The organism is Mycobacterium sp. SA01 (genome assembly GCF_041287105.1).
Classification (GTDB): domain Bacteria; phylum Actinomycetota; class Actinomycetes; order Mycobacteriales; family Mycobacteriaceae; genus Mycobacterium.
Map to the genome: position 1 here is coordinate 230,685 of NZ_JBGGNO010000015.1, position 57,671 is coordinate 288,355.

The following is a 57,671-nucleotide window of genomic DNA, read 5'->3' on the forward strand; positions in this document are numbered from 1 at the left end:
CCAGCTGCGAAGCTGGTTCCAGTACCGCGTCGACGGACCCAGCCCGGTGAACAACATCCCGTTCGCGGCGCGCCTGACCGGTCCCTGTGATGCCGACGCACTGGCCGCCGCCGTCCACGACGTGATCGCCCGGCACGAGATCCTGCGCACCGTCTACCGCGAGATCGACGGAGTAGCCCATCAGGTCGTCACCGCCGGCGACAATGCTCAGGTCCGGCGGCTCGACGGTCCCGACAACCAGTGGCTGACAACCCAACTCGATGCCGAGCGGGCCCACCGGTTCGAACTCGAAACCGAACTGCCGATCCGCGTCGCCGTGCTACGCACACCCGGCGAATGCGTCCTGTCGATGGTCGTGCACCACATCGCCGCCGACCACTGGTCGGCCGGCGTGCTGTTCACCGACGTGCTCACCGCCTACCGGGCGCGACGGCAGGGCACCGAGCCGTCCTGGCAGCCGCTGCCGATCCAGTACCGCGACTACGCCGCATGGCAGATCCACTTGCTGTCCGACACCGAGTTGATGGATGCGCAACGGCAGTTCTGGGTGCGAGAACTCGACGGACTCCCCGAGGACACCGGCCTGCGCCCGGACCTGCCCCGGCCGCCGATGGCCGGCGGGGCCGGTGCGGCCATCCCGCTGCATTTCGGCACCGCCGTGCGAGAACGGCTGACCGCGCTGAGTCGTGAGCTCGGGATCACCGAGTTCATGCTGCTGCAAACCGTCATGGCGGTGGTCCTGAGTAAAGCCGGCGGTGGTCGCGACATCCCGCTGGGCACACCCGTTGCGGGCCGTACCGACACCGAATTGGACCGGCTGGTCGGTTTTTTCGTCAACATCCTGGTGTTGCGCAACGACCTGTCGGGCAATCCCACGCTGCGTGAGATCCTGCTGCGCTCGCGGGAGATGGCGCTGGCGGCCTACGCCAACCAAGATCTCCCGTTCGATCGGGTGGTCGACGCGGTCAACCCGGTGCGGTCGCTGTCCCGCAACCCGCTCTTCCAGGTGGTCGTCCACGTTCGCGAGGAGCTTCCCGAGAACCAGCTGATCGAAGCGGGCCCGGACGGTGACACCCGATTCACCGCCCTGGAACCGACTTTCGACGTGGCCCACGCCGATCTGAGCGTGAACTTCTTCGTCGGTGACGACGGCTATCGCGGGCACGTGATCTACCGCACCGAGCTCTACCACCCGTCGACGATGGAGCGCTTCGCCGGTTGGCTGGGTCAGGTCATCGACGCGTTCGCCGCCGATCCTGATGTCCGGCTGCGTGATGTCGACCTGCTCGGCGATTCCGAACGGCAGCAGGTGCTCGGGCAGAGCCGAGGCATCGAGTCGCCGGTCGAGCGGCCCCGCACCGTCCCGGGACTGCTCGAGGCCAGCCGGGCGTTGGGTCAGGACCGGGTCGCGCTGCGGTGCGCCGGTGATGAGCTCGATTACGCCGCGCTGCATCACCGTTCGGATCGCCTCGCCCAGTTGCTGGTGCGCCACGGCGTCGGCCCGGGCTCCCTGGTCGGCATGTCGATGCGCCGCGGGATCGATCTGGTGGTCGCGCTCGTCGGCATCATGAAAGCCGGTGCCGGTTTCTTCCCGCTGGACCCCACCTATCCCGTCGCGCGCAAGCAGTTCATGCTCGACGACGTCCAACCCGCCGTCGTCGTGGTCACCGAAGAGGCCGGCGCGTCGATGCCGCCCGCCGACGGCGTCACGGTGATCTCGATGGACGATCCGGCGGTTCGCGCCGAGCTGGCGTCCACCGATCCCGTCGCCGCCTTGACCCAGCCGCACCCCGACGACCCGATGTACCTGATGTTCACGTCGGGCTCCACCGGGACACCGAAGGGTGTCGTGGGCACCCACCGTGCGATGAGCACCAGGCTGACCTGGCAGCTCAAGCACTATCCGGTTCCGGGACAGGACATCCGGCTCGCGCAGGCACCGATGACTTTCCTGGAGGGGTGCATCGAGACGTTGGCCGGGCTCGCGGCCGGCGCGACCCTGATCGTCGCCGACGACGCCGAGCACCGCGACGCCGAGGCGATAGCGGGGCTGATCGAGCGGCATTCCGTCGCCCAGGTCACCGGTGTCGCCAGCCTGGTGTCCGCACTCGTCGACAGCGCACCGAACGCCGTGCGCGCGCTGCGCCGGCTGGTGACCTGTGGCGAGCCGGTGAACGTCTCGCTGCTGCAGCGTCTGGTCTCCTGCGTGGGTGAGGGTCCGGCGCGAAACATGCAGCTGCTGAACGCCATCGGAGCCACCGAAACCTCTGGTGCGTTGATTCGCGGCCCACTGGACCTGCCCATCCCCAAGATCGGTACACCGATGGAGGGGTCGCAGGTTTACCTGCTCGACGAGGCGCTGCAGCCGGTGCCGGTCGGTGTCGTCGGCGAGCTCTACTACGCCGGTGAGCAGATCGCACGCGGGTACTGGAAGCAGCCCGCGCTGACCGCGTCGAGGTTCGTCGCGAATCCCTATGCGGCCGAGCCGGGGTCGCGTTTCTACCGCAGCGGCGATCGCGGACGGTGGACTGAGGATGGCCATCTCGAATTCGTCGGCCGCACCGACCATCAGGTGAAGGTGCGGGGCTTCCGGGTGGAACTCGCCGAAGTCGAAGCCGCTCTGAAAGCCGCCGAGGGTGTCGCCGTCGCGGCCGCGCGAACCTGGGACGGATCCAGCGGCGCCTCCCTGGCCGGCTACGTCGTCCCCCGTGAGCCGGTGGACGATCCCGCGGCCTTCGCCGCCTCGGTGCGTGCGTCGGTGGCTGCGGCACTGCCCGGCTACATGACACCGGCCACGATCTCGGTGCTCGGCGCGATGCCCGCGACCGAATCCGGGAAGCTGAACCGCCCCGCGCTGCCACGCCCCGAGGCGCACACCACCGGCGCGAGCGAGCCGGCCAGAACCGACACCGAGCGGTCCGTCGCCGCAGCGATGGAGCAGCTGCTCGAGGTTGTCGAGATCGGCAGGGACGACGACTTTTTCGCACTCGGCGGGGACAGCATCCTGTCGGTTCAGCTCGCGGCACGGATCCGTGCGGCCGGCCTGACGGTCGAACCCCGGACGATCTTCGCCCATCCCACCGTGGCATCGCTGGCCGCCGCGATCGACGACGGGCACGTCGACCCGGCTACCGACCGCGCCGACACCCGCCACGAGGCGATGAGTGTGTCCGGACTGTCGGCAGGCGACCTGGCCGCCCTGAAGTCGTCGTGGTCGAAGGCCCGCCCGTCGTGACCAACGCCGTGGACATGGATGACATCGAGGACGTCCTGGCCCTCTCGCCCCTGCAACTCGGGCTGTACTCGCACGCCACGCTGATCGGACCCGACGGCGACGACCCGTACGTCATCGCGATGACGGCCGACGTGACGGGTCCGCTGGACGTCGAACTGCTCCGCGACTGCGCGGCGGCGATGTTGGTGCGCCACCCCAACCTGCGGGCCAGCTTCTGGCACCAGGATCTGCCGCAACCGGTCCAGATCGTCCCCGCCACAGTCGAACTGCCGTGGCAACATCTGCCGGCTGAGGACGACTTGCGGGCCGCCGAGATCGAACAGCGGGAACGCGGCAAGCAATTCGCGTTGCACGACGGTCCGCTGATCCGATTCCTGCTCATCGAGCTGCCGAATTGGCGCTGGCGGCTGGTGGTCACCGCACACCACATCGTGCTCGACGGCTGGTCACTGCCGGTGTTCATCGGGGAGATGCTCACGCTGTACCGAGTCGGCGGCACCCCCGAAGCGCTGCCGACGCCACGGTTGTACCGCGACTACATCGGCTGGCTCACCGAGCGCGATATGCAGGCAGGCGAATGCCTCTGGCGCAGGCACCTCGCCGACCTGCCAGGCCCGACACTGTTGTCGTCGGCCCTCGGTGGTGACGGGACGGGGCTGCCGAAGCGCACCGAGCTGTCGCTGCCGGCCGACGACACCGAACAACTGGCCGCCGCGGCCCGGACTCGGGGCGTCACCCTCAATTCGGTGATGCAGATGGCCTGGGCGCTGATCCTGTCCCGGCTGACAGACCGCGACGACATCGTCTTCGGGGTCACCGTATCCGGTCGCCCGCCCGAACTCACGGGTGTGGAAACCATGGTCGGCCTGTTCATCAACACCGTTCCGCTGCGGGTACGTCTCGACCCGAACAGGACTGTGGGACAGCACTGTTCGGCTCTGCAGCGGGAAGCGGCCGAACTACGCGACCACAGCTACCTGAGCCACTCGCAGCTGCGGGCGCTGGCCGGCGTCGGCGAGATGTTCGACACCCTGCTGGTCTACGAGAGCTTCCCGCCCGGCGGTGTGGTCGGCGGTCAGCAGTTCTCCGCAGGCGACGTCACCTTCCGGCCCGCAGCTATGGAAAGCCTCACCCACTTCCCGGTGACGGTCGCCGCCTACCGCAACACCGCCGAGCTGACGCTGCTGGTCGAGGTGACCGACAACGCGCTGGGCATGATGTCGCCGGAGACGCTGGGCCGCCGGGTGCTGCAGACGATGCGCCGCCTCATCGACGAGTGGGACCGGCCGCTGGGCGGGATCGGAATCCTGCTCGAGGGTGAGGCACCACCGATCGAGGCGCCCGCGGGCGTCGCCGGGCCCGGGGTGGCCGAGCGGTTCGCCGCAACCGCTGCGGTGCATCGCGATTCCGTCGCGCTTCGGTGGAACGGTGGCCGGCTGACCTACGACGAGCTCAACGAGCAATCGGACAGGATCGCGGGGTTCCTGGCCGATCGCGGCGTGGGCGCGGAGACGCCGGTCGCGATCCAGCTCCCGCGAGGTGCCGACTACGTGGTGGCGATGCTCGCCGTACTCAAGGCCGGCGGCATGTGTGTGCCACTCGACCCGGCGATGCCGGTAGGCCGGGTGCAGTCCATTCTCGCCCAGACCGGGGCTGCCGTCGTCATCGACGAGACCACGATGCCCGCCGCCCGCAGCGCACCGCGCCTCTGCGTGCCGGCCCATCCCGGCCACGCCGCCTACACGGTGTTCACCTCCGGCACCACGGGAGAACCCAAGGGTGTCATCGGAACTCATCGGGCATTGCTCGCCTACATCGACGACCACGCCGAGCGGATGCTCACGCCTGCGAGCGAGCGCCTCGGCAGGCCGCTGCGTATCGGCCACGCCTGGTCGTTCGCGTTCGACGCCGCCTGGCAACCGCTGGCAGGACTGCTGTTCGGTCACGCCGTGCACATCATCTCCGAGAGCGACCGCAGGGATGCCGACCTGCTCGTCGACATCATCGAACGGGAGGGGATCGACATGCTCGACGTCACCCCCTCGCTGTTCACCAGTCTGCGTCAGGCCGGGCTGCTGGACTCCGGGCGACTTTCGGTGCTCGCACTCGGCGGTGAAGCGGTCGGCGCGGGGGACTGGACTGATATCCGGAAAGCCTGCACCGGAACGCTATTGGCGGCGCACAACTGTTACGGCCCGACCGAGACGACCGTCGAGGCCGTCGTCGCCGCGATTGCCGAGCACGACGCGCCGGTGATCGGCTATCCGACACGATCGACGCGCGCCGCGGTTCTCGATTCGTGGCTGCAGCCCGTCCCCGACGGTGTGGTGGGCGAACTGTATCTGGCCGGCGATCAGGTGACGAGGGGTTACCTCGGTCGCCGCGCCGAGACCGCGACGCGGTTCGTCGCCGCCCCGGGCGGTGCCCGGATGTACCGCACCGGCGATCTGGTGCGGCGGGATCACGACGGCGCGCTGGTCTTCGTCGGCCGGGCCGACGCCCAGATCCAGGTCCGCGGGCATCGCGTCGAGCTGGGCGAGATCGAGGCGGTACTCGAAGAGATGCCCGGGGTGCGGCACGTACACGTCACGGTGCAGGGGCAGACCGCGGGTCCCCGACTGGTCGCGTACGTCGACGGTGACGTGACGGTGTCCGAACTGCGCCCGCTGCTGCGGAACAGGTTGCCGCGGTACATGCTTCCGCACCGGCTGATCGTGGTCGACACGATTCCGCTGACCGCCAACGGCAAGGTCGACGAGGCGGCGCTGGCGGCCACCGTGTCACCCGACGAGGCTCCGGAGCCGCCGAGCACGCCGACCGAGATCGCCCTTGGCCATGCCGTCGCGGAACTGCTGGGCCTTGCCGCCGTCGACCTCGACGCCGACTTGCTGGAACTGGGGCTCGACAGCATCGCCGCGCTGTCGTTGGTTCAGCTCGCGCGCAGCAGTGGACTGTCACTGCGCGCCCGGCTGGTCCTCGAGTGCGGCACGCTTCGCGAACTCGCGGCGGCAGTCGATCGCGACACCGCCGACGACCTCGCTGCCGGGCCGGAGCCGCAGGGCCCGGTTCCGGCGCTGCCTGCCGTGCACTGGCTCTATGAGCACGGCGATCCGCGACGCCTGTCGCAGGTGGAGGCGATCCGATTGCCGGCCGATGCGACCGCCGAGCGGCTGCGCCTGCTGCTGGACGGGATCGCCGCCGGGCACGAGATGTTCCGCAGCCGCCTCGACCGCGCGACGATGACGTTCGTCCCGGCCGGTCGAGACACCATCCCGCTGGCCGAGGTGGTGGTCGCCGGCGAACTCGGCGACGCCGTCGCCGAATACGCAGCCGCCGCGATCGAACGGCTGGATCCCGAGGTCGGCCATCTGACCGAAGCGCTGTGGCTGCATGGCCCGGGCGAGCCGGGTGTTCTCGTACTGGTCGTCCACGTGCTGGCGATGGATCCGGCGTCCTGGCGCATCGTGCTCGGTGAGTTGATGGCCAACTGGTCGGCCGCCGGCTCTGCCGAATTCGGCCCCGTCAGCGGTGAACAGGTCAGTTATCGCCGGTGGGCTCACCGCCTCACCGATCGTGCTCGCGCTCTCGACACCGTCGATTTCTGGCTCACGCAGATCGACGGTGAAGACCCGGCATTGGGGGACCGGCGCGTGCGCCCCGAGGCGGATCGGTTCGCCGACCTCGCGATCACCGTGACGGTCACCGAGGCCGACATCACCGGCGCTCTGCTACGCGGACAGACACCGATCCAAGACCTGCTGGCCGATGCATGTGCCCGTCTGATCACCCGCTGGCGCGAGCAGCGCGGCGCTGTCAGCCCGGTTCCGCTGCTGGCGCTGGAAACCCACGGCCGCACCGGCGCGGACGACACGGTCGGCCTGCTCAGCGCCATCTATCCGTTACGGATCCGTCCGGGACACCCGATACCCGAGATACCCGGCGAATCAACTGATTACGCCGCGCTGCGTTACCTGAGGCCGGACACCGCCGAGCTGCTGCGGGGTTTCCACGGCCCGCAGGTGCTCCTGAATTACCTCGGCAGGCTCGACCTCGATGCCGGGGCACTGCTGGACCGCGGTCTGCTCGCCCACCTGTCGATCATGACCGAACCGAACGTCGCGGTGCGGCACGAACTGACCCTGGTCGCCGCCGTCGCCGGTCGAAAGTTGGTCACCCAGTGGCGAACGCTGCCCGACATCTTCAGCGCGACGGATGTGGCTGCGCTGCAGCAGATGTGGGCAGAAATCTTGCAGGAGTTGGCGGAGGTGACGTCGTGATGCGGCGGTTGGCTGTTCTGGGCGCCGGAGCCAAGGCGGTGGCGGTGGCCGCGAAAGCGGCGATGCTGCGCGACATGGGCGTCGTCACACCGGAGATCGTGGCTGTCGAGCGCACGGCGGTCGCGGCGAACTGGCGCGCGGGCGGTGGTTGGACCGACGGCCAGCACCGGCTGGGAACCAGCCCGGAGAAGGACGTCGGCTTCCCGTACCGGTCGATGATCCTGCCCGGCCGCAACGGCGAACTCGACCAGCGGATGATGCGGCTGAGCTGGCAGTCCTACCTGGTGAGCACCGGGCGCTTCGCGGAGTGGGTCGACCGCGGCAAGCCAGCACCGACCCACGAGACGTGGGCGAACTACCTGCGCTGGGTGGCCGACGCTGTGGCACTGAATGTCGTTGACGGCGAGGTGATCCGGATGTCTCTCGACGGACAGTCGTGGGTGTTGCACACCGGCGGCGGCACGGTCGAGGCCGATGCGGTGATGATCACCGGCCCCGGCCAGCCCGGCCGATCGGTGCTGCCCGGCCATCCGCAGGTCCTCTCGATCGCCCAGTTCTGGGAGTTGTCGGCGTCGAAAGAACGGATCGACGCCGAGCGGGTCGCGGTGATCGGCGGTGGTGAGACCGCGGCGTCGATGCTCAACGAGCTCTTCGGGCACCGGGTGTCCACCATCACGGTGATCTCGCCGCAGGCGACGTTGTTCACCCGCGGTGAGAGCTTCTTCGAGAACCGGATGTTCAGTGACCCGACGGATTGGGTCGGACTGACTCCGGCCGAGCGGCGCGACGTGATGGCCCGCACCGATCGCGGGGTCTTCTCTGCGCGGGTTCAGGATTCGCTGCTCGCCGACGATCGGATCAGGCATCTGCGCGGCCGGGTGGCGCACGGTGTCGCCGCCGACGGCCGGATCCGTATCACGCTGCACACCGACCGGCACGGCGAGCGGCTCGAGACGGTGCACGGATTCGACCTCGTCATCGACGGTTCGGGCGCCGACTCGCTGTGGTTTCTGCCGCTGTTGGCTCAGGATGCCCTGGACCTGCTCGAGGTCAGGCTGAACGGGCCGCTGACCAGCGACCGGCTGCAGCGGGCGATCGGCGATGACCTCGCGTTGAGCGGGGTGGCGCCGAAGCTGTTCCTGCCCAATCTTTCCGGGCTCAACCAGGGTCCCGGATTTCCCAACCTGAGCTGCCTGGGGCTGCTGTCCGATCGCATTCTCGGCGGCCGGCCCGGTGCCCAGTTGACCCACACGAACGGGAGGAACGTTGAGTACCAATCCATTTGACGACGAGGACGGCCGCTTCTATGTCCTGGTCAACGACGAGGAACAGCACAGCCTGTGGCCGGCGTTCGCCGAGATCCCCAGCGGCTGGCTGGTCGCGTTCGGGGTGGCGAGCCGGGCGGACTGTGCGGAGTTCGTCGAGCAGAACTGGTCGGATATCCGGCCGAAGAGCCTGCGCGCAGCGACTCGACAGTGAAGTTATGCAATGCTAACTTCTCCCTAGATTGGTTAGGCAAACCTAAGGAGGCGGGGGCGGGTTCGACCGTCACCCCGAGACGATGCGCATGAACAACGGTGTAGTGACGCACGCGCGTGCAGCGCGCGTGGATGCGGATGTGGTGAGCCGATTCGCCACCTGCTGCAAAGCGCTCGGCCTGCCGGTTTACGACCGCCGCCGTCCCGCCGACATGCCGGCCGCGCACCGGGCGTTCACCGAACTCACCCGGGTCGCACACGATCAGTGCGACGCATGGACGGGACTGGCGGCCGCCGGTGGGGCGGACTCGCTCGAGGTGCTGGCCGCCGTCGTCCGCACCGCCGACACCGCCGGCGTGCTGCAGCGGCGCATCGAGCTACCCGCCGGTGCACTGGGGTTCGACTACGACGCCGGGCTCTACCTCCGATTCCGCGCCACCACCACCGACGACTTCCGGCTCGCCTATGCTGCCGCGCTGGCGACCGACGGGGCGTTCCATGCCGCCGACGAGATCATCGGCGAGATCCGCTCCCGCCGCCCGCAGTGGCATGAGGCGCGTTGGGTCGACGTGGCGCTGCGGTCCCGCGCGCACCGCTGGTCGGATGTGGTGAAGCTGCTGACCCCGGTGGTCAACGACAGCGGGCTCGACCCCTACTTCGCGCACGCCGCCAAGGTGGCGCTGGGTGTTGCACTCGCCCGGCTCGGGATGTTCGCCCCGGCGTTGTCCTATCTCGAGGAACCCGACGGCCCGGTCGCCGTCGCCGCGGTGGATGGCGCCCTCGTCAAGGCACTGGCTCTGCGCGCCTACGGCGACGAGGACGCCGCCGCCGACGTCTTGCAGGACCTGTACGCCGCCAATCCGGACAACGAGCAGGTCGAGCACGCGCTGTCCGACCCGACGTTCGGCGTTGTCACCACCACCGCGGCGCGGATCGAGGCCCGCACCGATCCGTGGGACATCGAAACCGAGCCCACCGCAGACGATTTCATCGACCCGGAGGCCCGCGAGCGCAAGGCCGCACTGCTCGACGAGGCCGAACGCGAGCTCGGCGAATTCATCGGCCTCGACGAAGTGAAGAATCAGGTGGCGCGGCTGAAGAGCTCGGTGGCGATGGCGTTGCGGCGCGAGCAGCGCGGGTTGGCCGTGGCTCAACGCACCCACCACCTGGTGTTCGCCGGCCCGCCCGGTACCGGCAAAACGACCATCGCGCGCGTCGTCGCCAAGATCTACTGCGGCCTCGGACTGCTCAAGCGGGAGAATGTCCGCGAGGTGCACCGCGCGGACATGATCGGTCAGCACATCGGTGAGACCGAGGCAAAGACCAACGCCCTCATCGACAGTGCGCTGGACGGCGTGCTCTTTCTCGATGAGGCTTACGCCCTGGTTGCCACCGGCGCGAAGAACGACTTCGGGCTGGTCGCCATCGACACCCTGCTGGCCCGGATGGAGAACGACCGCGATCGCCTCGTGGTCATCATCGCGGGCTATCGCGCCGACCTCGATCGGTTCCTGGACACCAACGAAGGTCTGCGGTCCCGGTTCACCCGCAGCATCGTCTTCCCGTCCTACTCGGCAGCCGAACTCGTGGAGATCGCCGTCGCGATGGCGGCCAACCGGGACAGCGTCTTCGAACCCGCCGCCCTGCAGCATCTCGAGGAGTTGTTCGGCCGGCTGGCCGATTCGTCGACCCCCGACTCGACCGGCGTGGCGCGCCGCAGCCTCGACATCGCCGGCAACGGTCGCTTCGTCCGCAATGTGGTCGAACGGTCCGAGGAGGAACGCGAATTCAGGTTGGACCACACGGACCTGGCCGGCGCTGACTTCACCGACGAGCAGCTGATGACGATCACCGCCGCCGATGTGCGCGCATCCGTCGTGCCGCTGCTGGGTGGCCTGGGCCTGACGGTGCCCCAATGAGCGATGATCGACGGTCCTTCTCGTCGCGTACACCGGCCAACGACAACGACGAGAAAGTCACGTACCGGCGCGGCTTCATCACCCGCCACCAGGTGACGGGCTGGCGCTTCGTCATGCGCCGCATCGCATCCGGACTTGCGCTGCACGACACCCGGATGTTGGTCGACCCGTTGCGTAGCCAGTCGCGCGCGGTGCTGATGGGCGTCCTGCTGGTCGTGACCGCTGTGCTCGGCTGCTTCGTGTTCTCGGTGCTGCGCCCCGGCGGTGTGCCGGGCAGCGACCCGGTGCTGGCCGACCGCTCCACCGCCGCGCTCTACGTGCGCCTCGGTGACCGACTGCATCCGGTGCTCAACCTGACGTCCGCGCGGCTCGCTGTGGGACGTGCGGTGGATCCCACCACGGTCAGCGGTGAGCAGCTGGACACGTTCGCCCGAGGCAGCCTGATCGGTATCCCCGGGGCTCCGGAACGCATGGTGCAGAACACCTCTCGCGACGCGCACTGGGCGGTGTGTGACGGCACCGCCGGATCGGACCAGGCCGGCGTGACCGTGATCGCCGGACAGCTGGAACGCGGCGGTGCCCGCGCGGACCAACTGGGCGACGGTCGTGGCGTATTGGTCGGCGGCATCGACGGGACCTGGCTGCTCTGGGACGGCCGGCGCAGCGCGATCGACCTCGCCGACCGCGCCGTCACCGACGCGCTCGGACTGCCCGCCACAACCCCCACCCCCCGGTCCATTGCGGCAGGTCTGTTCAACGCGATCCCGGAGGCCCCGGCACTACGGATCCCGCAGATCCCCGAGGCAGGTTCGCCCGCCGGCTATCCGCTTCCCGTGACGGCCCCGATCGGCGCGGTGGTGATCGCTTACCGCAACGACGGCACTCCGGTGAACTACGCGGTGCTGCCCGACGGGCTTCAGCCGATCAGCCCGGTCTTGGCGGCGGCGTTGCGCAACGCCAACTCCTACGGGCTGGCTCAGCCGCCGCACCTCGGAGCCGACGACATCGCCCGCCTGCCGGTCTCGACGATGCTCGATGTGTCGGCATTCCCGTCCGTGCCGATCAAGCTGGTCGACGCGGCGACCGCGCCGGTGACCTGCGCGCAGTGGAGCAAGATCGACGGTGCCGCAACGAGCGCGCTGACGTTGTTGTCCGGCTCGGTACTGCCGGTCGCCGGCGGGACGCAATCGGTCGACCTCGTCGGCGGCACCAAGCCCGGCACCGCGACCCGAGTCGCACTGCCGCCCGGGCGCGGCTACTTCGTCCACACCGTCGGACAACAGCCGGCGTCGCCCCCGGCGGGATCACTGTTCTGGGTGTCCGACACCGGCGTCCGGTACGGAATCGGCGGCGACCCCAAGACAGGTGAAAAGACCATCGCCGCATTGGGTTTGTCCGAACCGCCGCTGCCGATCCCGTGGTCGGTGCTGACACTGTTCGCCCCCGGCCCGGCCTTGTCCCAAGCCGACGCCCTCGTCGCGTACGACGCCGTCCGGCCCGTAGTCCAGCAGGAGAACCGATGAGCCGCCTGATCTTCGAGGCCGGCCGGCGGTTGCCGGCTCCCCCCACCAACAAGGGGGCGATCGTCATCGAGCCGCCCCCCGAGCTGCCGCGGGTGGTGCCCGCGTCGATGCTGCGCCGTGCGCTGCCGTTCCTGATCGTGATCCTGATCGTCGGCATGATCGTCGCGATGGTGGCCACCGGGATGAAACTCATCTCGCCGCAGACGCTGTTCTTCCCATTCGTGTTGCTGCTGGCCGCCACCGCGCTGTACCGCGGAAGCGACAACAAGATGCGTACCGAGGAGGTCGACGCCGAACGCGCCGACTACCTGCGCTACCTGTCGGTCACCCGGGACAACGTGCGCGCCGAGGCCGCCGCGCAACGCGATGCGCTGCTGTGGTCGCACCCCGACCCCTCGGCACTGACCGTCATCCCCGGCTCGCGCCGGCAGTGGGAGCGTGACCCGCACGACTCCGACTTTCTGGTGCTGCGTGTCGGGCTGCACGACGTGGCGCTGGCCACCACGCTGCGGGTCAAGGACACCGCCGACGAGGTCGACCTGGAGCCGGTGTCACACAGCGCGTTACGCGCCCTGCTCGACACGCAGCGCACCGTCCGCGACGCCCCCCGCGGAATCGACGTGACGACGGTGTCTCGGATCACCGTCCACGGCGACACCGATGAGGTCAGGGCCGTGCTACGCGCCTGGCTGGCTCAGGCCGTCACCTGGCACGACGCGGCGACCCTGGGCGTCGCGCTGGCCAGCCCCGACCTGGAATCACCCGACTGGAACTGGCTGAAATGGCTGCCGCACAGCGATATTCCCGGTCAGCTCGACGGCTGCGGTCCGGCTCGATACCTGGCGGCCAACACCGACGACCTGATCGCGGCGATCGGGCCCGCACTTGCCGACCGCCCGCTGTTCGGTGTCGACGCCGACGATCCGCTGCGTCATCTGCTGGTGGTCGTCGACGATCCGGGCCACGCGCCGGAGGACTCGGTGCTCGCCACCGGCTTGGCCGGAGTCACGGTGATCTACACCGCCGCAGCCCAATCCGGACCACGACCCGGCCAGTACGCCGATCCGGAACGGCCGATACTGCGGGTTGCCGGAGGCACGATCGAGCGTTGGGAGAGCGACGGCTGGCAGACCTACGTCGCCCACGCGGACCGGCTGGCACACGCCGACGCTGTGCATCTGGCACGCGGCCTGGCGCGATGGGACTCCAACCCCACCCACGCCGGACTTCGCTCACCGGCCACCAGGGGCGCGAGCTTCACCACCTTGATGGGCATCCCGGACGCATCCGCACTCGACATCGCGGACGTGTGGGCACCACGGCTTCGCGATGAGGAGCTACGGGTACCGATCGGCGTCACCGCGACCGGCGTGCCGCTGTACTTCGATCTCAAAGACGAGGCCGAAGGCGGGATGGGCCCGCACGGTCTGATGATCGGCATGACGGGCTCCGGCAAGTCGCAGATGCTGATGTCGATCCTGTTGTCGTTGTTGACAACTCACTCAGCCGACCGGCTGATTGTGATCTACGTGGACTTCAAGGGTGAGGCCGGCGCCGACATCTTCCGCAACTTTCCGCAGGTGGTTGCCGTCATCTCCAATATGGCGGAGAAGAAGTCCCTGGCCGACCGGTTCGCCGACACGCTGCGCGGTGAGGTCGCCCGTCGGGAGGCTCTGCTGCGTGACGCCGGGCGTCGGGTGCAGGGCAGCGCATTCGGCTCGGTCGCCGAGTACGAGGCCGCACGGCCTGCCGCCGAGGCATCGGGCATCGAACTACCCTCACTGCCTACGCTGTTCGTCGTCGCTGACGAGTTCACGCTGATGCTGGCCGAACACCCAGAATACGCCGAGCTGTTCGACTACGTCGCCCGCAAGGGGCGCTCGTTCCGGATCCATATCCTGTTCGCCTCGCAGACCCTCGACATCGGACGCATCCGCGACATCGACAAGAACACCTCATACCGGATCGGTCTCAAGGTGGCCAGCCCCGCCGTCTCGCGGCAAGTCATCGGTGTCGAGGACGCTTATCACATCGAATCCGGCAGGGAACACAAGGGAGTCGGCTTCCTGGTGCCCTCGCCGGGAGCCGCACCGATCAAGTTCCGCAGCACCTATGTCGACGGCATCTACGACCCGCCGCGCCCGGTGACGTCGTACGCGGTGCCGTCCGCGCCTGATCCGGTGCCGTTCACCGCCGGACCGGCTGCGCTCGACGAGGACATCGTGGTGCTGTCCGACCGCGAGATCGAACCGGCCGCCGTGCCCCGCAAGCTGATCACCACCATCGGTGAGCAACTGGCGCTGTACGGTCCGAAAGCACCGGCACTGTGGCTGCCCCCGCTGGACGAGAACATCGCGCTCGACGAGGTACTCGCGGGTGCTGCTGTGCCGGAGCGGCAGTGGCGCTGGCCGCTGGGAGAAATCGACCTGCCGTTCGAAATGCGGCGCGAGCCGCTGGTTTTCGATGCGACCTCGTCGGCGGGCAATGTGGTGATCCACGGTGGCGCCAAGTCCGGGAAGTCGACGGCGCTGCAGACCTTTGTGTTGTCGGCGGCTCAGCTGCACTCGCCGCGCGACGTCACGTTCTACGTCCTGGACTACGGCGGCGGACGATTGCGCGGCCTGGAAGATCTGGCCCACGTGGGCAGCGTGGCCTCACCGCTGGAACCGGAGCGGATCCGGCGCACGTTCGGCGAGCTGGAGCAGCTGCTGCGGTCGCGGCAACGCACTGCCGGACACCAGGGCGGCTACTCCGACTCTTACGGTGAAGTGTTCCTGCTGATCGACAACCTGTACGCCTTCGGCCGCGACAACACCGACCAGTTCAACACCCGCAATCCGCTGCTGGCTGACGTCACCGAACTGGCGAATACCGGTTTGGCGCACGGTATTCACGTCGTCATCACCACGCCGAACTGGCTCGAGGTGCCGCTGGCGATGCGCGACGGACTCGGGTTGCGTCTGGAACTGCGCCTGCCGGACCCGCGAGACAGCAACGTCCGGGTCACCGACAGCCTGCGCAGGCCCGCCGAATCGGTGCCGCACGACCAGCCCGGCCGTGGACTGACGATGGCGGGGGAGCACTTCTTGTTCGCTGAACCGGATCTGACCCGGATAGCGGCGATCAACGCCGCGTACCCAGGACTGCACGCTCCGTTGGTGCGTCTGCTGCCCGCCGACCTGGAGCCCCGGGTGGTGGCCCCTCTGCATCGCGGCGGTGAGCGAGTGGTGCTGGGACAGCGTGAGTTCGACCTCGACGCGGTGGTCCACGATTTCGCCGAACATCCGCTGCTGATGGTGCTCGGCGACAGCAAGTCGGGTAAGACCACTCTGCTGCGGCACCTCATCCGCACCATCCGCGACAATTCCCGCGCCGAGGACGTCGCCTTCACTGTGTTCGACCGGCGCCTGCACCTCGTCGATGAACCGCTGTTCGCCGACAACGAGTACAGCGCGAACATCGACCGGGTGACTCCGGCCGTGATGGGTCTGTCGGCATTGATCGAACAGCGCCGGCCGCCGGCGGGCCTGACCGCCGGCGAACTCTCGTCCTGGGACTACCGCACCAGCACGGCCTCGGCACACACCCACTTCCTGATCATCGACGACGTCGACCAGATCCCGGACGGCCCGGCGATGAGCGGGCCCTACGCCGGGCACCGGCCATGGACACCACTGATCGGGCTGCTCTCCGCCGCAAGTGATCTCGGTCTACGGGTGATCGTCACCGGCCGGGCAAGCGGTTCGGCGCACGCACTGATGACCAACCCGCTGCTGCGCCGCATGAGCGATCTCCAGGCAGCCGTGCTGATGTTGTCGGGCAATCCCGCCGACGGCGCGAAGATCCGCGGACATCGGTTCACCAGGCTCCCCGCTGGACGGGCGATGCTGCTCGGTGACAGCGATGGTGTCGAGCATGTCCAACTGGTCAACCCGTTTGCCCTCGCGCACAGCGCATCTCATGCGCGCTACCCAGAGGAGAACCCGTCATGACCCTGCGCGTTGTCCCAGAGGGGCTGGCCGCGGCCAGCGCCCAGGTAACGGCTCTCACAGCACGATTGGCCGCGGCGAACGCCGCTGCCGCACCGTTGATCACGGCGGTGCTGCCGCCCGGCTCCGATCCTGTCTCGCTGCAGACGGCCGCAGGCTTCAGCGCCCAGGGACTCGAGCACACCGCGACGGCCACCCAGGGTGCGACCGAACTCGGCCGATCGGGCGCCGCGGTGGGGGAGTCCGGCGCCGGTTACGCAGCCACCGATGCCGCCGCGGCAGGGACCTACGTGATCGCACGGGGAGGCTGATGACCGCGCCAATCTGGTTCGCGTCGCCGCCGGAGGTGCATTCGGCGCTGTTGAGTGCCGGCCCCGGTGCCGGTCAGATGCTCGCCGCAGCCGCGGCGTGGGCGGCGCTGAGCGTCGAATACGCCGACGCCGCAGCTGAACTCACCCAAATCCTCGCGGCCGTTCAGGCCGGCTCATGGCAGGGGCCGAGCGCAGAACAGTACGTCGCGAGCCACGCGCCCTATCTGGCCTGGCTCGAGCAGGCCAGCGCGCACAGCGCCGGGGCAGCCGCCCAGCAGCAGACGGCCGCCGCCGCCTACACCGCGGCGCTGGCCGCCATGCCGACGCTGCCTGAACTGGCCGCCAACCACACCGTCCACGGGGTGCTGATGGCCACCAACTTCTTCGGCATCAACACCATCCCCATCGCCCTGAACGAGGCCGACTACGTCAGGATGTGGATCCAGGCGGCCACCACGATGAGTGTCTACCAAACCGTCGCCGGCACCGCGCTGGCCGCGGCGCCGCGCAGCGTGCCCGCTCCGACGATCGTGCTGCCCGGCGGAGAAGCCGCATCGTCGACGATGGCGCTCGCGACCGCAGCGCAACCGCAAGCCGGCGAATCCGGTTCCGCGCTGACCAATTCCAACAGCATCCTGGATCTGCTGGAGGCCTACATCAAGTCACTCCCGGACGGCGACCTGATCTGGGACTTCCTCACCCATCCGGTCCAGAGCCTTCAGCAGATCATCGTCGACTTCCTGACCAACCCGGTCCAGGCCTGGCAGACCTGGGGGCCGCTGCTGTCCGCACTGCTCTACCAGGCGATCTTCCAGCCGGTCGGATGGACCACGTGGGGGCTGGTGTTGAGCTCACCGCTGTGGGCCCCGATGCTCCTCGTCGCCGGCCTGCCCCTGCTGGGGTTGTTGACGCTGGTGCCGAATCCGGCCGCCCCTGACGTCGCACCCGAGCCGGCCCCGGCGCCGATCCAAGCGCGGCAACCCAACGTCTGGCCGGTGTCGTCAGCGGCACCGACCGTGCCCGCCACCGCGCCCGCGGCACCGACCGCCGCCGGTGCACCGGCCCCCGCCCCGGCACCGGCGACACCCGCCCCGGCAGCGCAGGCAATGTTCTACGCGGTCGGCGGGGCGGACCCCGACGACGGCCCGGGCCCCTCACTGACCGAAGGCAGCGGCGCCAAGGCCCCGGTGTCCGAGGCGGCACCCGCCGCGGCAGCGCTGTCCTCCGTGCAAGCCAAGGAACGCGCGCAGCGGCGACGTGCCCAGCGACTCAAGGACCGCGGGCACCGGGACGAGTACATGGACCTCAACAGTGACATCGGCCTACCCACCGAACCGGCTGCACCGCCCAGCACGTCGTCCTCCGACCGGGGTGCGGGAACGCTCGGATTCACCGGCACCGCGACCAAAGCTCGCGATGTCACCGCCGCGGGGCTGACCGAGTTCGCCGGCGACACAACCGAACGCCCCATCACGCCGATGCTTCCGGCCACCTGGGACAGCGATCCGTCCGACAGAGATCACCACCGAGAATGATGGGAGAAATACCGTGAGCATGCTGGATGCGCACATACCGCAACTCGTGGCCGCCGAGGCTGCCTTCGGTGCCAAGACGGCGCTGATGCGCAGCACCATCGCACAGGCCGAACAAGCCGCGATGTCGTCGCAGGCATTCCATATGGGCGAGTCCTCGGCCGCCTTCCAAGCCGCGCATGCGCGGTTCGTCGAGGTCGCCGCGAAGGTCAACTCGCTGCTCGACATTGCGCAGGTGAACCTCGGCGAGGCGGGCGCGACCTATGTGGCCCAGGATGCCGCAGCGGCAACGACATACGGAGGCTTCTGATGTCCCAGATCATGTACAACTACCCGGCCATGCTCGGGCATGCCGGTGATATGGCCGGCTATGCAGGCACGCTGCAGGCCGTCGGCGCCGATATCGCCACTGAACAGTCCGCCCTGCAGGGCGCCTGGCAAGGCGAGAGCGGGATGACCTACCAGGCATGGCAGGCACAGTGGAACCTCGCTATGGAGGAACTGGTGCGCGCGTACCGGGCGATGGCGGGCACCCACGAGACCAACACGTTGTCGATGCATGCGCGTGATCAAGCCGAAGGCGCCAAGTGGGGCTGAGACGTGGCCGCACCTAACGCGGTCGAGCTGACCGCTGACGCTGCGTGGTGTGTCGCCGAAAGCATTGGTGCAGGCTCGTTTCCGTGGGTGCTGGCGATCACGCCCGCGGTGGCCGACCAGCGGGATGCCCAGGCGATCCTGGCCCGGTTACGAGCCGAGCTGACTCGCGCACGCGTGATGTCCGAGGACGGGACGGTGGCACCTGCGGTAGCCCGCTGGACACGCACGGTCTGCGCGCCGGACCGGTGGCTCGAGCTTCGCTACGTTCGGGATACCGGCGCGGAGATGTTGCGCGGCCTGGTGGCCCGTCGAGGAGACCACACGGTGGTGGCGCTGCGCAGTGGTGAGCTCGTCACTCTCACCGAGCTCGACATCAGTGATCCGTTTGCGCTTGCCCTGGCCGTTGCTGCCGGGCTGGCCGGTCGCTCACCGGCGCGATTCGCGGAGTTCACCCTGCCGACCAGGGCCGGGCTTCGGGCCGACGAAAAGCTGCGTGCCGGAGCCGATCTCGGCCGGGTCCTCGAACACCTGGGCATTCCCGGCTCGGCGGTCCCGGTGGTGCGATCGGTGTTCACCGGACCGCGCAGTTACGTCGAGATCCGCGCCGGCTCCGCCCACGACGGTGTGCACCGTCTCAGCGAGGTCGGCGTGGGCATCGTCGACAGCGACGCCGGCCGCGTGCTGGTGAACCCGGAACGCGCAGCCGACGGGGAATGGCTGTCGACCTTCTCGCCGGGCACCCCGTTCGCGATCGCGCTGGCGCTCGACCGGCTCACCGACACGCTGGCGGATGGCCGCTGGTTCCCGTCCGCCACGCTGGCCCGCGACTTCACGAAGAATTGACAAGAGAGAGAACAACAATGACCGAAACCCCGGTGCTGCCGATCGTGCGGGTCGCCGTTTTGGCGTATGGCCGGATCACCGACGTGGCGCTGCCCGCGGAGTTGCCGCTGCGCGAGATCCTGCCCGCTGTGAAGCGGTTGGTGCCACCGGACTCCGACGACGAGACCGCGAGCCCCACCCCGATGACCCTCGCCCCGATCGGCGGTCCGCCATTCAGCGTCGACGCGAGCCTGGACACCGTCGGTGTGGTCGACGGTGATCTGCTTGCACTGCAACCAGTTCCGGCCGGACCGCCCGCGACCGGCGTGGTGGAGGACGTCGCCGATGCCGCCGTCATCTTCTCGGCCGCCCGCACCCGTCCGTGGGGACCGCACCGTCTGCAGGTGGGTGCGCGACTGGCCGCCGCGGTGTTTGTGGTGGCGCTGTGCGCGGTCGGGATCACCCACCGCGCCGCGACCGCCTCGGTGATCGGTCTGTACGCGGTCGCCGCGCTGGCGGTGCTCACCGCGGTCACCGGACTGGTGTTGCGGGCCCGGTCCGCTCGGCTCGCCACCCAGGTGTCGGCGGCGGCTTTGCTGCCCATCGCGTCGGCCTTCTGGCTGGCCGTACCGGGACTGTGGGGATCCCCGCACGTGATGCTGGCCGCGGCCGGCGTGGCCGCATGGTCGTTGATCGTGTTGACCCAGACCGGGGACGGCGTCGGGTTGTTCACCGCCACCGCGATTGTCGGCGTCGGAGCATTGCTGGTCGCCGGCGCGGCGGCGCTGTGGCAACTACCGGCCCGGACCGTCGGCTGTGCTCTGATCCTGGTAGCCCTGCTGCTCACCGTGTCGGCCCCCGCGCTGGCGGCGATGTGGGCCCGGTTCCCGCTGCCGGTGATCCCGGCCCCCGGTGATCCGACGCCGTCGAGTCCGGCGGCCCGGTTGCTGGCCGATCTGCCGCGCCGGGTCCGGGTCGCCGAAGCACACCAGACCGGTGTGATCGCGGGCAGCGTGTTGCTGTCGAGCGCCGGATCGCTGATCGTGGCCGGCCGCACCGACGGTCCCGGCGTCTGGGGCTGGTATCTGGTTGCGGCCGCCGCGGCCGCGGCTGTGCTGCGCGCCCGGGTGTGGGACACCACGGCATGTAAGGGCTGGCTGCTCGCTCAACCATTCCTGGTGACCGCAGGGCTGCTGGTCGCCTTCTCCGCGCAGCACCGCTTCATCGCCGCGCTGTGGGCACTCGTGGTGCTCGGAGCGCTCACCGCGGTGTGGGTGATCGTGGCCGTCAATCCGGATACAGCCTCCGCGGAACGCTATTCACTACCGGTGCGCCGCCTGGTGGGTTTCCTTGCCGCCGGCGTCGACGCATCTCTGATCCCGGTGATGGCCTATCTCGTGGGCGTCTTCACATGGGTCCTCGATCGATGATGCGGGCCGCCGCGGTTGCCGCGGTGGTACTGCTGGTCGCAGCACCGGCGGCCGGCGCCGTGAACCCGCCGGTCGCCGACCCCGCGGCGCAACCGCCGGCTGGGACTGCCGGGCCAACCGCCGGGATGTCCCAGCGGTCCGAATGCGTGACCACCGGGGTGCGTCCCGGCAGCGACCCAGCTGCCGTGAGCCCCAATCAGGCAATGCTCGATCTCACAGGAGCACAACAGTTTTCGCGGGGTGAAGGCCAGACCGTCGCTGTCATCGACACCGGTGTCCGGCCGGGACCCCGGCTACCGAATGTGGTCGGCGGTGGCGATTACCTCGCCTCGGGCGACGGGCTGACGGATTGCGACGGCCACGGCACGCTGGTGGCCGGGATCATCGGCGGACAGCCCGGACCTGACGGATTCAGCGGAGTCGCACCGGGCGCGCGGCTGCTGTCGATCCGGCAGGCCTCGCCGCGGTTCTCGCCCAACGCCGGGGGGAAGGACCCGGCGTCGGTCCAGGCGAACGTGGAGATCGAAACACTGGCCCGCGCGGTCGTTCATGCCGCCGACCTCGGCGCCACCGTCATCAACATTTCCACCACCACCTGCCTGACACCCGACAAGCTCGGCGATCAACAGACTTTGGGCGCTGCGCTGCGCTATGCCGCGATCGACAAAGACGTCGTCATCGTCGCTTCCGCGGGCAATGCCGGCGCCTCCATGGATGGCACGCCGGGTACTCAGTGCGCGTCGAATCCGCCGGGCGACGCGACCAGCGCCGGGGACCCGCGGAACTGGGCGGGCGTCAGTTCGGTATCGGTCCCGTCGTGGTGGCAGCCCTACGTCCTGTCGGTTGCGGCGTTGACCGCTGACGGACAACCGACCGACTTCACGATGGCGGGCCCGTGGGTGGGTATCGCCGCGCCCGGCGAGAACGTCGTATCGCTGAGCAACGATGCTGCGGGCGGGCTGGCCAACGGCATGCCGGATGGGCGCGGCGGGATGTCGCCGCTGAACGGTACAAGTTTCGCCGCCGCCTACGTCGCCGGAGCCGCCGCCCTGGTCCGTAGCCGCAACCCGGGCATGCGCTCCGACGAGGTGGTCCGGCGGTTGACGGCCACCGCGCACAACGCGGCGCAGGCACCCTCCAACCTGGTCGGTGCCGGAGCGCTGGATCCGGTTGGTGCCCTCACCTGGACCGTCAGTCCGGCCGGTGACAGGGCACCGGCCACCAAACGCGTTGCGGCCCCCACACCGCCAACGCCGGTCGATCACACCCCGCGCACGGTGGCGTTCATCGGAACGGCGGTGCTCGCGGCTGCGGTCATCGTGGTCGCGGTCGTCACCCGCAGACGCAAGGAAGAACGCGAATGACTGAAATCAACGGACCGGGCGCCGGTCGGCTCACGGTTGTCGGCATGGCGATCGTCACCGCGGTACTGGCGTACCCCTGGCGGTCGACCGCAGATCGGTGGGCGCTGGGTATCGCGGTCGCCGTGGTGCTGGTGTCGATGATGTGGTGGCGCGGTCAATTTCTGACCACCATCCTGTGGCGTCGCCTGCGAGTTCTGCTGAACCGCAGACCGATTGAGGGCGCATCGGCCGACATCCAGGGGCGGCGCACCGATGCGGTCACGACGGCTCTGCTCCGGGTGGACAGCCGACATGGCGAGCTACCCGTCGGCGTGCTGACCGGCTACCTCGACCGGTACGGACTGGTGTGCGACGCCGTTCGCGTCACCACCCGCACGGGTCCGGATTCGACGACGACGTGGATCGGTCTCACATTCAGCGGTGCACGGAATCTGGCTGCGCTGCAAGGCCGATCGGCGCGGATACCGTTGCGCCAGACCGCGGAGAACGCGGCTCGCCGCCTGGCCGGTCATCTGCATGAAACCGGGTGGACCGCAACGCTCGTCGACGCCGCTGAGGTGCCCGCCCTCGCCGCGGGGGATGCCCGCGAACGGTGGCGGTCGGTTACCGACGCGCGCGGCCACCTGACCACCTACTCGGTCGCAGATCCGCAGACGGTGCTGCGCGGGGTGAGTGCTGCCGGGGCGCAGGAGGTTTGGACGGTGGTGGAGATCGCGGGCCCCTCGCTGCTCACCGATCTCAAGGCCGGTGTGGCGATTCGCACCGAGGAGGCGCCGGCCACGCCGGCCCCCGTGCCGGGGCTGGCGGCTATCCACGGGCGCCAGGCCCGAGCTCTTGCCGCGCTGCACCCGCTGTCCGGTATGCGACTCGTCTGAGGATAGGAGCGGCGATGGCGAACGAGGCGGCCTCACGCGGCTGGCAGGGAACGATTCTGAAATTGTTTGGCGCCGCCGATTACGAACTGACGGTGACAGGCCGGGAACAGCTCAGCGAGCACTACCTACGACTGAACTTCGATGCGGACGGACTGCTGACCGAACGGGACGTGCATCCGACGATGTGGATCCGGATGTGGTTCCCGGACGGCGCGAAACTGCACCAGCGGGGATACACCCTGGCCAACCCCGACATGGCCGCCGACCGCTTCGACATCGAGTTCGCGTTGCACGACGGCATCGCCTCGCGGTGGGCGTGTGCGGCTCAACCCGGCGACACGATCGGCGCCACCGTGCTCGGCAGCAGCTTCACGTTGCCCGAGCCGGCCCCGGCCGGCTACGTGATCGTCGGTGACACAGCGTCATTGCCCGCGATCAACTCGCTGCTGGAATCCATCGGCGATGCTCCGGCGCGGGTCTTCCTCGCGGCGGGCCACGACGACGACAAGGAGTTGCCGGTGGTGCGCGACGCCGGGGTCGACTGGGTCGACCGCACCGAATCCGGCGCGGGGCTCGTCGACGCCGTGAGCGAGGCCGCCTACGATGCGGAGGATCACTTCGGCTGGGTCGCGTGCGACAACCGGACAACCCGGGCCGTCGCCAAGGTCCTCCGCGAGCAATACCGCATCCCGCGCACCTCGATCAAGGCACAGGCGTACTGGGCGCAAGGGGCGTGACCGAGCGGCGGCTGCCCGCCCACATGGCGGCCGCGACCGCCGCGATCAGCACAACCCCGACGCCGAAGGTGCCCAGGTCGAACGACACCGCCGCAGGGCTGCCCGCTTGAGCCCGCGCCGAGCCGCGCAGAAACGGAACCACGGTCAGAACACAGATCGCCAGCAGGGCCTCGGCGAGGACCACCGCGGGGAAGTGTTGGGCGGCAAGGTGAAACAGACCGCGAGTATCGCCGTCGGACTGCAGGGCACGGATGCGCGGCAACAGCACTCGTACGTTGTAGGCACCGGCGCACAGCAGCAGCACCACCAGGACGAGCTTGACCGCGAGCGCGCGCCCGTAGGCGGTGGTGAGCAATTGGCCCGGCGTGCCGACGTGGCTCCACGCCAGCCAGGAGCCGCTGACCACCAGTGCGCCGACGGCGATCATCGCCACCAGGCTGAACCGTTCCCAGATCTGCACCCAGTCCGCCGCCACGCCGCCGCCGGTCACGTTGCGGCGTCCTGCGATTCCTGTCGCGGCCAGGACCACCAGTCCACCCACCCAGGTGATCGCACCGAGAACGTGCACCGCCGTCAATACGTTTGACACCAAGCGAGTCAGATTGACGAATTTGACCGGGATTTCGGGGATCACCGCCGCGACCGCCGCGACCGCGGCGATACCTAGCGGCAGCGTCCGCGACCGACTCCAGCGCAGCGCCACCAACCCGCATCCGGCCAGCACCATCGCGACCAGCTGGGTGAGCGTCATCACGCTGAGGGTCGCGGCGGCACGGAATTGCAGCACGATACCGACCAGCACGACAATCGCGGCCGGAACGGCCAGGCTGCGCACCTGACGCGCGACGAGACCACCCTGCGACTCGGGTATGGCCAAAGCGCCTATGGTCAACCCGATTCCGAGCGGAATCGACAAGCTCAGGTAGTAGACCACCTGGGTGACAACGTCGACGGCGGCCGGAGCCGGTGGGGTGGGGCCAGGCACGTGAGACGTCCTATCTTCAGAGCTGCTACCGACATAGACGATAGAGTTCGCGGCTTTGTTCATCCTGTGCGCGTACTGTGCGTCGTATCTGGCGCTCAGGGCCGGCCTTGGCGTCCCGAATACCCTTCCCAGCGACTGTAATCCGCGACCAGCTCCTCCTGCGCCGGCCGCTGAGCCTCGGGAACATGTTCGAGGTTGATCCGGATGCGGTACCAGATGGAGCTCGGCCCCCGCATTCCGTCCACCAGGATGTCGGTGGGTTGCAGCACCGTGGCGGCCTCCGGGTGGCGGGCCCGCCAGACATCCAACGCCGCCATCGCCTCGTCGCGGGTTTTGGTGCGAGCCACCTCGATCAGCGGCTTGCTGCCTTTCGGCGGTTTCTCGGCGGGGCCGAGTTCCTCGGCCAGCGCCAGCAGCGGGTCCAGCGAGCCGACGGCGTCGTCCATCGACTCCCAGGGATCCCCGCGTTCGGCGAAGCGGGCGGGGACGGTCAGGATCGTGAAGTCCTCGGCGCGGCAACCGGGTACCTCGTCCCACGTCAACGGCGTCGACACCCGCGCGTCCGGGGTGGCCCGCACCGAGTAGGCCGAGGCGACGGTGCGGTCCTTGGCGTTCTGATTGAAATCGACGAATACGCGTTGTCCGCGTTCTTCCTTCCACCACAGGCTGCTGGCCAGGTCGGGCGCGCGGCGCTGCACCTCCCGGGCGACGGTCTCCGCGGCCAGCCGCACCTGCTTGAACGGCCAGTGCGGTGCGATTCGGGTGTAGATGTGGAATCCGCGCGAGCCCGACGTCTTGGGCCAGGCCGTCAGCCCGTGGTCCTCGAGCACCTCGCGCGCCACCTGGGCCACATCCAGGATCTGTGACCAGTCGACCCCCGGCATCGGATCGAGGTCGATACGCAGCTCGTCGGGATGATCGAGGTCGCCCGAGCGGACCGGGTGCGGATTGAGATCGACGCAGCCGAGGTTGATCGCCCACGCCAGTCCCGCGGGTTCGTGGAGCACCGCCTCCTTCGCCGATGTGCCCCGGGCGTAGCGCAGCTCGGCCACCTCGATCCAGTCCGGGCGCTTCTCCGGGGCACGCTTCTGGAAGATCGCTTCCTCGGTAATGCCCTTGACGAATCGCTTGAGGATCATCGGCCGGTCGGCGACACCGCGCAGTGCCCCGTCGGCCACGGCGAGGTAGTAGCTGACGAGGTCGGCCTTGGTGACCGCGGCCCGTTCTCCGACCGCGGGGAAGACCACTTTGTCGGGATGACTGATGGTCACCTGGCGACCGTCGATCTCCATGGAGTCGGCCATGACGCCATGGTAATTAGGCCGCTCGTTCGGTCTTGGCTGCGACGTGCGTCACCTAGGGTTGCAGACATGCCCAGTCTTTTCGATCTCCCCGCGCAGGCACTGGCCAAGGCTCAGCGATTGGCCGACCGCGGCTCGGCTGAGCTGCACTACCTTGCCAAGATGATCGAGTCGGGCGCGTTCCGCCTCGAGCCGCCCCAGAATCTCATCGGCATGGCGGCCGACATCCGCCGTTGGGGTGAGATCGGGATGGTTCCGGCGCTCAACGCCCGCCGCACACCCAACAAGGCGGCGATCGTCGACGACGAAGGTTCGATGACCTTTAAAGAACTCGACGACGCCGTCAATGCTGTCGCCAACGCGTTGCTGGCCAAGGGGGTCAGAGGTGGCGACGGGGTGGGCATCCTGGCCAGGAACCACCGCTGGTTCGTGATCGCGAACTACGGCGCCGCGCGGGTCGGCGCCAGGACGATCATGCTCAACACCGAGTTCTCCGGGCCGCAGATCAGGGACGTGTCCGAGCGTGAGGGCGCCAAGCTCATCATCTACGACGATGAGTACTCCGAGGCCGTCAAGCTCGCCGAGCCGTCGCTGGGCAAGCTGCGGGCGCTGGGGACCAACCCTGATGCCGACGGCCCGTCGGGCAGCACCGACGAAACCCTGGCCGAGGTCATCAAGCGCAGCAGCACCGCACCCGCGCCGAAGGTAACCAAGCGGTCGTCGATCGTCATCCTCACCAGCGGAACCACCGGAACGCCCAAGGGTGCGACGCGCAATACGCCGCCGACCCTGGCGCCGATCGGTGGTGTGCTGTCGTCTGTACCGTTCCGCGCCGGCGAGGTCACCTCGCTGCCGTCGCCGATGTTTCATGCGCTGGGCTATCTGCATGCCACCATCGCGCTGACGCTTGGCTCGACGCTGGTGCTGCATCGAAAGTTCAAGCCCGCCACCGTACTGGAGGACATCCCTGCCCAGAAGGTCACCGCGATGGTCGTCGTGCCCGTCATGCTGTCGCGCATGCTCGACGCGCTTGAAGCCATGGACACCAAGCCGGATCTCTCGTCGCTGCGGATCGTGTTCGTCTCGGGCTCCCAACTTGGTGCTGAGCTGGCGACGCGGGCGTTGAAGGATCTCGGCCCGGTGATCTACAACCTTTACGGCTCAACGGAAGTCGCGCTGGCCACCATCGCCGGTCCGAAGGACCTGCAGATGAATCCGTCCACCGTCGGCCCGGTCGTCCGGGGCGTGACGATCAAGATCCTCGACGACAACGGCAACGAGCTACCGCAGGGCGAGGTCGGGCGGATCTTCGTCGGCAACAGCTTCCCGTTCGAGGGCTACACCGGTGGCGGTCACAAGCAGATCATCGACGGGTTGATGTCGTCCGGTGACGTCGGCTATTTCGACCACAACGGCCTGCTATTCGTCAGCGGCCGCGACGACGAGATGATCGTCTCCGGCGGAGAGAACGTCTTCCCGGCCGAGGTCGAAGACCTCATCAGTGGTCACCCCGACATCGTCGAGGCGACTGCGCTCGGCGTCGACGATCCCGACTGGGGAGCCCGGCTTCGCGCATTCGTCGTGCTGCGCGAAGAAGCCGAACTCACCGAGGACGCGATCAAGAACTACGTGCGCGAACACCTTGCGCGCTACAAGGTTCCGCGCGAGGTGGTGTTCCTTTCCGAGCTGCCGCGCAACCCCACCGGCAAGATCCTCAAGCGGGAATTGCGCGACATCGAGGTGAAGTAGCGGCTCCGCCGAGACAAAATCCGATTGGTGTTTCATCTGTAAGGCAGAGTTACCATGCTGTTGCAGCACTGCTGTGATCTGTGCTACACCAGAGATTCTGAGTGACACACCACACAGTGGAGGCATGATGCACCACGCGGCCCGGCCCGTCCGAGGTGTCGACGGCGGCTCGCCGCTGCGAACCAGTCATGCCAAGTACGTCGGTCGGGTAGGTGCTCTGGCCCTATTCCTCGGTGTCGGCGCGGCCATCGCCATGCCGACCGCGGAGGCCGACACGGGCGGTTCGGCGCACTCGTCGGGCGCGGGCTCGTCGTCGCACGCTGCGAGTGCGAAGAAATCCGGCGGCGCTGCCGCGAGTCAGCGTGCCCGGGCGGGGTCGGCGCGTGTCGCGACCACATCTGCCCCGGCCACGGTGACCGGCCTGCCCCGCGCAGTCGCCTCGTCGCATCGCGTCCGGGCCACTGATCCGGCCGCTCCGGCCGCATCGCCCACCGATCTTGCCGCGGTGGCCTACACCCGTCGCCGCTCCGCGTCACTGCAGCAGGGCGCCGCGGGAACAAGCACGGTCGAGTTGACCAACCAGGTCAGTCCGCTGGGCACCCAGCAGCAGGTCTCCCGCGAGCAGCTCGCCATGCAGGCGGTCCGCACGTTGCCGGTGGCGTTGATGAAATTCGTTCTGCGCCAGGGTTTCCTCGCCGCAGCCAACAAGCAGTTCGCTCTGGTCGGCGGGCCCGACGCAGCGAATCTGGACGCGCTGAACAATGCGGTCGACGAGTACGCCCTGGCCTCGGCATTCTCCGAACAGATTCTCAACCCGATGAACCCTGCGGTGGTCACCCAGGTGGCGCCTCCGCACAGCTGGTACGGGGTGAATGTCGGTGGATCGCGGTTGCTCTATGACAACCCCGACACGATCTACCGGTTCATCCCGGTCAACAAGACATCGGAGTACGTGATCACCGGGCGCTTCTACGACGCGATTCCCGCCGACACCACATTCAGTGTGTTGGAAGGCAGCTCGGGCAAGACCTCGACGATCCTGAGCCTCAAAGACATCGATGTCAGCGATGACGGTTCGTTCGTGATCACGGTCAGCGGTGAGCAGGCGGCACCGGGGGAGAAGAATCATCTCCAACTGACGTCAAGCTCCACACTGGTCGCGGTGCGAAACACGCTGGGCGACTGGAACACCGAAGAGCCGATGGATCTGGCGGTGCACAAGGTCAGTGGGCCGCCGAACAGCCTGTTCGCTCAGCTCGGAGGATTCCTGTTCTTCGGGTCGGTGGTCAACAACAATCCGACGCTGGCGAAGTTGGTTTCCTTGGTGCCGCCGTTGCCGATCGCTGACACACCCATCGTGCACGGAACTCTGACCGCGTTACTGATGGTCATTCGCGGCGCGAACCAGGAAGCCAAGTACATGGCGCTGGCCACCACCGATCCCGCGACCGGGATGCCACGCCAGCCCAACACCATGACAGAGCCGGCAAGTAACGCCGAGTTCCTGGCCAATCAGTTGCAGAGCAACGGCTACTTCCAGCTTGCCGACGACGAGGCGCTGGTCCTGACGATCGATCCCGGCAACGCCAAGTTCGTCAGCATTCCGGTCTACAACGACTGGACGATCACCGACGACTACTGGAACTTGCCGACAAGCCTCAACTCCGACCAGGCGGTGAAAAACGACGACGGAACCTACACGGTGGTGATCTCTCCCACCGATCCGCTTGTGGCCAATTGGATCTCGACCGGCGGCCTGAATCAGGGCATCATTTCGATGCGATTCCAGAATCTGGACACCGAGGATCCGGCTCAGCCCAGCGTCCAGTCGCAGGTGGTCAAGCTCGACGAGCTCACCCACAACACCAACGGCACCGCCGTGATCACGCAGGCCGAGCGTGATGAACAGCTAGTTTTGCGCAAGGCCGGCTACGACAAGCGTTGGGCGCCCTACCCGCAGGCCTGACCGCCGACCTCTACGGGTCGCGGGGCAGCCCCAGCAGGCGCTCGGCGATGATGTTGAGCTGCACCTCAGAGGTGCCACCGTAGATGGTCGTCGACCGGCTGCCCAGCAGGTACTCCGCCCACTTACCTTGCAGCTCCGCAGAATCGCCGATGGCGCCGTCGACGCCGAACGAGGACACCGCGAACTCGGCGTACCCCTGCCCGGTGCGCATCGACAGCAGCTTCGAGATGGCGGCCGACGGCATCGCATCGCCGCCGGCCAAGGTCAGCAGCGTCGAGCGCAGGTTCAGCAGCTTGGCCGCGTGCCCCTCGGCGATCAGTTCGCCGGCCCGGTGATGGCCGATCTGGTCGAAGTGTCCGTCGCGGACAAACTGCACGAATCCGTCGAGGTTGGCCAGAAATCCCGGCTCACTGCTTCCGATCGAAACCCGTTCAGCGGTCAGGGTATTGCGGCTGACCTCCCACCCGCGGTCCACCTCGCCCAGCACCAGCTCGTCGGGGACGAACACATCGTCGATGAACACCGTGTTGAACATGGCGTGACCGGTGAGCTCACGCAGCGGCTTGACCTCGACACCCTCGGCCTTCATGTCCAGCAGGAAGTAGGTGATGCCGGCATGTTTCGGCGCGCTCGGGTTGGTCCGCGCCAACAGCGCACCCCACTGGGCGTACTGGGCGCCGGTGGTCCAGATCTTCTGGCCGGTGATCCGCCAGCCGCCGTCGACCTTGGTGGCCTTGGTGGTCAGGCTGGCCAGATCGGAGCCGGCGCCGGGCTCGGAAAACAGCTGGCACCAGATCATCTCGCCGCGGAACGTCGGCGGCAGGAAGCGCTGCTTCTGCTCCTCGTTGCCGAACGCCACGATGGACGGGATCAGCCAGGCCGCGATCCCCATCTGCGGTCGCTTGACCTGTCCGGCGGTGAATTCCTGCGCGATGATGATCTGCTCGATCGGCTTGGCGGCCCGGCCCCACGGCTTCGGTAGGTGCGGCTGCACCCAACCGGCCTCGGCGATCGCGGTCTTGCGCTCCTCCCGCGGAATCGCTTTCAGGGCAGCCACTTCCGCACGGATCTCGTCGCGCAGCTTCTCGGTCTCGGGGTCGAGGTCGATGTTGATGGCCCGCATGCCGGTGCTGGTCGCGGTGTCGAAGACCTTCTGCTGGTATTCACTCGCGCGGCCGAACGCGGCGACCAAGCCCAGAGTGCGACGGTAGTAGACGTTGGTGTCGTGCTCCCAGGTGAAGCCGATGCCTCCGTGCACCTGGATGCAGTCCTGGGTGCAGTGCTGAGCGGCGGCAGGCGCCAGACTGGCTGCCACCGCGGTGGCGAACTCGTACGCCGTTTGCTCGTTGTCCCAGTCCTTTTCGGCAGCCTCGTCCAGTGCACGCGCGGCATCCCACACCGCCGCGGTAGCGCGCTCGGTGGTGGCGATCATCTCGGCGCACTTGTGCTTGATGGCCTGGAACTGGCCGATCGGGCGGCCGAACTGCTCGCGGATCTTCGCGTACGCCGCTGCCGTGTCGGTGGCCCAGCGGGCGATGCCGACCGCCTCGGCCGACAACAGTGTGGTGAGGATCGCGCGGCCGGCCGCCTGCGACAGAGTGGACAGCACCCGGTCGGCACTGACTTCGGCGGCATTGGCCCGCACGTGCGCCACGGGACGCAACAAGTCCACCGAGTTGACCGGCTCGATCTCGAGTTGGTCGGCGTCGAGGATCACCCATTCCACGCCGCTTTCGATGGCGACCGGTAGCACCAGAACGGCGGCTTGCGCGGCGGCGGGCACCGAGCGGGCCTCGCCGCGGATCACCAGCGAGCCGTCCTGGCGGGTTGCGGTCAGACCCGACTCCAGCGCGCAGGTGGCGATCAGCTCGCCGGAGGCCAGCTTGCTCAGCAGCTCGGTCTCGGGATCATGGGCAGAGATGAGCGCACTGGCTATCGCGGAGGTGACGAACGGCCCGGGCACGGCGCCGTAACCGAACTCGGCGATCACGATCGCGAGCTCCAACAGGCCGAAACCCTGGCCGTCGACCGACTCCGCCAGGTGCAGGCCGTGCAAGCCCTGCTCTGCCGCTGCTTTCCAGTACGGCGGCGGGTTGGGGATCGGCGTCTCCAGGGCCTCGTGCAGAACTTCGGACGGCGCGACGCGTGCGACAAGGGACTTCACCGAATCGGCGAGGTCGTTGTGCTCCTGGGTGATGGCGATGGGCATGTCGGGTGCCTTCCCTATTAACCGGTGGGTTGGGAGCCAGGGTACCTGCCGCTCCAGGCCGCCTCAGTGACGGCGGGTATCCCGGTCCGGGGTCGCGCGCAGCACCACCACCACTACCGCGGAGATCAGCATGAAGATGCCCACCGCCCACATGCCGGCCTTGTCGTTGCCGGTGAACTGGTTCAGCGCACCGGTGGCGTACGGCGCCGCGAATCCGCCGAGGTTGCCGATCGAGTTGATCAGGCCGATCCCGCCCGCTGCGGCGGCACCGGTGAGGAACTGCGCCGGAAGCGCCCAAAAGCTGGGGATCGCGCTGAACACTCCCATCGCGGCGATGCACACCGGGATCATCACCAGCAGCGGGGAGTGCAGATACAGCGCGACCGGAATGGCCAAGCCGCCCAGCCCCATTGGGATCGCGACGTGCCAGACGTGCTCATTCTGGCGGTCGGCGTGGCGCGACCACAGGTACATCGCGATCGCGGCCAGGGTGTAGGGCACCGCGGTGATCAAACCGACCTGCACGATCGACAGGTGCACATCGAACATCTTCTTGAAGTCGGAGATGATCGACGGCAGGAAGAACGCCAGCGCGTACAGCCCATAGGCGACGCCGAAGTACACCACGGCCAGCAACCAGATCCGAGGGCTGGTCAGCGCCCGGCGCAACGGGAAGTCGAAGCTGCCTGCGACATCGCGTGCCTCGTCGGCCAGCACGTCGATCAGCCATTGTCGTTCGTCGGGCTGCAACCAGTGCGCCTCGGCCGGCCGGTCGGTCAGATAGAACCAGCAGATCACGCCGAGGATGATCGCCGGCAGTCCGACGCCGATCATCATGAATTGCCAGCCGGCCAGCCCGAACGTGCCTTCACCGGCCTGGATCATCCACGCCGCCAACGGAGTTCCGACGGCTGCGGCGACCGGGCTTGCCATCATGAACATCGCCACGATCCGCGCCCGGTAGGCGGCCGGGAACCAACGGGTCAGATAGAAGATGACCCCGGGGAACAGCCCGGCCTCGGCGACGCCGAGCAGGAATCGCAACGCCAGCAGGGTCGGCGCGTTGGGCGCGAATCCGATTGCGACGGCGACGATTCCCCATGACACCGCGATGCGAGCCAGCCAACGGCGGGCGCCGAATCGTTCGAGCGCCAAATTCGATGGCACCTCGACCAGGACGTATCCGATGAAGAAGATGCCCGACGCCAGGCCGAACATGCTCGCCGTGAGCTGCAGGTGCTCGCTGATGTCGGCCTTCGCGATGCCGAGGTTGGTGCGGTCGAGGTAGTTGACGAAGTACAGCGCCATCAGGAAGGGCAGGGCGCGCATGGCCACCTTGCGCACGGTGCGGGATTCCAGTGACCGATCACTGGTGTATGCGACGGACATCCGGCCTTCCGTTGACGACGTTGACCAGGTCGCGGCCGTCGTACAGACGGCGGCAATTGTCGACGGCGTGGATCAGGTAGCGCCGCATGGTGTCGACGGTGCACCAGGTGACGTGGGGTGTCACGACGACGTTGTCGAGTTGGAGCAGCGGGCTGCCCGGGTCGACGGGTTCGTCGGTGAACACATCGAGTCCGGCGGCGGCCAGCCGGCCATCGCGTAGCGCATCGATCAGCGCGGGTTCGTCGACGATGCCGCCGCGAGATGTGTTGACCAGTACCGCATGTGGTTTCATTGCATCCAGCGCGGCTCGGTTGATCAGCTTGTCGGTCGCGGCGGTCAGCGGCAGGTGCAAACTGATCACGTCGCTGGCGGCGAGCAGATCGGGCAGCGGACGCCAGGTGGCGGCGCCGTCGTCGGCGGTGCTGGTGTGCAACACGGTGCCGCCCATCGCGAGCACGATCCGCTCGACGCGTTTGGCGATATTGCCGTAGCCGACCAGGCCGACGGTGCAACTGCCGATGTCGCGCACCGTCTCGACCAGGCTGGGATCCGTGGGCCAGCCCAGTCCTTGCCGGGTGAGGCGGTCCAGCGCGGGAAGTCGGCGCAGCGCGGCCAGCATGAGCAGCACCGCACCCTCGGCGACCGAGGGCGCGTTGGCGCCGGGCATGTTCGCCACTGCGATTCCCAGCTCGTCGGCTGTCTCGACGTCGATGGTGTTCACCCCCGCGCCGAGCTTGTGCACCAGTCGCAGCAGCGGTGCGCGGCGCAGATCCTCGCCCGACAGCGGACGCAGCACGTGCCAGATCACCTCGGCGTCGGGCAGCTCGCGGTGCAGCGCTTCGTCGTCGTCTTCGTGGCACCAGTGAATATCAAGCCAATCCGCCTCTGGCGCAACAATATCCAGCACCTTCTCGCCGGGGAGAAAGTGCGCCAGAACTCTCAGCGCCACCGCTTGGCGATCCACTTCGCGATCGTGTCCGCTTGCTCGCCGCGTGCGCCCGGCGTGGTGAAGTAGTGGTCGGTGTCGATGGCGCACAGAGTCTTGTCGGTACTGGCCAGGGCGTCGAAGATGCGCTGAGCGTCCGATGGGAACACCCCGGTGTCCTGCTCGGCGTTGATCACCAATGCCGGGACGGTGACCCGGCCAAGATGTGGCTCGGCGCGGGTCTGAGCGGTCTTGAGGCTCCACATGCCCAGCCAGCTGCGTAGCGTGCAGGCTGCCGCGATGCCGTGTGCGGAGCGGTTGGCCTTCACCGGAATACCGGCGTAGCAGAGGTTGGGCTGCCGTTTGGTGGGTTCGATGGCCGGGTCCACCATGCGCGGATCGGCCCAGGTGCGCATCACGGTGAACGGCCGATCGGAGAACCCGGCGGCCTGCACGCGTTTGAGTTCGGTCTCCGCCCAGTCGGTGATGGCGTGGTTACGGGCTATCTGAGCCGCCCGGTAGCGAGCCAGGAAATCGTCGGAGTACGGTGGGCCGTTGCCCTCGTCGAACAGGTCAAGGGCGGGATCGGTTGCCACCGCATCGTTTTCGTCGGTGACCGCGCCGTCCATCCATGCGGTCAGGACATCGGGACGCCCGGGATGGGCGGCGCTGGCGATGTAACCGTCGGCAGCAGGTAGTTCGGTCAGCCCCGCGGCGGGGCGCATGCCCTCCACTGGGGTGACGTTGGGATCGACGGCCTGGGACTGATAGGCCGCCATCAATGAGCCGCCGCCCGAATTACCTAGCAGTACTACCGTTTCCACGCCCTGGATATCGCGCAGCCAGCGCACCCCGACGCCGATGTCGACCAGCGCGTGGTCGAGCATGAAGCTGCTCTCGAATCCGCGGAAGCGGGTGTTCCAGCCAAGGAAGCCCACGCCACGGGTGGCCAGATAATCGGCGAGGTAGTGCTCGGAGAAGTCGATCTGGTAGTGGCTGGCGATGACCGCGACCTTCGGCTTGCGGCCCACTCCCCGGTGGTAAAGCCCCTGGCAAGGGTGGCCGCCCGCGCCGGCTCGGCGCGCGGTCGGCGAGGACATCCCGATGAATTCGTGCACGACTCCGGGGGTGGGCATGTCGGTGGCCTCCTTCGGGTGTGGATCGCTGAGGAGACGATATTCGTCAGCGTCGATGTGCATGCCTGAATCCGGTGTTAGGTTCGGTTGGGAGAGTCGACCAGGATCTGTGGGGGCACGCCGTGATCAAGCCGCACAACACCAACCCAGAATTCGAGCTCGGGGGAATCAACCACGTCGCGCTGGTGTGCTCGGACATGGCGCGCACTGTCGATTTCTACTCGAATGTGCTGGGTATGCCGCTGGTCAAGTCGCTGAATCTGCCTGACGGACTGGGGCAGCACTTCTTTTTCGACGCGGGCAACGGCGATTGCGTGGCGTTCTTCTGGTTCGCCGAGGCGCCGGACGGCACGATGGGCAGCACCACCCCGGCAGCGCTGCCCGGCCTGGGTTCGATCGTCAGCGCGGTGGGCTCGATGAATCACCTGGCGTTTCATGTGCCGGAGGAGAAGTTCGACGAGTACCGCCAGCGGCTCAAGGACAAGGGTGTGCGGGTCGGGCCCGTGCTCAACCACGACGACAGTCCCCAGGGAGCCACTCGCGAACTGCACCCCGGGGTGTACGTACGGTCCTTCTACTTCAGCGATCCGGACGGCATCGTCCTGGAGTTCGCTTGCTGGACCCGGGAATTCACCGATCATGAAGCCGCAACTCCGCCGAAGACGGCGGCCGACCGCAAGCAGCCGATCGCTGCAGGCTAGTCGCGGAACAGCCGCGGATCGCCGAGTTCGTCGATGATCGCGGTGAGCTGATCGGCGAGTTCGGCCGGTGTCAGAGTGATCGCGCCGCCCAGCCACGCGCTGATGGTCTGGCCGACGCCGCCCACGACGAAGTGTGCGAACGCCTTGATCCGGTCGTTGGCGGGCCGGTGCAGCAGCGCCTCGACGTGCTGGCCCGACAGCATCGCGAACAGCGCGCCGGACTCCTGTCTTTTGCGGACCACCGTGGTGTTGGACAGCTGCGAGCTGAACATCAGCCGACCGACCCGCGGATCGAGTTCGATGGTCCGCACGATATTGGCCATGGCCGCGCGGTTCTGCGCATCGACCGGGGCCGTTGCCACCGCGGCCTGTGTGGTGGCGGCCAGGTCGGCGACCACCCAGTCGAAGACCGCCGCGACGAACTCGTCCTTGTCGGCGAAGCTCTCGTAGAAATAGCGGGTGGCGACGCCGGCCTCTCGGCAGATGCCCCGAACCGTGAGCTCAGCGGGGTCGACATTGCTGCCCAGCAGTTCCAGCCCGGCCTCCAGTAGACGGGCCCGTCTCCGTGCCAGCCGATCGGCGGCATCCACGCCGCCGTAGGGCCGTGCCTGCGTCATTAGCCCATCTTGACATTGCTCAGGCCAGGGCGGCAATATTGGGAAACATTCGTTGTCAGATTCTCATTCGATAGGTGGCCCAGCGTGGCGATCCGCGAACCCGTCATCAGCCACGTCGACCGGGCGGTCAGTGCGCCGCCGATGCCGTCGGCTCGCCGCCGCAAGTGGGGACCGGGTTTCGACGACGGGCTGATGGGTGTTGCGCTGCTCGCCGGCCCGGCGAACGTGATCATGGAGCTGGCTCTGCCCGGTGTCGGCTACGGCGTGATGGAAAGCCGGGTCGAGAGCGGACGAGCCGACCGGCACCCGATCAAACGGGCCAGGACGACCTTCACGTATTTGGCGGTGGCCACCCGCGGCACCGACGAGCAGAAGAAGGCGTATCGGCGTGCGGTCAACAAGTCGCACGCCCAGGTGTATTCGACGCCGGACAGCCCGGTGGAGTACAACGCGTTCGACAAGAACCTGCAGCTCTGGGTGGCCGCGTGCCTCTACAAGGGCGGAGTCGACGTGGCCCGGGTGTTCATCGGCGAGATGGACGACGAGACCGCCGACCGGCACTACCGGGACAGTGCGGCACTGGCCACCACGTTGCAGGTGCCCGCCGAGATGTGGCCGGCCGATCGGGCCGCGTTCGACGAGTACTGGCAGGCATCACTGGACAAGCTGCACATCGACGACACCATCCGCGAATATCTGTACCCGTTCGCCGTGTCGCGGATCCGGGGCGTGCGACTGCCCAAGCGCGTGCAGGAACCGCTCGAACAGTTCAACCTGCTGATCACCACGGGATTCCTGCCGCAGCGCTTCCGCGACGAGATGCGCCTCGACTGGAATCCGGACAAACAGCGCAAATTCGACCGGTTGATGGCGTGCATTCGGTTCGTCAACAACCTGACTCCACGGGTCATCCGGGAGTTCCCGTTCAATCTGCTTCTGCGCGATGTGGATTGGCGGATCCGCACCGGTCGACCGCTGGTCTGACCCGACCGGAATCGGTTCGGGTATCGCTTCGGGGTCTGACCGGCAATACTGGCTTGCGTCGCCAGCGTCAGTAACGTCAGAGGAGATCAGGTGCCGGAAACCAAGATCACGGTCATCTACGACAACCCCATCGATCCGGATGCCTTCGAGGCCGCGTACGAGGCCGAACAGCTCGACGCCGCCCGCAAGATTCCGGGCCACATCCGGTTCGAGACCTCGAAGGTGTGGCCCAAGGAGGACGGCTCACCGACTCCGGCCTACCGGATGATCGACCTGTACTACCCGGACTACGACGCGGCCAGCGCAGCGGTCGCCACCGCGGAGGCCGGCGCGTTCTTCGAGGCGATGGCGCGGCTGTCGACCGGAGGTGTTCGAGTCCTCTTCTCGGACATCCAGATTCCCTCGCACTGATTCCTGTCGCCCACGCGCTGCCAGATTCCGCGAGTACCCTCGCGGCAGTGCGAAGTGACAACGACACCTGGGATATCACCACCAGCGTCGGTTCGACGGCTTTGTTCGTCGCCGCCGCCCGCGCACTCGAGGCGCAGAAACCCGACCCGCTGGCGGTCGACCCGTTCGCCGAGGTGTTCTGTCGCGCCGTTGGTGGGCCATGGGCTGCAGTCCTCGACGGCGAGGCGCCCGACCATCCGCTGAAGACCCCGGAGTTCGGGCAACACTTCGTCACCTTTCAGGCGGCGCGGACCCGGTACTTCGACGCGTACTTCGGCGCGGCGGCGCAGGCGGGCGTACGTCAGGTCGTCCTGCTCGCCGCGGGCCTCGATTCTCGTGCCTACCGGCTGGACTGGCCGGCCGGCACGACCGTCTACGAACTCGACCAGCCGCAGGTGCTGGAGTTCAAGCGCGAGACCATGGCCGCGCACGGCGCCACCGCGAAAGCCGAGCGCAAGGAGATCGCCATCGATCTGCGGGACGACTGGGCGCAAGCACTGCGCGACAGCGGTTTCCGGCCCGACGAGCCGTCGGCATGGATCGCCGAAGGACTGCTCATCTATCTGCCCGCCAGTGCCCAGGAGCAGCTGTTCACCGGGATCGACGCGCTGGCCGCTTCGGGCAGCCACGCCGCGGTCGAGGAGGGGCGACCGATGGATCGCGATGCGTTCCGCGAGAAGGTCGACGAGGCGAAGGCAAGCGACGACGAACGGGGCCAGTGGTGGCAGCTGGTGTACAACGAGCAGCATGCACCGGCCGCGCAGTGGTTCGCCGAGCGCGGATGGACCGCACAGGACACGACGTTGATCGACTACCTGAAGACCGTCGGGCGCTCGGTCGAGTCGGCGGACGCCGAGGCGGCCAACATGCTGTCCAGCATCACGCTGGTGAGCGCGGTCAAACGCTAGGCGCTAGTCCCACATCACCGGCCGGAGGAACCGGTTGATGCGGCGTAGATACTCCGGCTGGCTGACGTGCAGGATGTGGTTACCCGGAAACCAGTGCAGCGCACAACGATCCCAGTGCTCCCAGAGCGCCTCGGCCTGCTCGGGTGGCGCCAACCGATCGCCGAGGCCGGTGATGATCAGTCGCCGATCCCGCGGCACCAACGGCTCGTAGTTCAGCGCGCAGTGATAGGCCGAGGCGGCCGCCGACTCGTCACGGCCGATGGTGCCGAACTTGCGACCCACCTCGATCAGCTTGTTGGCAGGCCACCACTCGTCGAACGTCGACTCCGGAGTGACCACCGGAACGTTGGGAATCACCGCCTCCAGCCGGTCATCGGCGGAGGCGACCAGGGCTGAGGTATAGCCGCCCAACGACATTCCGGTGAGCGCGATGCGGTCGACTCCAGTGTCGCGTAACCAGTTCAAGACCGACCGGAAGTCGTGGACCGCCTGGCCCATGGTTTCGGCGAATCCGGCCATGCCTTGGGAGAAGAAGCCGTATCCGCTGAAGGGCGAGCCTTTTTCGGCGCGACGGCCGTGAAACGGCAGCGTGTAGAGCAGCACGTCGTACCCGGTCTTGTAGAACCACGGCAGCGAGAAGAACAGTCCGTTGAACAGATAGGGCGAACCCATGAAACCGTGGATGACGCACAACGTCGGCCGTGGCCCGTCGTCGTGGCGCCAATGCTGTGCCCACACAACGTTGTTGCGCTCCAGTCGCGTCCACTGCTTACGCATACCAGGATTGACGGGTACGAAGCTGCTCTGGAACCGCAGATTCTCCACGTTGCCGTGCGCGATGTACTGCGCAACGGGGTTCGCTGGGCGGGTCGTCACGCCGGGCACGTCGGTAGGTGCGGGAAAGGATGCTGTCGGGTCACGGCGCGCGGCGAGTTCGGCGTAGAACTCCAGATTGCTGCGCTCGCGGTGCAGGTCCGACCGGCGCACGATGCTCTTGGCGACGGTCGGCAGCATGGACGCCCCGACCAGTGACGCGATAGCGGTGCGCAGGCCGATATCGGCGACCGCCGAGGCGTCGACGGTGAGCCGCTGAAGTACGGTCAGATCAGCGCGGTCGGGCAGTCCCTCGTATCCGGCGTCGGCACCCGGCACATCGGGCACCGGCACCGGAATGGGCAGGTCGACGTTCGACGTCATTGTCGCGGCCTTTCGAGGTCGGCATCTGTCATCGGATGCTAACTGGGCGCGCGGTTCACAACAGGTGATACACCAACGCGCCGCCGACCTTCACCGGTCGGTAATGCTGTTGTACCCAACTGGCGATCTGCCCACCGACGCGGTCGCGGCTGCGCATCCGGCCGCTGTCGACGTAGTAGCTGATCTTCTGGGCGTGGACGTCGTCGATGAACTGCGCCAGCGTGGGCACCGGGTCGTCGCTCCAGCCGCCGATCGCCATGACCGCAGTACCGGAGGCGATTTCCAGCGAGGCCGCCGCCTGTGAGCCGGAGGTGGCCGCCGACCACTGGGTGCGGGTGGCGGCCAGCATCTCAGCCAGATGCGGGTCGACTCTGTCCGAACTGGCGCCCATCATCATCGTCTTGCCGAAACGGTTACCGACAGTCGGCCACACGTCGGCCGTGTGGGCGGCGTTGGGTATCGATCCGTTGTGCGGGGTGGCGGCGGTGGCCACCGAGAACATCGCGGTGCCGGTGAGACCCGCGACGAGCGAGACCGCCAGCGCGACGGGCGTGAGCCGCGGCCATCGGGTCAGTGCCGCGGCCAGTAGAACTATGGCCGCAACGGCCGCGGACTCGATGAGGGTGCGGGTCCAGGTCGGGCCCAATTGGGCCCGGTTCAGCAGAATGACTGCCCACCATGCGGCGGCTACCACCATCACGATCGCCGCTGATCTGCTCCACACCGCGGCCAGGCCGATCAGCGCTCCGGCCGCCGGCGCCAAGGCGATGGTGTAGTACGGATGCACCATGCCGGACATGTAGCTGAACACGACTGTGCACACGGCCAGCCACCCGGTCCACATCGTGAAGCTGGCTGCCTCGATACGACTTAGCTTGCGGCGCAACGCAAGATACGCGCCTGCCACCACGGCGACGACGACGGCGGGCAGCAGCCAGGACGCCTCGTAACCCATCTCTGCGGAGAGAAGTCGAAGCACCCCGGCGTGGGTGCTCCACCCGCTGGGGTGCCCGTGGGACACCGCGTTGCCGCCTCCGACGATGCGGTCGACGCCGTTGTAACCCAGTGCGAGATTGAGCACCGTGTTGTCTGTCGAGCTGCCTATATAAGGACGCGCCGCGGCCGGCCACAGCTGGACCACCGCGACCCACCAACCACACGAAATCACCAGCGCGGCAGTGGCGCTCAGCAGATGCAGCAGTCGTCGCCACCATTTCGCGGGTGCGAACAGTAGGTAGGTGAGACCGAAGGCGGGCAGCACCATCAGCCCGGCCAGCATCTTGGTGAGGAATGCCAGCCCCAGCGCGATGCCCACGAGCATCAGCCATCGCCAGGACGCGCCGGGTATGGCGCGAGTCAGAAAATAGGCGCCCGCGACCATCAACAGCACCATGAGTGCGTCAGGGTTGTTGTACCGAAACATCAACGTGGCAGCCGGGGTGACCGCCAAGACGGCGCCCGCGATCAGGCCCGCCACCGCACCGCGCGCGGGGTCGGTCACGACACGACGCACCGCGGCGTAGAGCAGCGCGACAGCCCCGACCCCCATCAACGCTTGCGGCACCAGGACCGCCCAGCTGTTCATCCCGAACAACCGCACCGACAACCCCGTCACCCATAACGCGGCAGGCGGTTTGTCGACGGTGATGAAGTCGTTGGGATCCAGCGAGCCGAAGAACCACGCCCCCCAGTTCTTGGAGCCGGACTGGGCGGCGGCCGCATAGAAGGAGTTGCCGTAGCCGTTGATCGGCAGATTCCAGAGATACAGCGCCGCGGTGGCGACCAACAGCGCGGTCACAGCGAAGGCCGGCCACCGGGGCGCGGCGCGCACCGGGCCGTCAGCGATGGCCGCACCGAGTACTTCGGTGTGGTCGGCGGTGGCGGTCACCGCACCACCGTGCCTGAAAGTGCTGGCGAACGCGTGTTGGCAGAGCTGGGAAGTCGCTGTGTGTTTCATGATTCGCGTACGTGTGGTGAAGTGGACGGAGTGTGGAACCCACAGACCTACCTGACGTTCGCCGACCAGCGCGGCAGGCCGTTCTTCGACCTGCTGGCGCGGGTGGGCGCCGAGTCCCCGCGGCGGGTAGCCGACCTGGGGTGCGGCCCGGGCAATCTCACCGAACAGCTGGCTCAGCGCTGGCCGGACGCCGTGCTGGAGGCCGTGGACAGCTCCGCGGAGATGGTCGCCGCCGCGCAGGAACGCGGAATCGACGCCGAGTTGGCCGACATCGCCACGTGGACACCGCGCCCGGACACCGACGTTGTATTCAGTAACGCTGCGCTGCAATGGGTTCCGGGACATCCGGAGCTGATGGTGCGCTGGGCCGGCCAGCTCGATCCAGGTGCCTGGCTCGCAGTCCAGGTGCCCGGCAACTTCGACGCGCCGTCCCATGTGGCGGTGCGCCGACTGGCAGATCAGGAGCATTGGTCAAACATCCTGGGTGACTTCGCTTTCCGCACGACCAAGGTCGTCGAGACACCGATCCGGTATGCCGAGATCCTCACCGAGGCGGGCTGCCGCGTCGACGTCTGGGAGACCACCTACATCCATGAGCTCGAGGGAGAGAACGCCGTGCTCAACTGGATCACCGGCACCGCGCTCACCCCGGTGCGTGACCGACTCGACGACGACCAGTGGGAGCAGTTTCGGACTGAACTGATTCCGATGCTCGACGAGGCCTACCCCACCCGGCCCGACGGGCGCACGTACTTCCCGTTCCGCCGGATCTTCGTCGTCGCTCAGGTGGGCAGTCCGTCGCGGTGAAACCGGGCTATGAACCGCCGCTGGAACGAAACCGCCTGTCAGGCAACGCCGGGCCGGTCCAGGCCGGTCAGCGATCCTGATCACGCGGAGAATTACCGATTCCGAACATCGTCGTAGCCGGGGCCGGCACTTCGACGATCGTGCCAGGCTTTCGTGGTACTGAAGAACAGATGGCATCGAAGAGAACCTGGCTGACCGCCTCGATCGTCGTCGCCGTGGCTGTCTACGCGGCGATGTGGGTCGGATATGCGCTCAACTGGGGTTGGCTGGATTCGGTCGACACCGACTCGCTCCAGGCATTCCACGACATTGGTGCTTCGCGCCCGGGCTGGGTTTCCTTCTGGGTGGTGTTCTGCGTCGTGTTCGGACCGAACGGGTTCCGGGTGGTGGCGTTGATACTGCTGGTCATCGCGTTGGTGCGCCGCCGGGTGCCGACCGCGTTGTTCCTGGTGATCAGCATCGGACTGATGGGACTTGTGACCGAGGGCGCGAAGTTCCTCGCGGGCCGGCCCCGCCCGGCTTCGGCGTTTGTCTACGGCCAGGGATCGTCGTTTCCGTCCGGCCACGCACTGGGGGTGATGGTCGGCGTGCTGGCCTTGCTTACGGTGCTGTGGCCGCACCTCGGTCCTCGCCCCAGGCGGGCTTTGGCCCTCGTCGGTGGCCTGTTGATCGTGACGGTCGGCGTGGCGCGGGTGGTGCTCAATGTCCACCACCCGTCTGACGTGCTGGCGGGGTGGGCACTGGGCTATGTCTACTACCTGCTGTGCCTGCGGCTGGTGCCGCCGATACCGCTCACACCAGCGGTCGAAATACCGGCAGCGCTCGGTACTTCGCGCTGAAGCTGGCTTTGTCGTAGCTGTCGCCGACCTCGCCGTCGCGGGCCAGCGGCGTCGGGCCGTCGACGGCCTCGAAGGAAAACTCCGGCGCCTGAATCTCGTGGTAGAGCGGACTGCGTTCGAGGCGGCCGAGCGCGACCGCGGTGAGAATGCGCAGCCGGCTGAAACGCTTGCCGGTTTCCAGAATGCGGACGTCAATGAGCCCGTCATCCATGCGGGTCCGCCGGGCCGGGGCGAAACCCGACGGTAGATAGACGGAGTTACCGAGGAAGAACAACGAGGTCTGAATTGTCTTGTTGTCGAACCGGATTCGGACCGGCGTCCCGCGGCGCAGCGTGTGCAGCATCGCGTACATACCTGCCAGTGGCTTGCCGACCTTGTGCTCGAGCTTCTCCCGGGTTCGGACGAACAACGGGTACGCACCGATGCTGGCGGTGTTGATCACCATCTGGTCCTCGTTGAGGCACACCAGGTCTACGCACGAGACGTTGCCTTCGCGGATGGCCGAGACGGTGCGCTCGACGGTGTCGCAGCCGATGTCCTTGGCGAAGTGGTTGAACGTCCCGGCGGGAAACACCGCCAGCGGCAGGCCCGTGGCGATCGCCACCGAAGCCGCGGCCGACACGGTGCCGTCGCCGCCGCCGACTCCGAGCACCTCGGCGCGCTGGGCGGCCTCCTGCAGGACGGTCTCCGGGTTGTCATCCGGACCGAGTTCGACGATCTCGGCCTTCGGCAGCTTTTCGCGGACCTCGTCGATGACCCGAGTTCCGGTGCCGCTGCCCGAGGCCGGGTTGATGACCAGGACGACGCCCTCGCCCTCGGGACGCTCCGGGGTGTCGATCACCAGTGGCTCAGTCGAGGGCAGCTTGGCCGGCACGATCGGCGGGACCAACCGACCACCCAGGACGGCGATCGCGGCGCCGATGCCGAATCCCGCGAAGACGTCGCCGGGGTAGTGCGCGCCGGTCGCCACCCGGGACAGGCCCACCAAGCCTGCGAGCAGCGCCAGGCCCAGGCCCAGCGGCGGGTTCTCCAGACCGACGCCGACGGCGAAGGCGGCGGCGCTGGCCGAGTGGCCGGAGGGAAGGGAGTTCGACGTCGGGACTCGACGTGACCGTCGCACCAGCGGAACCAGCGTGCGGTTCGGGCGATCGCGCCTCCAGACCCGCTTGGCGCCCTGGTTGGTCACCAGGCTGGTGACGGCCAGCGTGATCACCCCGCGACCGGCGCCCCGACGGGCCGACGGTGAGCCCGTCGCAGCCAGGACCGCGGCGATCGCGAACCACAGCTTCGAGTGGTCGGCGGCGCGGGTGAGCACCGGCATGGCCTTGTCGAGAAGCAGGCTCGGTGATTCGGCAACGGCCTCGAAGACCTCGCGGTCCAGCGTGCCGAGCCCGCCCGTGATCTGACGGATGCCTTGGCCTTCGAGCAAGCTTCGCGATGTCATCGCTCCACGGTATCGGGGTCAGGACTTCGGCTCGCCGGATGCCTCGTCTGCGGGCTTGCTGTCGGGCAGGATGATGCGCCTCGTCGCGACGGGCTTGCCGTCGACTTTCTTGGTGACCTGAGGGTTGGCGGGCGGCGGGGTCGTGATCCGGCCCTGGACCGGGGCGCCGTTCTTCACGGTCGGCACGGACACCCGCTTGGTGTCGGCCTTGGCGTCGTTCTCCGATTTGCCCGCACCATGCATCGCCCCCGGCGGGATCATCGGCATGCCGCCCATGCCACCGGCGGGCGCCGATGTCGGCGCAGCCATTCGCGGTGCCGGCACTTGGGTGTTCGCCGCTGACGGCGAGGTGCCTGCGGCGGGCACCGGCGGCGGCCCGAGCATGGCGGTCGGCGAGGTACCGCCGATTCCACCGCCGCCACCACCGGATCCGCCTCCGCCAGAGCCCATTTCGCCGGGTGTCTCGCCGAACTCACCAAGCGGGTCGGTCAGGCTGGCTTTGTCGAGTTCTGCGGAGGCGCCACCGGCCTGCTGCATCATGCCCATGCCGGCCTGCATCATCTGTTGGGCGCCTTGGGCGACCTGCTGCGGGATCTGGGCCAGCGGCTGCAGTGCGCCGCCCATCGCACCGGCCATGGCGCCGGCGAGCTGAGACGCCATCTGCGGGAGTTGTTGGGCCATCTGATCGGCTTGGCCTTGGCCGGCAACGCCTTTCATCTCGGCGCTGGCCTGCTCGTCCTGGGCGGGGAACTTCGCGGCGGCCTCGGCGGTCTTGGAGTCGCGCTTGGCGTGTTCCTCGATGCTTTCGGTGTTGTCCTTGGGGTCACCGAGATTGGCGGCCAGTCCGAGCACACGCAGCAGTTGTTCGATGGGGGTTGCACCGGCGACGAGCGGATCGGAGGTGATGGGTGGTGGGGGGATGTTCCCAGCGTTGGCCGACTGGTAGCCGCCATCGGTGACGTTGAGCTGTCCGCCACTCATCGGTGCACCTCTCCCTTCAGCGCCAGGTTCAGGACCTGAAACCACGCGAAGTGGTAGTTGGCAGCGGTCTTTTCGCCCTTGATCAGGGCGTCGATGGTCGCCAAGAGCTGCCAGTTGCCGACACTAGCGGTGTCGACATGATCGGGGTAGTCACCCAGGACCTTGGCTGCGACGTTGGCGAGATGCTCGCGGAGCAGCTCGACTTCGGAGTCCAGGTAGCCGGTACCGGTCGATGCGGCTTTGGCCAAGGTGTGGGCCAGGCGGGGCAGGCCGTCACGCCACTTGGTGGCTTGCGCGAGCTCCCAGCCGAGGTCGTCGACTTCCGCGGTGTCGCGCGCGCGGATGGACATCTGCGTGGGTTGTGCATCTTCCGCGGGCGGAAGGTACTGGCCGGGAGCGTAGGCGGCGGTCAGGGTGGTCTCGCCGAGCAGCGCGTCGAGTGGCCTGTTGCGGCTTCCTGGCCTGAGAAGCTTTATGCCGGTCGGGATTTCGACGTGCGGCGGGATCCAGCCGCTGGCCAGGTCGGTGGCCAGGACGGTGGTGACGTCGTCGCGGTCGCCGATGGCCCAGCGCAACTTGGGTTCCTGGCGCGCGACGGCGTCGAGCAGTCTGTTGAGGCGCTGCTGGGCTTGTGTTACGACGGCGCTGGCGCCGGCCATGGCGCCGGTAGTGGTTGCGGCGACGGCATTTTCGGTGAGCCCGGCTGGCGCGGGGGCTGCCGTTGATGCGGCTGTCGGAGCTTGACGGACGACCGCCGGCTGATTGAGCTGGGTGCCGGCGGACGGGTGGACGGGTGCCGATCCGGGGGAGGCGGCGGCCGGCATGGCCGGCTGGGCAGCGGGTGCGGTGGCCGCCGGCGGCCGCAGGTCGGCGCCGTAGGCGGGTAGCGGACCTTGGGGTGCGGCGGGGGCAGCGGTCGAGGGCATGACGGGCGCTTGGGCTGCGGGGGCGGCGACGTAGGTCTGGGTGGTGTCTGCCGGGGGAGCGACGGGGGGTGCTTGGGTGGCATCGTAAGTCGGTGCGGTGTGCGCTGTTTCGAAGAGCTGCGCTCCTGCGGTCGGCGCTGTCGGCGCCATCGGCGGTGCGGCCATGCTCTCGGAATGAAGGGGCGCCTGCGGCTGCATGGCGTGGGCTGCGGTGTTCGAGAGGCCTTCAGCGCCCGACGACACAGGGCCGCCGGCTTGTGCGCCGTTGTTGAAGTTCTGGGCGAAGCCTTCGGGAGAGAGTGCGTTTGTGGGGGCTGAAGTTGATGTCGACGGCGCGAGGGGATTCGATGAGGCCGAGATACTCTGTCCGCCGGAAGCGATTGAACCTCCTGGTATGGAGCTGCTCGCTGAGGGTGCTGGCATTCCCGGGATACCTGAAGTCAGCGTTGGGTTAGAAATTGCGGCAGGGGGCTGGGCCTGACCTTGCTGCACAGCAGCTGCAAACGGTGCGTCCGCACCTTTCGGGGCGCTGGCCGCTACGCCACCGGTCGAATTGCCAGTCTGGACCGCGGTCGGAAAAGAACTGGTTGCCTGGCTCCCGGCATCTGAGAAATGTGCCGGCCCCTCAGACTTACCGCCGCCGGCGGCGTTCGAGAAAGAATCGGAACCCGTACTAGTAAGACCACCACCTCCCGATGCGTCTGAAGGCGGAGGTGACTGCTTTAATAGCGCCGAAACCTGCTGCTGTACAGACTCTTTGGTGACTGGTCGACTAAATGACGATGAATCGAATCCGTGCTGGGTCGCAAATTGCCGCGCTGTTGTATCGAAGCCTGATGTGTGCAGAACCTGCTGGATCGAATTGAATATATCGTCACTATGGCCAGCGGCCTTCGCCCCAGCGTCGCGTTGTGCTTCTACAACAACGTCAACGATTTTAGTTATCTTGATGGGCAAAGGTTCTTTGGATGATTCGATGCTCTCAATCTGAGACTTGCCGCGTTGCGCAATGGCACTCAAATCGTCGCGTAGTGCATTAGTAGCGCGAATGGCGCCGTCGTAGGCCGTCCGTTTCGCGCCGTTCTTCTCTGATACCTCTAGTGCATTGTCCTTGCCGCGCTGAAAGGCCGCGATTGTGTCGTCCGCCGTCACGCCTCGTTGGTCCGCAAGCGGTCCTGAACAAATTGATTGCAATATTTCTGCGTAGTTCTCGTACGTTGTTCCGATTGTGCCTCGATTGGCCGCTGCAACCGAGAGGGAGTTAAGCGATGCGGAAGATGGCCATTGGTGACCAACCAACAGGTAGCTCCAACCGTCTAACTCCGCAGATGTCATCCGCAGGCCTGTTTGATTCGGTTGGTTGTTTCGTCGCCAGACTTATAAAGCGGATCCAGTTCGTCTTGAGACGCTTCGCCCAACTGCGCGATCGCAACTTTTTGGTAGGTTCCAGCCAAATTCTCGACGGCAGACTTGAGATCGTCCGGCGCCGCTGGGTTGCTGACAAGACTTTGCGACAAGTAGGCACTTCCCGCAGTCAATGCAAGGCGGACATTTGCGGCTACGGCCAACACGGCTACGGGGTCCGACCCCTCGTTTCGTCTCCCCGCCGCTTGAACACCCTTGTTTGCGTCTTGGAACGCATCGCAAACAGCATTCTTCGAATCAGCGACTTCTTGCTGGCTGTACGTCTTCGCGGCCGGAGTCTCAGGCTTCGGCACCGGTCTGAACCAGGCTCCGATGGCAACAGCGACAGCTATCACCGCGATGACGATGGCGATGGTCGATGGCAACCGCGACTGGCCTCCCGATGGGGGAGGTCCCTGCCACGGCGCTGGTCCTGCAGGCCCGGGTCCGTACGGCACTTGCGACATGTCGAAATGGTATCCCTTGCGTTTGCCGGTCCGCTATTCACCAAAAGGTGCAATACCCGCTCCGACCAGCGTGTACACGCAGTTCAACCGCTTCTACAGCCAATGCCAATTCGCCCACGCTGACCACTGATCGTTAGCTGGCCCAGACGCAACCGTCACCGAACCTTGACTTGACCCGCCAGGAACCCCACAGGGACCATGAACCGATGCGCCGAGCCGTCGTTTCGATCTGTGCTGCCTTCAGTGCGGCGCTGGTCGCGCTGTCCTCGGCACCGCCCAGCCACGCCGAAACCCCCTGGTTCCAGTCCAACGTCGGCAACGCCACCCAGGTCCTTTCCGTCGTCAGCACCGGCGGAGCCACCGCGAAAATGGATGTCTGGCAGCGCGGCGCCAACGGTTGGCAGCCCGTCCTCGTCGGTGTCCCCACCCACGTCGGCGCCAACGGCATGGTCCCGCAGTCTCACGACGGCGAAATGAAGACGCCGATGGGCATCTTCACCCTCGACTTCGCCTTCGGCACCCAGCCCAACCCCGGCGGTGGCCTGCAATACGTCCAGGTCACGAAAGACCACTGGTGGGACGGCGATATGAAGAGCCCGACCTACAACACCATGCAGGTCTGCAAGAAAGCCGACTGCCCGTTCGACACCAACCCGGCCAGCGGCACCGAGAACCTCTACATCCCGCAGTACGCCCACGCGATCGTGATGGGCGTCAACAAGGCTCGTATCCCCGGGAACGGTGGCGCATTCTTCGTCCACACGACCGACGGCGGCCCCACCGCGGGATGCGTCTCCCTCGACGACGACACCCTCGTCAAGATCATGCGCTGGCTTCAGCCCGGCGCGCTGATCGCCGTCGCCAAATAGCGCGCATCGAGCGTGCGGTTTGTCGTTGAAACTAGCGACGATCGTCGCCGAGAAGCCCCACGCTCGACGAGCGCGAGCTAGGGGTTCGGGTTGATCGCGGCGCCGGGCGTCGCCTTGAAGTTCAGCGCCTCGGTCGACATCGTGAACTCGTAGGTCCGGTCGTAGCCGGTCTTGCTGATCTTCCAGCCGTCGGGCGTCTTGCGGTAGCGGTCCCGGTAGAACGCCGCGCCCTCCAGCACGAAGTTGAATTCCGGCACGATCACCCGGTCCTGCAGGTACCAGATGGCCTCGGCCTCGTCGCCGTCGACGCTGATCTCCGGATGGGTGACGCGGTGCTCGGTCAGCACGCCGGCGGGCATCGACTTGCGCATGAACTCCACCAGATCCTTGCGGTTGGTGAAGCTGTGCTCCTCACCGAGGGACGAGCCATAGTCACCGACGATGTCCTCGGTCAAAGTGTCGGCGAAATCGTCCCAATGCTTGGTGTCCAGCGCCCGCAGGTAGCGGTACTTGACCTGTTTGATCGCTTCGATTGCTTCCGCATCAGCCATGCCGGTCATTGCAGCACACCGAATGTGTCGACGGGGGCGGTTGTCCCGGTGACAATTGTGCCCATGGCTGACCCGGACAAGGCTGATGCCGCGGTCCCGCGAACCACCTTCCTCGACGGCTTCCTGCGGTCGCCGTTCTCCGGCATCGCACCGTGGATCGTCATGGCCATCATGTCGGGGCCGGGCCGCTTCGGTCAGGCCGCGGCCGCCGCGCTGGCCCTCACCCTCATCGTCATGTGGGCGGGCAGCCGTCGCGGCATCAAGGTGCATTCCCTTGAAGTGTTCGGCGCCGTGGTCTTCGCCGCGTTCGTCGCTTTGGGCATCTTCGGCTCGGCGGCGCTGGTCAACTGGCTCGAGTTGTGGGCCGGCGAGATCACCAACGGCCTACTGGCCGCCTACGCGCTGGCGACACTGGCGATCCGCCGCCCGTTCACGATCGCCTACGCCCGTGACACCGTCGACCCCGAACACTGGGACAGCCCCCTGTTCATCCGGGTTAACTACACACTGAGCGCAGTGTGGGCCGGCGCGTTCGTCCTCAACACGGCGGTCGGCACGTTCGGCGACGCGGTGCTGCACGACGGCGACAACTTTTGGACCGGCTGGATCGTCCAGCTTGCCGTCACGCTGATCGCCGTCGCCATCACCGAGTTCTACCCCGACTACGCGCGGGCGAAATCCCTGGCTGCCAGCGGCGAATCCACCGAACCCCCACCATCATTCGGGAAGCTCCTGGACTGGTTGCCCGGATTCGTGATCGGTATCGGCATCGCCGGCTGGGTCAGCGGCGCGCTTCCCGCCGGAGTGGGTATCGCGTTGATCGTGGTCGGGATCGTCGCGGGGGTGGTCATGCGAAAAATGTTCCCGGAACACGACGAGAAAGAGGAAACGACATGACAAAGCTTGCGGTCATCTACTACTCGGCAACTGGGCACGGCACTGCTATGGCGAAAATGGTTGCCGCAGCCGCCGAAGAAGCGGGAGCCCAGGTGCGCGTGCGGCACATCGCCGAGACCCGCGACCCCGAATCATTCGCGCAGAACCCGGCGTGGACCGCCAACTACGAGGCCACCAAAGACCTGCCCGCCGCCACAGGTGAGGACATCGTCTGGGCCGACGCGGTCATCTTCGGCACACCCACCCGATTCGGCTCTCCTGCAGCACAATTCCGAACCTTCATCGACTCGCTGGGCGGTTTGTGGGCCCAGGGCAAACTCGCCGACAAGGTGTATGCCGCGTTCACGTCCTCCCAGACCGCCCACGGCGGACAGGAAACCACGCTGCTTGCTCTCTACATCACGCTCATGCATTTCGGCGGCATCCTCGTCCCGCCCGGCTACACCGATCCGGTCAAGTTCGCCGACGGCAACCCGTACGGGGCCAGCCACATCACCGGCCCGAACAACCAAAATCCGATTGCCGACGAGACGGCCGCCGCACTCGAGCACTTGGCGCGACGTGTAGTCACCATCGCCGCGCGGCTCGGTCAGGCCGATCCCGGATGAGGCTTCGTATGGGTCGGCGGACTTCGCTGAGCCCCCACGCCAGCGCAGCGTGAGCACCGACCCAACCGCCAAAAATGCTCTGCAGCTGATGAATTCGGCAACTGACGACGGTAAGGAAGTCAGAATCCTCAGCGCCTACGAGATCGGCGTGCTCAAGGATCTGGGCTTTACGATCGCGCTCCCGGTGTCACAGGTCTGAGGGTGGTGAAAGCCTCAGCCAAGCTCGTTTTCGTAGCGCTGCGCGATGGCCACGAGTTCTTCGCGGACCGTTGACGGCGGCATCGCCTCGATACGTGCGTACAGACGGCGACGCGTCATGGCCCGCTTCATGTCTTTGCGGAACTGCGCAATCGACGACATTTTCTCAACTCCTTGATGTCCCCCGGTTCAGCAGGGGATTTGTTTTTTGCTGTAGACGTCCATCAATCAGGGATCGCCTGTCTGAAGGAACACCTCGATGCTCCTTGTTAATTTCAGGTAAATCAACTTTGGCCCTGTGAGATTCGCGACAGGCGCACGCGAATGCGTGTGCTTGTGGCCTGCGTCATGTGACGGCGCACACGATGAACGACGACGGGTGACGGCGTTCGCTGTATTACGGGCTCAGTCCTGTAGATACCGGGTGACCATGTCCACCAACAGCTGACGCTCGCGCTGCCATTCCAGGTGTGAGTTCACGATCATCTCGACCAGCACCATGCCGCGCAGCGACGACCAGATCACTTCGGCCACGCCGGGATCGTCGGAGATCAGCCGGCCCAGTTGGTTGATCGCGGTATTGATCTCCAACAGGTGGCGTGTGGCGCTGTCGCCGTGGGTGCCGCGAGTGGCTCGCAGAATCTCGAATGCCGCCAACGACGTCGGACTGCTGTAGCAGCGGAACGCGGTGTCGACGACGACCTCGATGCGCTCCCGCAATTCCAGATCGGCGACATCGGCTTCGCCGAGGCTTTTGAGCAAGCCGGCCACGCCCTCGTCGACGACGGCCATCAGCAACCCGTTGCGGTCGCCGAAGTGGTACTGGATGACGCCCCAGGTGACCCCGGCCCGCTCGGCGACGTGCTTGGCGGTGGCCGCCTGGAAACCTTCTTCGACCACACAGCGCACGGTCTCGTCGATGATCAACGCCCGGGTGTCGTCGCCCCGCTTGCGCGGCGCCTGAGTCTGCCGCGTCGGGGGAGTGCCCAGCGCTTTCACATCGTTGACTTTATAACATTGAGCCGACTATGTTTCGCGGTATGAGCCAGCCCCTCAGCCGTTATGCCCAGTTGTCCCGGGCCGAACTCGCCACCCTGGTCCCCGAACTGCTGTTGATCGGCCAGATGATCGACCGCTCCGGTATGGCGTGGTGCATTCAGTCGTTCGGCCGGCCCGAGATGCTGCAGATCGCCATCGAGGAATGGGCGGGCGCCAGCCCGATCTACACCAAGCGCATGCAGAAGGCCCTCAAATATGAGGGCGTCGACATCTTCACAATCTTCAAAGGCCTGCAACTCGACATCGGCGCACCGCCGCAATTCATGGACTTCCGCTACACCGTCCACGACCGCTGGCACGGCGAATTCCACCTCGACCACTGCGGAGCCCTGCTCGACGTCGAACCGATGGGCCCCGACTACGTCAAGGGCATGTGCCACGACATCGAGGACCCGACGTTCGACGCGACCGCCGTCGCCACCAATGCCAAGGCGCAGGTGCGTCCGATTCACCGCCCACCGCGCACGCCCGCTGACCGCCAGCCGCACTGCGCATGGACCGTCATCATCGACGAGTCCTACCCCGAGGTGACCGGCATCCCCGCACTGGACGTCGTGGCCAAAACCAAGGCCGCCAACTGGGAGCTCGGCCCGATCGATCCGAATGACGAAGGCCAAGCAGACTATTCGGGTGTGCTGGTGTCCGACGTCGACTTCGGGGCGTTCTCGCACTCCGCGCTGGTGCGCATCGCCGACGAGGTGGTGCTGCAGATGCATCTGCTGAATCTGTCGTTCGGTATCGCGGTACGCGCCCGTGCCGGTGACAACGAACAGCTGGCGACCGACATCTGCACCAAACAACTCGTCGGCATCGCCGGTGTGGCCGCCGAGCGGATCAAGCGAGCCCTCAAGCTGCCCAACGACTTTGATGGTCTGGCGAAGGTCATCGAACTGCACCCGCTGTTCAACCCGGCCGGTTACGTCGTCGCCGAGGTCGAAGGCGGCCGGTTGCATGTGCACCCCTCGCCGGCGCACGACGACGGCTCGTGGGTGCCGCTGTGTTCCCCGACGTCCCCGGGACCGTTGCAGGCCATCGCCACAGCCGTCGATCCGTACATCGCGGTGCGCATCACCGGCACCGCTGACGACTGGACCGCCGAGTTCGAGAAGACCGAGACCGCAACCAAGGATTCCCCCGAGGTGGAGGTCACCAAGTTCAGTCAGGGCGTCACTTTCGAGTTCGAAGAACGCCTCTCCCTGCCGCTGACGGTGGTGTAGTCGATGGCCTACCGCGTCGTGCAATGGGGCACCGGGGCGGTGGGGGTCGAAGCCATCCGCGGTATCCTGGACCATCCCGATCTGGAATTGGTTGGCGTCAAGGTCTATTCGGAGGCCAAGGCAGGCGCTGACGCCGGCCTGCTGGCCGGGCGGGACCCGGTCGGCGTCACCGCGGCGATCGACGTCGACACTTCAGCGGCCGACGCCGTTGTGTATGCGCCTCGGCACCCCTCGGTTGACGACGCGGTTGCGATCCTGGCGTCCGGGGCCAACCTGATCACCACCGCCTTCGCGTTCCACCCCGCGCGGATGGAACCGGCCGATTGCGACCGGCTCCGGCAGGCCTGCGTAGACGGCGGCAGCTCGCTGCACGGCACCGGCCTGAACCCCGGCAACCTCGGAGTGGTTGTGCCGTTGGCGCTGACCGGTATGTCGCGGAGCGTCGAGCACGTCATGGTGCAGGAACGCGCCGACTGGTCGGTGTACGACAGCACCGAGATCACGTTCGACCAGATGAAGTTCGGCAGTCCGATCGACGAGGTGGACGCCCATACCGACGGGTTGAGCTTCACCAGTCAGCTTTTCCAGGAACAAGTTTGGCTGCTGGGTGATGCGCTGAATCTGGATGTCGACGAGGTCACCACCGAACTGGAGGTGATTGGCGCCAGCGCCGACCGCGACGTGTGCGGGCGGACCCTGCGTGCCGGCACCGTCGCCGGTCAGCACTGGCGGTGGACCGGCCTGCGCCAAGGGGTTCCGGCCGTCGAGGTGGAAACGCTCTGGACCGTAGGTGAACCGCAGCCGAAGCACTGGCCGTCGCCCCGGCACGGGTGGACCATCACCATCGAAGGAACCCCGTCGATGCAGGCGCACCTGATGACGCTGGCCAGTTTTCGTCGCGACGTTCCACTAGACGAACATGTGCGGTCAGCCAGTGTGGCCACCGCGATGCAGGCGGTGAACGCTGTCGGTGCTGTGTGCGACGCCGCCGCTGGTTTCGTCACGATGGCGGATCTGCCGCTGAGTCTGTACCGAGGCGGTCGCTGAACCGGTTTCGCCGTGCGCGAAGGTCAACTTGTCGACGGGGCTGCCAACTGCGCGCACACTGGCAGTTATGGATAACAACGGACCGTTCGGGTTCGATCCCGACGACATCGATCGCGTGGTGCGCCAGGCCAGTGAGGGCCTTCGCGACGCCTTCGGGCAGTTCCTCACCAGCTCAGGGCAGGGAGCCGGGTTCGGCGTGCTGTTCGACGAATTCAACCGCCGCACTCGGCCACGCTCAGAACCAGAGACCGCGGGGGAGGCCGGCGACGGGGTGTGGACGGTCTACACCACCGACGCCGACGGTAAAGCCCACGTCGAACAGGTGTACCGAAGCGAGCTCGACGCACTGCGCGCGAACAAGCACAACACCGACCCCACCCGGAACGTCCGGTTCCTGCCCTACGGCATCGACGTCAGCGTCCTCGACGCGTCCGAGAACGCCGCCCCGACCGAGGACCAGCCCGAGTAGCTACATCGTCAGAACCATGCGGTAGCGCGCACGGCCCTCGTCCATGGCTGCGTACGCTTCGGCGGCCTCGGCCAGCGGTCGCTCCTCGATGCGGGCCCGCACCCCGGATTGCAGCGCGAAGTGCAGCGTGTCTTCGACGTCGGCGGAGGTGCCCGACGGATGCCCGACCACGCTGAAGTTGCCGAAGATCAGATCGCCCGGAGCGATGGGCAACGGATCGAACGTGGCCCCGACGATCACCAGCTCGCCTTGCGGCGCCAGTCCGGGGACCGTGGCCGCCATGGCCGCCGAGTTGGCCGCGGTGGCCAGCACCACCTGTACACCGCCGAGCTTCTGCAGCGCCTCGCCGACGTCACTGGCCGTGGAGTCGACGTAGTGGTGGGCGCCGAGCTCCTTGGCGTCGTCGGCCTTGCCCGCCCCGCGCGCGATCGCGATGGTCTCGAACCCCATGGCGCGGGCCCACTGCACACCGAGGTGCCCGAGCCCGCCGATGCCCAGGACGGCGACCCGGTCGCCGGCCACGGCGCGCGTGGTGCGCAGGGCGTTGTAGGTCGTCACCCCGGCACATCCCATCGGGGCGGCTTCGGCGAACGACAGTCCGTCGGGAATGCGCGCCAGCGCGGTGCGGGGCACGATGACGGATTCGGCATAGCCGCCCGGATAGTTCCAGCTCGGAATTTCTAGGTTCACGCACTGCATGAACTGGCCTTTGCGACAGGGCAGGCAGGTGTTGCAGTTGCCGCCGAACCAGCCCACCGCCACCCGGTCACCGACCGCGAAACCGTCGACGCCAGAGCCCAATTCGGCGATGGTGCCGGCGATCTCGTGGCCCGGGGTGATCGGCCAGGTGAGATTCGGGAACGACCCGGTGACGAACGCATGGTCGGTGCCGCAGACCCCGCAGGCGTTGACGGCGATGCGCACATGGTCTGGCGGAGGTGACGTGGTTTCGACCTCCGTCAGCTCCAGCGGAGCATTGGCTGATTTCACGTGTACGGCGCGGTGCGTCGCCATGGCACTCCCTTGAGTCGTGGCACTGCTGAGTTCACTGGACTTTACTCAGCATAGCGGTGGTAATCCTGATTCTGCCTCGCCGGGTCCTGTTTGAGAACGGTTGCGGACCGACAGACGAGCTAGTCGAGGATGCGCCGCGCGACGTTGGTGCTCACCAGGTCGAGCAACTCATCTGCCCGGCCGGCCAGGATCGTACGGATCGCGTAGAGGGTGAAACCCTTGGCTTGCTCCGCGGAAATCGCTGGGGGAATGGACAATTCCTGCCGGGACACCACCACATCGACCAAGGCCGGCCCGTCGTGCGCCAGCGC

The 57,671-nt window shown here is 67.2% G+C and carries 48 protein-coding genes (2 of these 48 cut by a window edge); 30 read left to right on the top strand and 18 right to left on the bottom strand.

The window, feature by feature from the left end:
* From AB4879_RS07430 to AB4879_RS07505, 16 genes are all read left to right on the top strand, one after another.
* On the top strand, positions 1-3,235 hold the 3' portion of the coding sequence (locus AB4879_RS07430) for an amino acid adenylation domain-containing protein (protein ID WP_370507070.1). 3,206 nt of this gene lie to the left of the window's left edge; the window shows 3,235 of its 6,441 coding nt (coding positions 3,207-6,441); the start codon falls outside the window, past its left edge; the stop codon is at positions 3,233-3,235.
* 14 nt (positions 3,236-3,249) lie between these two features.
* Positions 3,250-7,512, top strand: coding sequence for an amino acid adenylation domain-containing protein (locus tag AB4879_RS07435; RefSeq protein ID WP_370507128.1), 4,263 nt, complete (start codon positions 3,250-3,252; stop codon positions 7,510-7,512).
* Positions 7,509-8,798, top strand: a complete 1,290-nt coding sequence (gene mbtG / locus AB4879_RS07440) for an NADPH-dependent L-lysine N(6)-monooxygenase MbtG (RefSeq protein WP_370507071.1) — start codon at positions 7,509-7,511, stop codon at positions 8,796-8,798. The genes AB4879_RS07435 and mbtG overlap by 4 nt, the downstream gene beginning before the upstream one ends.
* Positions 8,779-8,991, top strand: coding sequence for an MbtH family protein (locus tag AB4879_RS07445; RefSeq protein WP_102805029.1), 213 nt, complete (start codon positions 8,779-8,781; stop codon positions 8,989-8,991). The genes mbtG and AB4879_RS07445 overlap by 20 nt, the downstream gene beginning before the upstream one ends.
* Before the next feature lie 88 nt (positions 8,992-9,079).
* Positions 9,080-10,909, top strand: coding sequence for a type VII secretion AAA-ATPase EccA (gene eccA / locus AB4879_RS07450; protein WP_370507072.1), 1,830 nt, complete (start codon positions 9,080-9,082; stop codon positions 10,907-10,909).
* Entirely contained in the window at positions 10,906-12,432 is a 1,527-nt protein-coding gene (gene eccB, locus AB4879_RS07455; protein ID WP_370507073.1) for a type VII secretion protein EccB, read from the top strand. The genes eccA and eccB overlap by 4 nt, the downstream gene beginning before the upstream one ends.
* Positions 12,429-16,424 (top strand): type VII secretion protein EccCa, encoded by a 3,996-nt coding sequence (eccCa, locus tag AB4879_RS07460; protein WP_370507074.1) that lies wholly within the window; start codon positions 12,429-12,431, stop codon positions 16,422-16,424. Before eccB ends, eccCa begins: the two co-directional genes overlap by 4 nt.
* A complete protein-coding gene (locus tag AB4879_RS07465) occupies positions 16,421-16,732 on the top strand; it encodes a PE family protein (RefSeq protein ID WP_102805033.1) in 312 nt (103 codons plus the stop codon). The genes eccCa and AB4879_RS07465 overlap by 4 nt, the downstream gene beginning before the upstream one ends.
* Entirely contained in the window at positions 16,732-18,267 is a 1,536-nt protein-coding gene (locus tag AB4879_RS07470) for a PPE family protein (RefSeq protein ID WP_102805034.1), read from the top strand. Before AB4879_RS07465 ends, AB4879_RS07470 begins: the two co-directional genes overlap by 1 nt.
* A 13-nt stretch (positions 18,268-18,280) precedes the next feature.
* Complete coding sequence (locus tag AB4879_RS07475) at positions 18,281-18,574, top strand: type VII secretion protein EsxS (protein ID WP_102805035.1); 294 nt, start codon at positions 18,281-18,283, stop codon at positions 18,572-18,574.
* Positions 18,574-18,861, top strand: coding sequence for a WXG100 family type VII secretion target (locus tag AB4879_RS07480; RefSeq protein ID WP_036342845.1), 288 nt, complete (start codon positions 18,574-18,576; stop codon positions 18,859-18,861). The genes AB4879_RS07475 and AB4879_RS07480 overlap by 1 nt, the downstream gene beginning before the upstream one ends.
* A 3-nt stretch (positions 18,862-18,864) precedes the next feature.
* Positions 18,865-19,704, top strand: coding sequence for an ESX secretion-associated protein EspG (locus tag AB4879_RS07485; protein WP_370507075.1), 840 nt, complete (start codon positions 18,865-18,867; stop codon positions 19,702-19,704).
* Positions 19,705-19,721: 17 nt separating this feature from the next.
* Entirely contained in the window at positions 19,722-21,113 is a 1,392-nt protein-coding gene (eccD, locus tag AB4879_RS07490) for a type VII secretion integral membrane protein EccD (protein WP_370507076.1), read from the top strand.
* Entirely contained in the window at positions 21,110-22,477 is a 1,368-nt protein-coding gene (gene mycP / locus AB4879_RS07495; RefSeq protein WP_370507129.1) for a type VII secretion-associated serine protease mycosin, read from the top strand. The genes eccD and mycP overlap by 4 nt, the downstream gene beginning before the upstream one ends.
* Entirely contained in the window at positions 22,474-23,352 is an 879-nt protein-coding gene (gene eccE, locus AB4879_RS07500; protein WP_370507077.1) for a type VII secretion protein EccE, read from the top strand. Before mycP ends, eccE begins: the two co-directional genes overlap by 4 nt.
* A 14-nt stretch (positions 23,353-23,366) precedes the next feature.
* The gene (locus tag AB4879_RS07505; RefSeq protein WP_370507078.1) at positions 23,367-24,089 is read left to right on the top strand and encodes a siderophore-interacting protein; all 723 of its coding nucleotides are present in this window, start codon (positions 23,367-23,369) and stop codon (positions 24,087-24,089) included.
* Here the strand turns inward: AB4879_RS07505 and AB4879_RS07510 are convergent.
* Both AB4879_RS07510 and AB4879_RS07515 read right to left on the bottom strand, forming a co-directional pair.
* Positions 24,055-25,074 carry a CopD family protein gene (locus AB4879_RS07510; RefSeq protein ID WP_370507079.1) on the bottom strand — a complete coding sequence of 340 codons (1,020 nt, stop codon included), beginning with the start codon at positions 25,072-25,074 and terminating at the stop codon, positions 24,055-24,057. The two genes, AB4879_RS07505 and AB4879_RS07510, sit on opposite strands and share 35 nt — an antisense overlap.
* A 95-nt stretch (positions 25,075-25,169) precedes the next feature.
* A complete protein-coding gene (locus AB4879_RS07515) occupies positions 25,170-26,378 on the bottom strand; it encodes a DNA polymerase domain-containing protein (RefSeq protein WP_370507080.1) in 1,209 nt (402 codons plus the stop codon).
* 66 nt (positions 26,379-26,444) lie between these two features.
* Here AB4879_RS07515 and fadD2 point away from each other — a divergent pair, with 66 nt between their 5' ends.
* Together fadD2 and AB4879_RS07525 are read left to right on the top strand one after the other, a co-directional pair.
* Entirely contained in the window at positions 26,445-28,124 is a 1,680-nt protein-coding gene (gene fadD2, locus AB4879_RS07520) for a long-chain-fatty-acid--CoA ligase FadD2 (protein WP_102805043.1), read from the top strand.
* Positions 28,125-28,248: 124 nt separating this feature from the next.
* A complete protein-coding gene (locus tag AB4879_RS07525; protein WP_370507081.1) occupies positions 28,249-30,090 on the top strand; it encodes a DUF1214 domain-containing protein in 1,842 nt (613 codons plus the stop codon).
* A 10-nt stretch (positions 30,091-30,100) separates the two neighbouring features.
* Here AB4879_RS07525 and AB4879_RS07530 read toward each other — a convergent pair whose 3' ends face one another.
* The 4 genes from AB4879_RS07530 to AB4879_RS07545 form a co-directional block, all read right to left on the bottom strand.
* Complete coding sequence (locus AB4879_RS07530; protein WP_370507082.1) at positions 30,101-32,299, bottom strand: acyl-CoA dehydrogenase; 2,199 nt, start codon at positions 32,297-32,299, stop codon at positions 30,101-30,103.
* A 63-nt stretch (positions 32,300-32,362) separates the two neighbouring features.
* Complete coding sequence (locus AB4879_RS07535; protein ID WP_370507083.1) at positions 32,363-33,688, bottom strand: MFS transporter; 1,326 nt, start codon at positions 33,686-33,688, stop codon at positions 32,363-32,365.
* Positions 33,666-34,652: a 2-hydroxyacid dehydrogenase gene (locus tag AB4879_RS07540; RefSeq protein WP_370507084.1), complete on the bottom strand. Its 987-nt coding sequence runs from the start codon at positions 34,650-34,652 to the stop codon at positions 33,666-33,668. The genes AB4879_RS07535 and AB4879_RS07540 overlap by 23 nt, the downstream gene beginning before the upstream one ends.
* Positions 34,628-35,749 (bottom strand): alpha/beta hydrolase, encoded by a 1,122-nt coding sequence (locus tag AB4879_RS07545; protein WP_370507085.1) that lies wholly within the window; start codon positions 35,747-35,749, stop codon positions 34,628-34,630. The genes AB4879_RS07540 and AB4879_RS07545 overlap by 25 nt, the downstream gene beginning before the upstream one ends.
* Positions 35,750-35,871: 122 nt before the next feature.
* Here AB4879_RS07545 and AB4879_RS07550 point away from each other — a divergent pair, with 122 nt between their 5' ends.
* Positions 35,872-36,450: a VOC family protein gene (locus AB4879_RS07550; RefSeq protein ID WP_370507086.1), complete on the top strand. Its 579-nt coding sequence runs from the start codon at positions 35,872-35,874 to the stop codon at positions 36,448-36,450.
* Here the strand turns inward: AB4879_RS07550 and AB4879_RS07555 are convergent.
* The gene (locus AB4879_RS07555; RefSeq protein WP_083117347.1) at positions 36,447-37,067 is read right to left on the bottom strand and encodes a TetR/AcrR family transcriptional regulator; all 621 of its coding nucleotides are present in this window, start codon (positions 37,065-37,067) and stop codon (positions 36,447-36,449) included. The genes AB4879_RS07550 and AB4879_RS07555 overlap by 4 nt on opposite strands.
* Before the next feature lie 141 nt (positions 37,068-37,208).
* Here AB4879_RS07555 and AB4879_RS07560 point away from each other — a divergent pair, with 141 nt between their 5' ends.
* The 3 genes from AB4879_RS07560 to AB4879_RS07570 all read left to right on the top strand — a co-directional run bounded on the left by AB4879_RS07560 (position 37,209) and on the right by AB4879_RS07570 (position 39,409).
* The gene (locus AB4879_RS07560) at positions 37,209-38,051 is read left to right on the top strand and encodes an oxygenase MpaB family protein (RefSeq protein ID WP_370507130.1); all 843 of its coding nucleotides are present in this window, start codon (positions 37,209-37,211) and stop codon (positions 38,049-38,051) included.
* A gap of 90 nt (positions 38,052-38,141) precedes the next feature.
* On the top strand, positions 38,142-38,462 hold the full coding sequence (locus tag AB4879_RS07565; RefSeq protein ID WP_370507087.1) for an EthD family reductase: 321 nt from the start codon (positions 38,142-38,144) through the stop codon (positions 38,460-38,462).
* A gap of 47 nt (positions 38,463-38,509) precedes the next feature.
* Positions 38,510-39,409, top strand: coding sequence for a class I SAM-dependent methyltransferase (locus AB4879_RS07570; RefSeq protein WP_102805048.1), 900 nt, complete (start codon positions 38,510-38,512; stop codon positions 39,407-39,409).
* 3 nt (positions 39,410-39,412) lie between these two features.
* Here the strand turns inward: AB4879_RS07570 and AB4879_RS07575 are convergent, their stop codons facing one another.
* Together AB4879_RS07575 and AB4879_RS07580 are read right to left on the bottom strand one after the other, a co-directional pair.
* Complete coding sequence (locus AB4879_RS07575; RefSeq protein WP_370507088.1) at positions 39,413-40,606, bottom strand: alpha/beta hydrolase family protein; 1,194 nt, start codon at positions 40,604-40,606, stop codon at positions 39,413-39,415.
* A 55-nt stretch (positions 40,607-40,661) separates the two neighbouring features.
* Positions 40,662-42,494, bottom strand: a complete 1,833-nt coding sequence (locus tag AB4879_RS07580; protein WP_370507089.1) for an ArnT family glycosyltransferase — start codon at positions 42,492-42,494, stop codon at positions 40,662-40,664.
* A 99-nt stretch (positions 42,495-42,593) separates the two neighbouring features.
* Between AB4879_RS07580 and AB4879_RS07585 the strand changes: the two genes are divergently transcribed.
* Positions 42,594-43,370 (top strand): trans-aconitate 2-methyltransferase, encoded by a 777-nt coding sequence (locus AB4879_RS07585; protein ID WP_370507090.1) that lies wholly within the window; start codon positions 42,594-42,596, stop codon positions 43,368-43,370.
* Positions 43,371-43,540: 170 nt separating this feature from the next.
* On the top strand, positions 43,541-44,209 hold the full coding sequence (locus tag AB4879_RS07590) for a phosphatase PAP2 family protein (protein WP_370507091.1): 669 nt from the start codon (positions 43,541-43,543) through the stop codon (positions 44,207-44,209).
* Here AB4879_RS07590 and AB4879_RS07595 read toward each other — a convergent pair.
* From AB4879_RS07595 to AB4879_RS07610, 4 genes are all read right to left on the bottom strand, one after another.
* Positions 44,163-45,653, bottom strand: a complete 1,491-nt coding sequence (locus AB4879_RS07595; protein ID WP_370507092.1) for a bifunctional phosphatase PAP2/diacylglycerol kinase family protein — start codon at positions 45,651-45,653, stop codon at positions 44,163-44,165. The genes AB4879_RS07590 and AB4879_RS07595 overlap by 47 nt on opposite strands.
* An 18-nt stretch (positions 45,654-45,671) precedes the next feature.
* On the bottom strand, positions 45,672-46,634 hold the full coding sequence (locus AB4879_RS07600; RefSeq protein ID WP_370507093.1) for a hypothetical protein: 963 nt from the start codon (positions 46,632-46,634) through the stop codon (positions 45,672-45,674).
* Positions 46,631-47,725, bottom strand: a complete 1,095-nt coding sequence (locus AB4879_RS07605; protein ID WP_370507094.1) for a DUF5631 domain-containing protein — start codon at positions 47,723-47,725, stop codon at positions 46,631-46,633. Before AB4879_RS07605 ends, AB4879_RS07600 begins: the two co-directional genes overlap by 4 nt.
* A 1,166-nt stretch (positions 47,726-48,891) precedes the next feature.
* Positions 48,892-49,350, bottom strand: coding sequence for a hypothetical protein (locus AB4879_RS07610; RefSeq protein WP_370507095.1), 459 nt, complete (start codon positions 49,348-49,350; stop codon positions 48,892-48,894).
* Positions 49,351-49,637: 287 nt separating this feature from the next.
* On the opposite strand from AB4879_RS07610, the gene AB4879_RS07615 reads away from it, so the two are divergent.
* Positions 49,638-50,300 carry a L,D-transpeptidase gene (locus AB4879_RS07615; RefSeq protein ID WP_370507096.1) on the top strand — a complete coding sequence of 221 codons (663 nt, stop codon included), beginning with the start codon at positions 49,638-49,640 and terminating at the stop codon, positions 50,298-50,300.
* A gap of 77 nt (positions 50,301-50,377) precedes the next feature.
* On the opposite strand, the gene AB4879_RS07620 is transcribed toward AB4879_RS07615, so the two are convergent.
* Complete coding sequence (locus AB4879_RS07620; RefSeq protein WP_102805056.1) at positions 50,378-50,860, bottom strand: nuclear transport factor 2 family protein; 483 nt, start codon at positions 50,858-50,860, stop codon at positions 50,378-50,380.
* Positions 50,861-50,914: 54 nt separating this feature from the next.
* Here AB4879_RS07620 and AB4879_RS07625 point away from each other — a divergent pair, with 54 nt between their 5' ends.
* Positions 50,915-51,748, top strand: a complete 834-nt coding sequence (locus AB4879_RS07625) for a hypothetical protein (RefSeq protein WP_370507097.1) — start codon at positions 50,915-50,917, stop codon at positions 51,746-51,748.
* Complete coding sequence (gene wrbA / locus AB4879_RS07630; protein ID WP_102805058.1) at positions 51,745-52,356, top strand: NAD(P)H:quinone oxidoreductase; 612 nt, start codon at positions 51,745-51,747, stop codon at positions 52,354-52,356. Before AB4879_RS07625 ends, wrbA begins: the two co-directional genes overlap by 4 nt.
* A 213-nt stretch (positions 52,357-52,569) precedes the next feature.
* Here wrbA and AB4879_RS07635 read toward each other — a convergent pair whose 3' ends face one another.
* Complete coding sequence (locus tag AB4879_RS07635; protein ID WP_370507098.1) at positions 52,570-52,716, bottom strand: hypothetical protein; 147 nt, start codon at positions 52,714-52,716, stop codon at positions 52,570-52,572.
* Between the two features lie 243 nt (positions 52,717-52,959).
* Positions 52,960-53,553, bottom strand: a complete 594-nt coding sequence (locus AB4879_RS07640) for a TetR/AcrR family transcriptional regulator (RefSeq protein ID WP_102805059.1) — start codon at positions 53,551-53,553, stop codon at positions 52,960-52,962.
* A 41-nt stretch (positions 53,554-53,594) separates the two neighbouring features.
* On the opposite strand from AB4879_RS07640, the gene AB4879_RS07645 reads away from it, so the two are divergent.
* The 3 genes from AB4879_RS07645 (at position 53,595) to AB4879_RS07655 (ending at position 56,346) form a co-directional block, all read left to right on the top strand.
* On the top strand, positions 53,595-54,830 hold the full coding sequence (locus AB4879_RS07645) for a hypothetical protein (RefSeq protein WP_370507099.1): 1,236 nt from the start codon (positions 53,595-53,597) through the stop codon (positions 54,828-54,830).
* Positions 54,831-54,833: 3 nt separating this feature from the next.
* Entirely contained in the window at positions 54,834-55,877 is a 1,044-nt protein-coding gene (locus AB4879_RS07650) for a dihydrodipicolinate reductase (protein WP_370507100.1), read from the top strand.
* Between the two features lie 67 nt (positions 55,878-55,944).
* The gene (locus AB4879_RS07655; RefSeq protein ID WP_102805061.1) at positions 55,945-56,346 is read left to right on the top strand and encodes a hypothetical protein; all 402 of its coding nucleotides are present in this window, start codon (positions 55,945-55,947) and stop codon (positions 56,344-56,346) included.
* On the opposite strand, the gene AB4879_RS07660 is transcribed toward AB4879_RS07655, so the two are convergent.
* Both AB4879_RS07660 and poxB read right to left on the bottom strand, forming a co-directional pair.
* Positions 56,347-57,360, bottom strand: coding sequence for an alcohol dehydrogenase catalytic domain-containing protein (locus tag AB4879_RS07660; protein WP_370507101.1), 1,014 nt, complete (start codon positions 57,358-57,360; stop codon positions 56,347-56,349). It abuts the gene before it with no gap.
* A 119-nt stretch (positions 57,361-57,479) separates the two neighbouring features.
* A protein-coding gene (poxB, locus tag AB4879_RS07665) for a ubiquinone-dependent pyruvate dehydrogenase (protein WP_370507102.1) crosses the window boundary here: on the bottom strand, positions 57,480-57,671 show its 3' end. The gene runs 1,545 nt beyond the window's last position; only the last 192 of its 1,737 coding nucleotides appear in the window; the start codon falls outside the window, past its right edge — the gene reads right to left on this strand; its stop codon occupies positions 57,480-57,482.

What these genes read in the sequence shown, in the direction of transcription:
- AB4879_RS07525 (WP_370507081.1), top strand. Translation starts at nt 28,249, where the DNA reads ATGATGCACCACGCGGCCCGGCCCGTCCGAGGTGTCGACGGCGGCTCG.
- AB4879_RS07605 (WP_370507094.1), bottom strand. Translation starts at nt 47,725, where the DNA reads ATGGCCGCACCGCCGATGGCGCCGACAGCGCCGACCGCAGGAGCGCAG.
- AB4879_RS07545 (WP_370507085.1), bottom strand. Translation starts at nt 35,749, where the DNA reads ATGCCCACCCCCGGAGTCGTGCACGAATTCATCGGGATGTCCTCGCCG.
- eccE (WP_370507077.1), top strand. Translation starts at nt 22,474, where the DNA reads ATGACTGAAATCAACGGACCGGGCGCCGGTCGGCTCACGGTTGTCGGC.
- AB4879_RS07645 (WP_370507099.1), top strand. Translation starts at nt 53,595, where the DNA reads ATGAGCCAGCCCCTCAGCCGTTATGCCCAGTTGTCCCGGGCCGAACTC.
- AB4879_RS07465 (WP_102805033.1), top strand. Translation starts at nt 16,421, where the DNA reads ATGACCCTGCGCGTTGTCCCAGAGGGGCTGGCCGCGGCCAGCGCCCAG.
- AB4879_RS07625 (WP_370507097.1), top strand. Translation starts at nt 50,915, where the DNA reads ATGGCTGACCCGGACAAGGCTGATGCCGCGGTCCCGCGAACCACCTTC.
- AB4879_RS07555 (WP_083117347.1), bottom strand. Translation starts at nt 37,067, where the DNA reads ATGACGCAGGCACGGCCCTACGGCGGCGTGGATGCCGCCGATCGGCTG.
- AB4879_RS07595 (WP_370507092.1), bottom strand. Translation starts at nt 45,653, where the DNA reads ATGACATCGCGAAGCTTGCTCGAAGGCCAAGGCATCCGTCAGATCACG.
- AB4879_RS07470 (WP_102805034.1), top strand. Translation starts at nt 16,732, where the DNA reads ATGACCGCGCCAATCTGGTTCGCGTCGCCGCCGGAGGTGCATTCGGCG.
- AB4879_RS07575 (WP_370507088.1), bottom strand. Translation starts at nt 40,606, where the DNA reads ATGACGTCGAACGTCGACCTGCCCATTCCGGTGCCGGTGCCCGATGTG.
- fadD2 (WP_102805043.1), top strand. Translation starts at nt 26,445, where the DNA reads ATGCCCAGTCTTTTCGATCTCCCCGCGCAGGCACTGGCCAAGGCTCAG.
- wrbA (WP_102805058.1), top strand. Translation starts at nt 51,745, where the DNA reads ATGACAAAGCTTGCGGTCATCTACTACTCGGCAACTGGGCACGGCACT.
- AB4879_RS07480 (WP_036342845.1), top strand. Translation starts at nt 18,574, where the DNA reads ATGTCCCAGATCATGTACAACTACCCGGCCATGCTCGGGCATGCCGGT.
- AB4879_RS07535 (WP_370507083.1), bottom strand. Translation starts at nt 33,688, where the DNA reads ATGTCCGTCGCATACACCAGTGATCGGTCACTGGAATCCCGCACCGTG.
- eccB (WP_370507073.1), top strand. Translation starts at nt 10,906, where the DNA reads ATGAGCGATGATCGACGGTCCTTCTCGTCGCGTACACCGGCCAACGAC.
- AB4879_RS07515 (WP_370507080.1), bottom strand. Translation starts at nt 26,378, where the DNA reads ATGGCCGACTCCATGGAGATCGACGGTCGCCAGGTGACCATCAGTCAT.
- AB4879_RS07590 (WP_370507091.1), top strand. Translation starts at nt 43,541, where the DNA reads ATGGCATCGAAGAGAACCTGGCTGACCGCCTCGATCGTCGTCGCCGTG.
- AB4879_RS07505 (WP_370507078.1), top strand. Translation starts at nt 23,367, where the DNA reads ATGGCGAACGAGGCGGCCTCACGCGGCTGGCAGGGAACGATTCTGAAA.
- eccCa (WP_370507074.1), top strand. Translation starts at nt 12,429, where the DNA reads ATGAGCCGCCTGATCTTCGAGGCCGGCCGGCGGTTGCCGGCTCCCCCC.
- AB4879_RS07615 (WP_370507096.1), top strand. Translation starts at nt 49,638, where the DNA reads ATGCGCCGAGCCGTCGTTTCGATCTGTGCTGCCTTCAGTGCGGCGCTG.
- eccA (WP_370507072.1), top strand. Translation starts at nt 9,080, where the DNA reads ATGAACAACGGTGTAGTGACGCACGCGCGTGCAGCGCGCGTGGATGCG.
- eccD (WP_370507076.1), top strand. Translation starts at nt 19,722, where the DNA reads ATGACCGAAACCCCGGTGCTGCCGATCGTGCGGGTCGCCGTTTTGGCG.
- AB4879_RS07650 (WP_370507100.1), top strand. Translation starts at nt 54,834, where the DNA reads ATGGCCTACCGCGTCGTGCAATGGGGCACCGGGGCGGTGGGGGTCGAA.
- mycP (WP_370507129.1), top strand. Translation starts at nt 21,110, where the DNA reads ATGATGCGGGCCGCCGCGGTTGCCGCGGTGGTACTGCTGGTCGCAGCA.
- AB4879_RS07635 (WP_370507098.1), bottom strand. Translation starts at nt 52,716, where the DNA reads ATGTCGTCGATTGCGCAGTTCCGCAAAGACATGAAGCGGGCCATGACG.
- AB4879_RS07530 (WP_370507082.1), bottom strand. Translation starts at nt 32,299, where the DNA reads ATGCCCATCGCCATCACCCAGGAGCACAACGACCTCGCCGATTCGGTG.
- AB4879_RS07655 (WP_102805061.1), top strand. Translation starts at nt 55,945, where the DNA reads ATGGATAACAACGGACCGTTCGGGTTCGATCCCGACGACATCGATCGC.
- AB4879_RS07560 (WP_370507130.1), top strand. Translation starts at nt 37,209, where the DNA reads ATGCCGTCGGCTCGCCGCCGCAAGTGGGGACCGGGTTTCGACGACGGG.
- AB4879_RS07620 (WP_102805056.1), bottom strand. Translation starts at nt 50,860, where the DNA reads ATGACCGGCATGGCTGATGCGGAAGCAATCGAAGCGATCAAACAGGTC.
- AB4879_RS07435 (WP_370507128.1), top strand. Translation starts at nt 3,250, where the DNA reads ATGGATGACATCGAGGACGTCCTGGCCCTCTCGCCCCTGCAACTCGGG.
- AB4879_RS07660 (WP_370507101.1), bottom strand. Translation starts at nt 57,360, where the DNA reads ATGGCGACGCACCGCGCCGTACACGTGAAATCAGCCAATGCTCCGCTG.
- AB4879_RS07600 (WP_370507093.1), bottom strand. Translation starts at nt 46,634, where the DNA reads ATGAGTGGCGGACAGCTCAACGTCACCGATGGCGGCTACCAGTCGGCC.